Source organism: Companilactobacillus sp. RD055328 (assembly GCF_022835675.1).
In the GTDB taxonomy this organism is placed as follows: Bacteria; Bacillota; Bacilli; order Lactobacillales; family Lactobacillaceae; genus BQUT01.
The window spans coordinates 115,343-173,013 of sequence record NZ_BQUT01000005.1; the positions used below are offsets into that span (position 1 = coordinate 115,343).

General features: G+C 33.2%; 58 protein-coding genes, 1 tRNA gene and 2 pseudogenes (2 of these 61 running past the window's edge). 55 read left to right on the top strand and 6 right to left on the bottom strand.

Features of this window, described 5'->3' with window-relative positions:
- From ffh to rplS, 5 genes are all read left to right on the top strand, one after another.
- Positions 1-794, top strand: the 3' portion of a protein-coding gene (ffh, locus tag RD055328_RS02730) for a signal recognition particle protein (RefSeq protein ID WP_244087279.1). The gene continues 643 nt to the left of window position 1, outside the view; 794 of the gene's 1,437 nt are visible here — the last part of the coding sequence; its start codon lies off the left edge, out of view; the stop codon is at positions 792-794.
- A gap of 81 nt (positions 795-875) precedes the next feature.
- Positions 876-1,148 (top strand): 30S ribosomal protein S16, encoded by a 273-nt coding sequence (rpsP, locus tag RD055328_RS02735; protein WP_244087280.1) that lies wholly within the window; start codon positions 876-878, stop codon positions 1,146-1,148.
- Between the two features lie 78 nt (positions 1,149-1,226).
- A complete protein-coding gene (gene rimM, locus RD055328_RS02740; protein WP_244087281.1) occupies positions 1,227-1,730 on the top strand; it encodes a ribosome maturation factor RimM in 504 nt (167 codons plus the stop codon).
- A complete protein-coding gene (gene trmD / locus RD055328_RS02745; protein ID WP_244087282.1) occupies positions 1,730-2,461 on the top strand; it encodes a tRNA (guanosine(37)-N1)-methyltransferase TrmD in 732 nt (243 codons plus the stop codon). Before rimM ends, trmD begins: the two co-directional genes overlap by 1 nt.
- A gap of 117 nt (positions 2,462-2,578) precedes the next feature.
- Complete coding sequence (rplS, locus tag RD055328_RS02750) at positions 2,579-2,929, top strand: 50S ribosomal protein L19 (RefSeq protein WP_244087283.1); 351 nt, start codon at positions 2,579-2,581, stop codon at positions 2,927-2,929.
- Positions 2,930-2,998: 69 nt separating this feature from the next.
- On the opposite strand, the gene lexA is transcribed toward rplS, so the two are convergent.
- Positions 2,999-3,622, bottom strand: a complete 624-nt coding sequence (gene lexA, locus RD055328_RS02755; RefSeq protein ID WP_244087284.1) for a transcriptional repressor LexA — start codon at positions 3,620-3,622, stop codon at positions 2,999-3,001.
- Between the two features lie 92 nt (positions 3,623-3,714).
- On the opposite strand from lexA, the gene RD055328_RS02760 reads away from it, so the two are divergent.
- From RD055328_RS02760 to purD, 13 genes are all read left to right on the top strand, one after another.
- Positions 3,715-3,957, top strand: a complete 243-nt coding sequence (locus tag RD055328_RS02760) for a DUF896 domain-containing protein (RefSeq protein ID WP_244087285.1) — start codon at positions 3,715-3,717, stop codon at positions 3,955-3,957.
- A gap of 63 nt (positions 3,958-4,020) precedes the next feature.
- Positions 4,021-4,239, top strand: coding sequence for a YneF family protein (locus tag RD055328_RS02765; protein ID WP_244087286.1), 219 nt, complete (start codon positions 4,021-4,023; stop codon positions 4,237-4,239).
- 170 nt (positions 4,240-4,409) lie between these two features.
- A complete protein-coding gene (gene purE, locus RD055328_RS02770) occupies positions 4,410-4,892 on the top strand; it encodes an AIR carboxylase family protein (protein ID WP_375708061.1) in 483 nt (160 codons plus the stop codon).
- Entirely contained in the window at positions 4,876-6,012 is a 1,137-nt protein-coding gene (purK, locus tag RD055328_RS02775; RefSeq protein WP_244087287.1) for a 5-(carboxyamino)imidazole ribonucleotide synthase, read from the top strand. Before purE ends, purK begins: the two co-directional genes overlap by 17 nt.
- A gap of 10 nt (positions 6,013-6,022) precedes the next feature.
- Positions 6,023-6,733, top strand: coding sequence for a phosphoribosylaminoimidazolesuccinocarboxamide synthase (purC, locus tag RD055328_RS02780; RefSeq protein ID WP_244087288.1), 711 nt, complete (start codon positions 6,023-6,025; stop codon positions 6,731-6,733).
- A 2-nt stretch (positions 6,734-6,735) separates the two neighbouring features.
- On the top strand, positions 6,736-6,993 hold the full coding sequence (gene purS, locus RD055328_RS02785) for a phosphoribosylformylglycinamidine synthase subunit PurS (protein ID WP_244087289.1): 258 nt from the start codon (positions 6,736-6,738) through the stop codon (positions 6,991-6,993).
- Positions 6,990-7,649, top strand: coding sequence for a phosphoribosylformylglycinamidine synthase subunit PurQ (purQ, locus tag RD055328_RS02790; protein WP_244087290.1), 660 nt, complete (start codon positions 6,990-6,992; stop codon positions 7,647-7,649). Before purS ends, purQ begins: the two co-directional genes overlap by 4 nt.
- Positions 7,650-7,658: 9 nt before the next feature.
- On the top strand, positions 7,659-9,866 hold the full coding sequence (gene purL / locus RD055328_RS02795) for a phosphoribosylformylglycinamidine synthase subunit PurL (protein ID WP_244087291.1): 2,208 nt from the start codon (positions 7,659-7,661) through the stop codon (positions 9,864-9,866).
- Positions 9,851-11,266, top strand: a complete 1,416-nt coding sequence (gene purF / locus RD055328_RS02800; protein WP_244087292.1) for an amidophosphoribosyltransferase — start codon at positions 9,851-9,853, stop codon at positions 11,264-11,266. Before purL ends, purF begins: the two co-directional genes overlap by 16 nt.
- Positions 11,256-12,260 (top strand): phosphoribosylformylglycinamidine cyclo-ligase, encoded by a 1,005-nt coding sequence (gene purM / locus RD055328_RS02805; protein ID WP_244087293.1) that lies wholly within the window; start codon positions 11,256-11,258, stop codon positions 12,258-12,260. Before purF ends, purM begins: the two co-directional genes overlap by 11 nt.
- On the top strand, positions 12,261-12,842 hold the full coding sequence (gene purN / locus RD055328_RS02810) for a phosphoribosylglycinamide formyltransferase (RefSeq protein ID WP_244087294.1): 582 nt from the start codon (positions 12,261-12,263) through the stop codon (positions 12,840-12,842). It abuts the gene before it with no gap.
- On the top strand, positions 12,839-14,368 hold the full coding sequence (purH, locus tag RD055328_RS02815) for a bifunctional phosphoribosylaminoimidazolecarboxamide formyltransferase/IMP cyclohydrolase (protein WP_244087295.1): 1,530 nt from the start codon (positions 12,839-12,841) through the stop codon (positions 14,366-14,368). Before purN ends, purH begins: the two co-directional genes overlap by 4 nt.
- An 11-nt stretch (positions 14,369-14,379) precedes the next feature.
- Complete coding sequence (gene purD, locus RD055328_RS02820; RefSeq protein ID WP_244087296.1) at positions 14,380-15,588, top strand: phosphoribosylamine--glycine ligase; 1,209 nt, start codon at positions 14,380-14,382, stop codon at positions 15,586-15,588.
- Positions 15,589-15,611: 23 nt separating this feature from the next.
- Here purD and RD055328_RS02825 read toward each other — a convergent pair whose 3' ends face one another.
- Positions 15,612-16,226 carry a 1-acyl-sn-glycerol-3-phosphate acyltransferase gene (locus RD055328_RS02825; protein ID WP_244087297.1) on the bottom strand — a complete coding sequence of 205 codons (615 nt, stop codon included), beginning with the start codon at positions 16,224-16,226 and terminating at the stop codon, positions 15,612-15,614.
- Between the two features lie 68 nt (positions 16,227-16,294).
- Between RD055328_RS02825 and RD055328_RS02830 the strand changes: the two genes are divergently transcribed.
- From RD055328_RS02830 to lepA, 25 genes and pseudogenes are all read left to right on the top strand, one after another.
- Entirely contained in the window at positions 16,295-17,029 is a 735-nt protein-coding gene (locus tag RD055328_RS02830) for a tRNA1(Val) (adenine(37)-N6)-methyltransferase (protein WP_244087298.1), read from the top strand.
- A complete protein-coding gene (locus RD055328_RS02835) occupies positions 17,016-17,288 on the top strand; it encodes a GIY-YIG nuclease family protein (protein WP_244087299.1) in 273 nt (90 codons plus the stop codon). Before RD055328_RS02830 ends, RD055328_RS02835 begins: the two co-directional genes overlap by 14 nt.
- 138 nt (positions 17,289-17,426) lie before the next feature.
- A complete protein-coding gene (gene rpsB, locus RD055328_RS02840; RefSeq protein ID WP_244087300.1) occupies positions 17,427-18,182 on the top strand; it encodes a 30S ribosomal protein S2 in 756 nt (251 codons plus the stop codon).
- Positions 18,183-18,285: 103 nt separating this feature from the next.
- The gene (gene tsf / locus RD055328_RS02845; RefSeq protein ID WP_244087301.1) at positions 18,286-19,161 is read left to right on the top strand and encodes a translation elongation factor Ts; all 876 of its coding nucleotides are present in this window, start codon (positions 18,286-18,288) and stop codon (positions 19,159-19,161) included.
- A 110-nt stretch (positions 19,162-19,271) separates the two neighbouring features.
- Positions 19,272-20,000: a UMP kinase gene (gene pyrH / locus RD055328_RS02850; protein ID WP_244087302.1), complete on the top strand. Its 729-nt coding sequence runs from the start codon at positions 19,272-19,274 to the stop codon at positions 19,998-20,000.
- Positions 20,000-20,557 (top strand): ribosome recycling factor, encoded by a 558-nt coding sequence (gene frr, locus RD055328_RS02855; protein WP_244087303.1) that lies wholly within the window; start codon positions 20,000-20,002, stop codon positions 20,555-20,557. Before pyrH ends, frr begins: the two co-directional genes overlap by 1 nt.
- Before the next feature lie 29 nt (positions 20,558-20,586).
- On the top strand, positions 20,587-21,333 hold the full coding sequence (locus tag RD055328_RS02860) for an isoprenyl transferase (RefSeq protein WP_244087304.1): 747 nt from the start codon (positions 20,587-20,589) through the stop codon (positions 21,331-21,333).
- A gap of 16 nt (positions 21,334-21,349) precedes the next feature.
- The gene (locus RD055328_RS02865; protein ID WP_244087305.1) at positions 21,350-22,159 is read left to right on the top strand and encodes a phosphatidate cytidylyltransferase; all 810 of its coding nucleotides are present in this window, start codon (positions 21,350-21,352) and stop codon (positions 22,157-22,159) included.
- Between the two features lie 19 nt (positions 22,160-22,178).
- Positions 22,179-23,444 (top strand): RIP metalloprotease RseP, encoded by a 1,266-nt coding sequence (rseP, locus tag RD055328_RS02870; RefSeq protein ID WP_244087306.1) that lies wholly within the window; start codon positions 22,179-22,181, stop codon positions 23,442-23,444.
- Positions 23,445-23,463: 19 nt separating this feature from the next.
- Complete coding sequence (locus RD055328_RS02875; protein WP_244087307.1) at positions 23,464-25,161, top strand: proline--tRNA ligase; 1,698 nt, start codon at positions 23,464-23,466, stop codon at positions 25,159-25,161.
- Positions 25,162-25,240: 79 nt separating this feature from the next.
- Positions 25,241-29,545: a PolC-type DNA polymerase III gene (locus RD055328_RS02880; RefSeq protein WP_244087308.1), complete on the top strand. Its 4,305-nt coding sequence runs from the start codon at positions 25,241-25,243 to the stop codon at positions 29,543-29,545.
- A gap of 123 nt (positions 29,546-29,668) precedes the next feature.
- The gene (gene rimP, locus RD055328_RS02885) at positions 29,669-30,136 is read left to right on the top strand and encodes a ribosome maturation factor RimP (protein WP_244087309.1); all 468 of its coding nucleotides are present in this window, start codon (positions 29,669-29,671) and stop codon (positions 30,134-30,136) included.
- 14 nt (positions 30,137-30,150) lie between these two features.
- Positions 30,151-31,218 (top strand): annotated as a pseudogene (nusA, locus tag RD055328_RS02890) (transcription termination factor NusA); the annotation flags it as partial.
- 28 nt (positions 31,219-31,246) lie between these two features.
- The gene (gene rnpM / locus RD055328_RS02895; protein ID WP_244088127.1) at positions 31,247-31,558 is read left to right on the top strand and encodes an RNase P modulator RnpM; all 312 of its coding nucleotides are present in this window, start codon (positions 31,247-31,249) and stop codon (positions 31,556-31,558) included.
- Entirely contained in the window at positions 31,555-31,854 is a 300-nt protein-coding gene (locus RD055328_RS02900) for a ribosomal L7Ae/L30e/S12e/Gadd45 family protein (protein WP_244087310.1), read from the top strand. The genes rnpM and RD055328_RS02900 overlap by 4 nt, the downstream gene beginning before the upstream one ends.
- Positions 31,855-31,867: 13 nt before the next feature.
- Positions 31,868-34,519, top strand: a complete 2,652-nt coding sequence (infB, locus tag RD055328_RS02905) for a translation initiation factor IF-2 (protein WP_244087311.1) — start codon at positions 31,868-31,870, stop codon at positions 34,517-34,519.
- A 15-nt stretch (positions 34,520-34,534) separates the two neighbouring features.
- Positions 34,535-34,888 (top strand): 30S ribosome-binding factor RbfA, encoded by a 354-nt coding sequence (rbfA, locus tag RD055328_RS02910; protein WP_244087312.1) that lies wholly within the window; start codon positions 34,535-34,537, stop codon positions 34,886-34,888.
- A 96-nt stretch (positions 34,889-34,984) separates the two neighbouring features.
- Positions 34,985-35,617, top strand: coding sequence for an FMN-dependent NADH-azoreductase (locus tag RD055328_RS02915; RefSeq protein WP_244087313.1), 633 nt, complete (start codon positions 34,985-34,987; stop codon positions 35,615-35,617).
- A 75-nt stretch (positions 35,618-35,692) separates the two neighbouring features.
- Entirely contained in the window at positions 35,693-36,589 is an 897-nt protein-coding gene (gene truB, locus RD055328_RS02920) for a tRNA pseudouridine(55) synthase TruB (protein ID WP_244087314.1), read from the top strand.
- An 11-nt stretch (positions 36,590-36,600) separates the two neighbouring features.
- Positions 36,601-37,545 (top strand): riboflavin biosynthesis protein RibF, encoded by a 945-nt coding sequence (gene ribF, locus RD055328_RS02925; protein ID WP_244088128.1) that lies wholly within the window; start codon positions 36,601-36,603, stop codon positions 37,543-37,545.
- A 92-nt stretch (positions 37,546-37,637) separates the two neighbouring features.
- Positions 37,638-38,684: a heat-inducible transcriptional repressor HrcA gene (gene hrcA, locus RD055328_RS02930; protein ID WP_244087315.1), complete on the top strand. Its 1,047-nt coding sequence runs from the start codon at positions 37,638-37,640 to the stop codon at positions 38,682-38,684.
- A gap of 22 nt (positions 38,685-38,706) precedes the next feature.
- The gene (gene grpE / locus RD055328_RS02935) at positions 38,707-39,276 is read left to right on the top strand and encodes a nucleotide exchange factor GrpE (RefSeq protein WP_244088129.1); all 570 of its coding nucleotides are present in this window, start codon (positions 38,707-38,709) and stop codon (positions 39,274-39,276) included.
- Between the two features lie 27 nt (positions 39,277-39,303).
- Positions 39,304-41,142: a molecular chaperone DnaK gene (gene dnaK, locus RD055328_RS02940; protein ID WP_244087316.1), complete on the top strand. Its 1,839-nt coding sequence runs from the start codon at positions 39,304-39,306 to the stop codon at positions 41,140-41,142.
- Between the two features lie 18 nt (positions 41,143-41,160).
- Entirely contained in the window at positions 41,161-42,270 is a 1,110-nt protein-coding gene (dnaJ, locus tag RD055328_RS02945; RefSeq protein ID WP_244087317.1) for a molecular chaperone DnaJ, read from the top strand.
- 84 nt (positions 42,271-42,354) lie between these two features.
- Complete coding sequence (gene lepA, locus RD055328_RS02950; protein WP_244087318.1) at positions 42,355-44,184, top strand: translation elongation factor 4; 1,830 nt, start codon at positions 42,355-42,357, stop codon at positions 44,182-44,184.
- Between the two features lie 26 nt (positions 44,185-44,210).
- Here lepA and RD055328_RS02955 read toward each other — a convergent pair.
- Positions 44,211-44,576, bottom strand: a pseudogene (locus RD055328_RS02955) (DUF1304 domain-containing protein).
- 493 nt (positions 44,577-45,069) lie between these two features.
- Here RD055328_RS02955 and pnuC point away from each other — a divergent pair.
- The 6 genes from pnuC to RD055328_RS07275 all read left to right on the top strand — a co-directional run bounded on the left by pnuC (position 45,070) and on the right by RD055328_RS07275 (position 50,638).
- On the top strand, positions 45,070-45,798 hold the full coding sequence (gene pnuC / locus RD055328_RS02960; protein WP_244087319.1) for a nicotinamide riboside transporter PnuC: 729 nt from the start codon (positions 45,070-45,072) through the stop codon (positions 45,796-45,798).
- Between the two features lie 111 nt (positions 45,799-45,909).
- Positions 45,910-46,989 carry a glutamyl aminopeptidase gene (pepA, locus tag RD055328_RS02965; RefSeq protein ID WP_244087320.1) on the top strand — a complete coding sequence of 360 codons (1,080 nt, stop codon included), beginning with the start codon at positions 45,910-45,912 and terminating at the stop codon, positions 46,987-46,989.
- Between the two features lie 136 nt (positions 46,990-47,125).
- Positions 47,126-48,751 carry an ABC-F family ATP-binding cassette domain-containing protein gene (locus RD055328_RS02970; RefSeq protein WP_244087321.1) on the top strand — a complete coding sequence of 542 codons (1,626 nt, stop codon included), beginning with the start codon at positions 47,126-47,128 and terminating at the stop codon, positions 48,749-48,751.
- Positions 48,752-48,861: 110 nt separating this feature from the next.
- Positions 48,862-49,200 (top strand): PadR family transcriptional regulator, encoded by a 339-nt coding sequence (locus RD055328_RS02975; protein WP_244087322.1) that lies wholly within the window; start codon positions 48,862-48,864, stop codon positions 49,198-49,200.
- Position 49,201: 1 nt separating this feature from the next.
- Entirely contained in the window at positions 49,202-50,494 is a 1,293-nt protein-coding gene (locus tag RD055328_RS02980) for a DUF4097 family beta strand repeat-containing protein (protein WP_244087323.1), read from the top strand.
- Between the two features lie 18 nt (positions 50,495-50,512).
- Entirely contained in the window at positions 50,513-50,638 is a 126-nt protein-coding gene (locus RD055328_RS07275) for a hypothetical protein (RefSeq protein ID WP_279593908.1), read from the top strand.
- A 36-nt stretch (positions 50,639-50,674) separates the two neighbouring features.
- Here the strand turns inward: RD055328_RS07275 and galE are convergent, their stop codons facing one another.
- Entirely contained in the window at positions 50,675-51,667 is a 993-nt protein-coding gene (galE, locus tag RD055328_RS02985; RefSeq protein WP_244087324.1) for a UDP-glucose 4-epimerase GalE, read from the bottom strand.
- Positions 51,668-51,710: 43 nt separating this feature from the next.
- Here galE and RD055328_RS02990 point away from each other — a divergent pair, with 43 nt between their 5' ends.
- The 5 genes from RD055328_RS02990 (at position 51,711) to RD055328_RS03010 (ending at position 56,843) form a co-directional block, all read left to right on the top strand.
- Positions 51,711-52,604: a class A sortase gene (locus RD055328_RS02990; protein ID WP_279593984.1), complete on the top strand. Its 894-nt coding sequence runs from the start codon at positions 51,711-51,713 to the stop codon at positions 52,602-52,604.
- A gap of 46 nt (positions 52,605-52,650) precedes the next feature.
- Positions 52,651-54,924, top strand: coding sequence for a single-stranded-DNA-specific exonuclease RecJ (gene recJ, locus RD055328_RS02995; protein WP_244087326.1), 2,274 nt, complete (start codon positions 52,651-52,653; stop codon positions 54,922-54,924).
- 20 nt (positions 54,925-54,944) lie between these two features.
- On the top strand, positions 54,945-55,457 hold the full coding sequence (locus RD055328_RS03000) for an adenine phosphoribosyltransferase (protein WP_244087327.1): 513 nt from the start codon (positions 54,945-54,947) through the stop codon (positions 55,455-55,457).
- Positions 55,458-55,475: 18 nt separating this feature from the next.
- Positions 55,476-55,563, top strand: a tRNA-Ser gene (locus RD055328_RS03005).
- Positions 55,564-55,589: 26 nt separating this feature from the next.
- On the top strand, positions 55,590-56,843 hold the full coding sequence (locus tag RD055328_RS03010) for a hypothetical protein (protein ID WP_244087328.1): 1,254 nt from the start codon (positions 55,590-55,592) through the stop codon (positions 56,841-56,843).
- A gap of 37 nt (positions 56,844-56,880) precedes the next feature.
- Here RD055328_RS03010 and RD055328_RS03015 read toward each other — a convergent pair whose 3' ends face one another.
- Positions 56,881-57,135: a hypothetical protein gene (locus RD055328_RS03015; RefSeq protein ID WP_244087329.1), complete on the bottom strand. Its 255-nt coding sequence runs from the start codon at positions 57,133-57,135 to the stop codon at positions 56,881-56,883.
- Between the two features lie 80 nt (positions 57,136-57,215).
- A complete protein-coding gene (locus tag RD055328_RS03020; RefSeq protein ID WP_244087330.1) occupies positions 57,216-57,500 on the bottom strand; it encodes a hypothetical protein in 285 nt (94 codons plus the stop codon).
- 98 nt (positions 57,501-57,598) lie between these two features.
- Between RD055328_RS03020 and RD055328_RS03025 the strand changes: the two genes are divergently transcribed.
- Positions 57,599-57,671: the beginning of an MFS transporter gene (locus RD055328_RS03025; protein ID WP_244087331.1), read on the top strand. It continues 1,094 nt past the right edge of the window; the window shows 73 of its 1,167 coding nt (coding positions 1-73); its start codon is at positions 57,599-57,601; the stop codon falls past the right edge of the window.

A 57,671-nucleotide genomic window follows, 5' to 3' on the forward strand; every position in this document is an offset into this window, starting at 1 on the left:
CAGATGAAATCTTATTTGTTGCTGATTCAATGACTGGTCAAGTTGCGGCTAAAGTTGCTGATGGGTTTAATACTCAACTTGGTATTACTGGTGTTGTACTTACTAAGCTTGATGGTGATACTCGTGGTGGTGCTGCGCTATCTATTAGACAAGTTACAGGGCAACCAATTAAGTTTATTGGACAAGGTGAAAAACTTGATCAATTAGAAGTTTTTCATCCTGATCGTATGGCTAGTCGTATCTTGGGTATGGGTGACATGATGAGCTTGATTGAAAAAGCTCAGACTGACTATGACCAAGAACAAGCTGAAAAAATGGCCAGAAAAATCAAAGAGAATTCTTTTGATTTTAACGACTTCATTGATCAAATGGACCAAGTTTCAAAAATGGGACCTCTGGATGAAATTATGAAGATGATTCCAGGTATGGCCAACAATCCGGCTATGGCTAATGTTAATTTCGGTGAGAAAGATATGGCACATTTAAAAGCTATAGTTTACTCAATGACACCACAAGAACGTGAAGATCCTAAATTATTGAATCCTTCACGTCGTCGCAGAATTGCTGCTGGTTCAGGACGCAGTATTCAAGAAGTTAACCGCATGATTAAACAATTTAAACAAGCTAGCGATATGATGCAGAAGATGAACAAAGGTAATATGGCTGGTATGGATCAAATGTTTGGAAATGGAATTCAAGGTCGCATGGGTAAGATGGCTATGAATTCAATGGTTAAACGTAATAAGAAGAACAAGAAGAAGCGTCTTAAGAACGTAAAACGATTTAAATCATAAGTGTAAAGAAAAAACACTTTACAGGTTTAAAGTTTTCGTATATACTATTTTTTGTTAAGAAACATACAGGAGGACATATACATGTCAGTTAAGATTAGAATGAAACGTATGGGTAGTAAATTAAAACCATTTTATCGTGTAGTTGTTGCTGATTCACGTGCACCACGTGACGGTCGCTTTATTGAAGAAGTTGGTTACTACAACCCAATCAAAGAAGATGAACTAAAACTTGATGAAGAAGTTATCATGGATTGGTTGAAAAAAGGTGCTCAACCTTCAGATACTGTTCGTAACTTACTTCAAAAACAAGGTGTTATGAAGAAGTTCCACGAATACAAAATGGCAAAAAAATAGTCAATTTTTTAAAAGGATCTGATAAAACAATAGTTTTATTTTGGTCCTTTTTATTTATCTAAAAAGAAGTAGGTCATAATGGAAAAACTATATAATGTTGGAAAAATAGTGGGAACTCATGGTATCAAAGGTGAAGTGAAAATCATGTCAATTACTGATTTCCCAGAACAACGATACCAAAAAGGAAACACTTTATTTCTTGAAGATGAAACTCAACCAATGGAGATACAATCTGTTCGTGTTCATAAAGGGATGTATTTAATTAAGTTTGCCGAAGTCAAAGATTTAACAGAGGCTGAAAAATATCGTAATAAAATTTTGAAAGCTACACGTCAAGCTGACGATTTAGGTGAACGTGAATTTTATTATAGCGATATTATCGGATTAACAGTTGTTGATAATAATCTTGGAGAACTTGGCAAAGTATCAGAAATTATGTCACCAGGTGCCAATGATGTCTGGGTAGTTAAGTCAAAAAAATATAAGGAAGTTTTGATTCCATATATTCCATCAGTTGTACTAAATGTTGACCTTGAAGATGGAAAGGTTATTGTTGAACTTCCAGAAGGGTTAATTAACTAATGAAAATTGATATTCTAACAATTTTTCCGCGCATGTTTGATGCGCTAAATGAATCTCTAATTGGTAAAGCACAAACAAGAGAATTAGTAGATATTCAAACTGTAGATTTTCGTGATTATGCAGATAATAAGCATAATACCGTTGACGATGCACCTTATGGTGGTGGTGCTGGTATGTTATTACAAGCTCAGCCAATACTCGATGCGTATGAAGATATTGAAAGTAAATCAAATACAAAAAAAAGAGTAATCTTATTAGATCCTGCTGGGAAGAAATTCGATCAAGCAATGGCAAAAGACTTTGCTACTGCTGAAGAATTAGTTTTTATTTGTGGTCATTATGAAGGCTATGATGAAAGAGTAAAAACAATTGTTACTGATGAAGTATCCATTGGGGATTACGTGGTAACAGGAGGCGAGTTGGCAGCAATGATTATGATTGATGCCACAATGCGCTTTGTTCCAGGTGTATTGGGCAATGATATTTCAGCGTATGATGATTCATTTAGTAATGATTTGTTGGAATTCCCTCAATATACAAGACCAGCTGATTATAAAGGGATGAAGGTTCCGGAAGTATTAACTAGTGGAAATCATGAGTTAATTCGCCAGTGGCGTTTGCGCGAATCTTTGAAGAAGACATATCTTAAACGACCTGATTTATTAGAGAATCGTGAATTTACCAATGAAGAAGAAAAAATGTTACGTGAAATAAAGGCTGATTTATTATAAAGAGGCTTTACTTTTATAATGTTCTAAGGTATTATTTTATAGTGTTTGAAACACAGATTAACGATATTCCGCTGGGATCTTAGTGGTTTTACGAGTGTCGATTTAGGAGAAACATTTATGAACAAATTAATTCAAGATTTAACTAAGAGCCAATTGCGTTCAGATATTCCTGATTTCAGAGCTGGTGATACTGTTAGAGTACATGCCAAAGTTGTTGAAGGAACTCGCGAACGTATTCAATTATTCGAAGGTGTCGTACTTAAAAGACGTGGTTCTGGTGTAAGTGCAACTTATACTGTACGTAAAATGAGTAGTGGTGTTGGTGTTGAAAGAACATTCCCATTACACACACCTCGTGTTGAAAAGATTGAAGTTATCAGACAAGGTGGCGTACGTCGTGCTAAATTGTTCTACTTACGTGATCGTCATGGTAAAGCAGCTAGAATTGCAGAAAAAACTAGAAAATAATAAAAAAGCAACCGTATGGTTGCTTTTTTATTTTAAGATAAAACAAAAAGCCCTCAATGAGGACTTTTATTAATATATATCTGATCGGTATAATCCAACAACTTTACCTAAAATATGTACATTATCAAAGATAAGTGGGTCGAGTTCATCGTTTTCAGGTTGAAGTCTAATGTAACCATCTTCTTTATAGAATCTCTTACATGTAGCTTCGTTCTCGTCTGTCATAGCAATAACAATTTCGCCATTAGCAGCTGTTTCTTGTTTACGAACAATTACTTGATCGCCGTCAAGAATTCCAGCATTTATCATACTTGTTCCACTAATTGTTAACATGAATAAGGGACGTCCATCATTTGTAATGTTAGGTGGGATAGGGAAATAATCAGTCGCTTCTTCAACAGCAAGAATAGGTTCACCAGCAGTGACTATTCCTAGTAAAGGAATTTCATTAGATGTTTCGCCGATTGCTTCAAGACCACTGCTAGTAACTTCTATAGCACGAGGTTTAGCAGGATCTCTGAAGATATAACCTTTCTTCTCAAGTCTTGAAAGGTGACCATGGACTGTTGAAGTTGAGGATAAGCGAACACTATCACAAATTTCACGAACAGTTGGTGGATAGCCACGTCTACCGACGTAATCATTGATGCATTGTAAAATTTCTAGTTGTTTTGAACCAGACGGAGTCGTCATAGCTATACCTCTTCTTTAATTTATACTATAATAATATCAGAACATTAGTTCTTAATCAAACTCATGTTCGTATTTTTGAAAGGAATTAATAAATGTCAAATAATCAAGAACTTACAGCACGAATAAATGAACTAGCCAAAAAAGCAAAAGAAGGAGAACTTACTGAAGCTGAAACAGAAGAACGAGCAAAGCTTCGAAAAGAATTCTTGAAGAATTTCCGTGAAAGTTTTAAATCACAAGTAGAAATGATGCAAGTGTTTGATGATGAAGGTAATGAAGTAACTCCTGAAAAAGTTAAAGATATTCAACGTGAAAAAGGCTTAAGAGACAATTAATAGCTTTATTTTTACAATAATATTGTGTACAATTTAAATATTGAAAAGAAGGAGTTCTAGTAAATGAATATAATTACAATTATCGTTGGACTTGTAGCATTACTAATTGGACTTGCTGGGGGATTTTTTATCGCTCGCTGGTACATGAAGAGATATTTTGAAGACAATCCACCTATCAATGCTGATATGATGAGACAGATGATGGCTCAAATGGGTCAAAAACCTTCTCAAAAGAAATTAAATCAAATGATGACTGCAATGAAACAACAAAACAAAAAATAGTTTTTAGTTAAAACCAAGAAATTCCTATATGGAAAATCTTGGTTTTTTTATTTTTCTCGTTTTAAACACGAACATTAGTATATATTTAATAATAAATATACGTCAATTGTGTTGAAAAATAATAATTTTAAGATTATGATGTAATTAAAATTAGTAGGAGGCGAATTATAATGGATGTTGCAATCGTTATGGGTTCAATTTCAGATTTGGATGTTATGAAACATGCAAAAGAAACGCTAGAAAAACTAGGTGTTGCTTATGAGACTCGTATTATCTCAGCACATAGAATGCCGAATGAATTATCAAATTTTTCTAAAAAAGCCGAAGAAAACGGAATAAAGGTCATAATTGCTGGAGCTGGAGGTGCAGCGCATTTGCCAGGTATGCTTGCAGCGAATACAAACTTACCAGTAATCGGTGTACCTATGATGACTAAAACTTTGAATGGAATTGATTCTCTATTGTCAATTGTACAAATGCCAGCTGGAGTGCCAGTGGGAACTGTAGCCATTGGAAAACCTGGTGCAATAAATGCAGCAATTTATGCGACGCAAATCTGTGCCCTTAATAATAACGAGTACAAAAATAGATTATCCGAATTCAAAAAAGAGATGCATGACATGGCGGTGAACAGTAATGACGAACTTTCTTAAATCAATAAAACCGGGTCAGACGATTGGAATTATTGGTGGTGGTCAACTTGGACAAATGATGACTTTATCAGCTAAAGAAATGAATTTTAAAGTCATTGTTTTAGATCCAAGTCATAATTGTCCAGCATCTACTGTTGCTGATGAAGTAATTGAGGCTGAGTATGATGACATCGAAGAAATAATTAAATTATCTAAGAGATGCGATGTTTTAACTTATGAGTTTGAAAATGTTGATGTTAAAACGATAAATAAAGTCAAAGAAAATACATATGTACCCCAAGGAACTAAGGCATTAGAAATTTCACAAAATAGGGTGATGGAAAAAGAGTTTTTAAAAAGGCACAATCATCCAATTGCTGATTTCGTAGAAATAAAAGATAAAACTAACTTAAAAAAATACATAGATGAAGTTGGCATTCCATGTATCTTAAAAACAGCAACAGGTGGCTATGATGGACATGGGCAAGTAGTTATTAATAGTGAAAAAGATATTGAAAAGGCTAGTTCGTTATTAGCAAGTAAAGCACGTTTGATTCTAGAAAAAGTGGTTGATTTCAAGATGGAAGTATCAGTGATCATTTCACGTAATGAATCTGGAGATACAGCAATTTTTCCAATAATAGAGAATCAACATCGTGAAAATATTTTGCATATAAGCATTACTCCTGCACGTATTACAAAAGAAATGGAACAATTAATTAATAAAAATGCCGAAGAAATTGCGACTAATTTAGAACTCGTGGGAACAATGGGAATTGAGTTTTTTATAGATAAAAACAACAAATTATATGTTAACGAAATTGCACCTAGACCTCATAATTCAGGGCATTTAACCATCGAAGCATGTGACTTTTCACAATTCGATTTACACATTAAAGGAATTTGTAATATGGCGTTACAAAGACCTCAGTTGTTGAAATCGGCAGTGATGATAAACGTCTTAGGACAACACATTGATCAGGTTAAAGACTTATTGATACAAGAAAATGCATGGCACTATCACGATTATGGGAAACAAGAAAGTCGACATAATAGAAAGATGGGCCATGTCACTTTGTTAACTGATGACGTAGAAAAAACCATTAAAGAATTAAAAGAAACAAAAATATGGAATAAGTAGAGAGGCTATTATGAATGAACTTTTATATTCAGGAAAAGCAAAAGATGTTTTTCAAACAGATGAAGAAGATGTACTAGAAATTGTTTATAAAGATCAAGCAACAGCTCTCAATGGTAAACGTAAAGAAATTATCAAAGGTAAGGCCAAACTTAATTTAGAAATATCTACATTGATTTTTCAATATCTTGAAAAAGAAGGTATTAAGACGCACTACATAAAAAATAAAAATGAGACTACTCAAATAGTAAAGAAATCAAAAATTTTTCCATTAGAAGTAGTTATTAGAAATTACATAGCTGGTAGCTTCTCTAAAAAATTCGATCTTACATATGGAGAAAAATTAAAGAATCCTATTTATGAGTTTTATTACAAATCTGATGAATTAGACGACCCTTTTATCAATGATTCGCAAATAGTTGGGTTAAACATTGCTACCCAAGAAGAAATATCTGAAATTAAAGGTATGACCAATACCATTAATAATTTACTAATTAAGATATTTAATGAGTCAGGATTTGATTTAGTGGATTTTAAACTGGAATTTGGTGTATTTCATAACGAAATTATTCTTGTTGATGAGTTTTCTCCTGATAATTGTCGGTTATGGTCTAAAGGAACAACACAATCGTTTGATAAAGACGTTTTTCGTCAGAAAAAAGGCGATTTAACTGATGTATATAAAACAGTTTTAATAAATCTAAGAAAAACTTTGGAGGAATAAAAATGTATTCTGTTGAGGTATTTGTAACCTATAAGAAGTCGATTCTAGATCCACAAGGAACTGCAGTTCAAAAAATTATAGATCAAGTGATTGATGCTGATATTAATGATGTGCGAATTGATAAATTTATTACTTTTACGATAAAGGCAAATGAAGATGATGTTAATGAAATAGTGGATTCAATTTGTGATCAAGTGTTAATTAATCCGAATATGGAAGAATATCGTTATGAATTAAAGAAAGTTGAGAATAATTCATGAAATTTGCGGTGATTGTTTTTCCAGGATCTAACTGTGATGAAGATCTATATAAGGCTATTAACTTATATACAGATGAAGATGTTGAATATGTTAACTACAAAGAAACTAGTTTAGAAAAATTTGATGCCGTTCTTATACCTGGTGGTTTTTCTTATGGCGATTATTTAAGAAGTGGTGCACTCGCTAAATTTGCTCCTATTATGAAAGCAATAAAAGAATTTGCAAAAGAAAAAAAACCAATAGTCGGGATATGTAATGGATTTCAAATATTAACTGAGGCTGGGTTATTACCAGGAAGTCTAATAAGAAATGAAAAAATGCAATTTGTCTGCGACACAGTAGATTTAAATGTTGTAAACAAAGACACAAAATTCACTTCCAAGTATGCTGGCAAAGAAACAATTCAATTACCTGTAGCTCATGGTGAGGGTAATTATTATTGTGACGAAGAAACATTAAACAAACTCAAAAAAAATAAACAGATAGTTTTTACATATAAAGAAAATGTTAATGGCAGCGTTGATAATATAGCTGGAATTACAAATGAAGACGGGAATATATTAGGAATGATGCCTCACCCAGAAAGAGCTATGGATGCGTTGTTTGGTGGAGTTGATGGAATTCATTTATTTAAATCATTAATCAATAACCGATAGGAGAAGATAATGAGTGAAGCTACCGCAATTGAAATTTATGATCAAAAGATTTATCGACAATGGGGACTATTAGACGAAGAATACAATTTGATTTTGAAACTGATTGGTAGAAAACCTAATTACACTGAAACCGGTTTGTTCTCTGTTATGTGGAGTGAACACTGTTCATATAAAAATTCTAAGTCACTTCTAAAGAAGTTTCCAAATTCTGGTGAGAACATATTACAAGGACCAGGAGAAGGTGCCGGAATTATTGATATCGGTGATGATAAGGCGGTCGTTTTTAAAGCAGAAAGCCATAATCATCCTTCAGCCGTAGAACCGTATGAAGGAGCTGCAACTGGTGTTGGTGGAATTATTAGAGATATTTTTTCAATGGGAGCAACACCTATTGCTAATCTAAATAGTTTAAGATTCGGTGAAATTAAGGATAGTAAAACGCAATATTTAATAAGTGAGGTTGTTTCTGGAATTGGTGGATATGGTAATTGTATTGGAATTCCAACCGTTGGTGGAGATATTAATTTTGATAAGACATACCAAAGTAATCCACTAGTAAATGCCATGTGTGTTGGAGTTATGGATATTTCAAAGATTCAACAAGGTAGAGCTACTGGAGTAAGTAATGAAATAGTCTATGTTGGAGCAAAAACTGGACGTGATGGAATTCATGGGGCTACTTTTGCTTCAGATGAATTTGCTGACGACAAAGAAACACAAAGATCAGCTGTTCAAGTTGGTGATCCATTTATGGAAAAACTATTAATGGATGCTTGTATTGAATTGATTAATGAACACAGTGATTGGATAGTTGGAATTCAGGATATGGGTGCGGCTGGATTAGTATCTTCAACGGCTGAAATGGCTGCTAAATCAAACACCGGCTTAATACTTGATCTAAGTAAGGTTCCACAAAGTGAATTAGCTATGACACCTTATGAAATAATGCTATCTGAATCACAAGAGCGAATGGCAATTTGTGTGAAAAAAGACAATGTTAAAGAAGTAATTGAGTTATTTAAGAAATATGATTTAGATGCCGTAAGTATCGGTGAAGTAACAGAGAATAGAGATTATGTATTAATACATAATGATAAAAAAGTCGCAGATATCCCTGTTAAAGCATTAATCGATGATGTTCCTACAGTTACTAGAGAACAAAAAATGCCTAAGAGAATTGAAGAATTCAAAAATCAATCACAATATATTCCTGAAGTTAAGGATTTGAAAACAACAATAAAAGAAGTTCTTAAACAGCCAACTATTGCTTCCAAACAGTCGCTTTATAAAACTTACGATTCTCAAGTTAAGACTAATACAATTGTTAAACCTGGTAGTGATGCAGCAGTCGTTCATGTACCAAATACAAATAAAGCTTTATCTATGACTACGGATTGTAACAGTAGATACATATATTTAGATCCTAAAATTGGTGGAGAAATTGCTGTAGCTGAGGCAGCTAGAAATATTGTTGCTTCAGGAGCTAAGCCTTTAGGAATTACTGATTGTTTAAATTATGGGAATCCTGAAAAACCTGAAATATATTGGGAATTTGCACAAAGTGTTGAAGGAATTGCTCAAGCTTGTAGAGAATTCAATACTCCCGTTATTTCCGGAAATGTTTCTTTATACAATGAGTCAAACGATCAAGCCATATATCCTAGTCCAATGATTGGGATGGTTGGACTAATTGATGATTTGAAAAAAGTGACTACACAGAGCTTTAAAAAAGATTGTGATTTGATTTATTTAATTGGTGAGACTAAAGATGACTATTCGGGATCAGAAATACAAAAGCTACTAACTGGCGATATAAGTGGAGCTCTAAATTTTGATATGCAGAGTGAAATAAATAATCAAAACTTAGTAAGTAAGCTTATCGATAACAATTTAATCGCAAGTGCGCATGATTTATCTGAGGGTGGTTTAATAACAGGACTGTTAGAAGCAGCATTCGATAATAATTTAGGATTTAATGTTGAATTAGATATGACAGATGCACAGTTATTTTCTGAAAGCCAATCAAGATTTATTGTGACTGTAAGTTCAGATAATAAAGAAGAATTTGAAAAAATGGCTAATGATAAAACATATTTAATAGGAAAAGTCATTGATAACAAGAAAGTAAATATAAAAACTAAAGATAGCGAAGTTCAATTTTCAATTGATGAAGTCAAAGATGATTGGGTAGGTGCAATACCATGTCTAATGAAATGAGCTCCTTAAACGAAGAATGCGGAATTTTTGGTATCTGGAATAGTGAAAAAGCTAACCAATTAACGTATTTCGGATTGCATAATCTTCAGCACCGAGGTCAAGAAGGTGCTGGAATTGTAACTGGTGATGGAAAGAATATGTATGCTCATCATGGTCTAGGATTATTAATTGATGTTTTTAAGAATAGTCAGATATTAGAAGGGTTATCAGGTAGTAACGGAATCGGTCATGTAAGATACGCTACTAGTGGTAATGGAGATATTGCTAACATTCAACCATTTTTATTTAGCTTTGGTGATGGTAATTACGCCTTAGCTCATAATGGTAACTTAACAAATGCTTTGACACTTAGAAGTCAGATGGAAGATGAAGGAACTGTATTTAAATCTAATTCGGATTCTGAAATATTAATGCATTTAATTAGAAAATCTAAGAAGAATAGTTTGTTAGAAAAAATTAAGGAGTCCGCTAACGTAATTAAAGGTGGATTTGCATATATATTATTAACAGATAATTCAATGATTGCTCTTCGTGATGCTAATGGTTTTAGACCATTGTCTATTGGACAAAGAGAAGATGGATCATATGTAGTAGCAAGTGAAACTTGTGCTTTAGATTCAGTTAAAGCGGAATTTATTAGGGATGTCAAACCAGGTGAAGTCGTAACAATTGATGACAACGGAATGAAATCAGATTTCTTCACAGATAAAACATCTTTAGAACCAGCTGCAATGGAATTCATTTATTTTGCAAGACCTGATTCTAATATTGAAAATATTAATATTCATTCAGCAAGAAAAAGAACTGGTAAACGTTTGGCAAAAGAATCTCCAGTTAAGGCAGATATTGTCATCGGAATTCCTAATTCATCATTGTCAGCAGCTAGTGGTTTTGCCGAACAAAGCAAACTTCCTTATGAAATGGGATTAGTTAAGAATCAATATGTTGGACGAACATTCATTCAGCCAACTCAGAAGTTACGTGAAGAAGGCGTTTATCAGAAATTATCAGTTGTGAAAAGCGTTGTAGAGAATAAACGTGTAGTTTTGGTTGATGATTCAATTGTTAGAGGAACTACTAGTAGACAAATAGTTAAAAAACTAAAAGAAAATGGAGCTACTGAAGTTCATTTAAGAATAGCTTCACCGCCTCTTAAATATCCGGATTTTTATGGAATTGATATTAAGAGTCAAGATGAGTTGATTGCAGCTAATCTCTCGATGTCTGAAATGCGAGAAGAATTAGGTTGTGATTCTTTAGAGTTTTTAAGTATTGAAGGTTTAAAAGAATCTATTGGAATCAATTTATGTACATCAAATTTTGATGGGAAATATCCTGCACCAATTTGTGATTACAAAGAAGAATATTTAAAAGGATTGAGGACAAGAGATGGCAAATGAATATGAAAAATCTGGTGTAAATATTCAAGCCGGTTATCAAGTAAGAGATGAAATAAAAGAACAATTACAAGAACAATTACAAGAACAACAAGGAAGTAACATTGGTAATTTCGGTGGGGTATTTGATTTAAATACTGAACAGCTCAAAGAGCCAACTTTAGTCTCAGGAACTGATGGAGTTGGGACTAAGTTATTAGTTGCTGAAATGGCAGATAAGTATGACACCATAGGAATAGATTGTGTGGCCATGTGTGTAAATGACATTATTGCTCAAGGTGCAAAACCTTTATATTTCATGGACTATATTGCTTCAGGAGTAACGAACCCAGCAAGAATCAAAGATATAATTCAAGGAATAATAAAAGGCTGTCAACAAGCTAATATTAAACTGATTGGTGGAGAAACCGCTGAAATGCCCGGGACATATGAAAATGGGCATTTTGATATTGCAGGATTTTCTGTTGGTATTGCTGAGAAAAGTAATTTATTCAATCATCAAAATGTTGAAGCTGGGGATGTTGTAATAGGGATTAAATCCAGTGGTGTGCATTCTAATGGTTTTTCATTAATCAGAAAAATATTCTTTGAAGATAATGATTTTCAAAATGATAATGAGTTATTACAAGAATTATTAGAACCTACAAGAATATATGTAGATGATTTATTGCCAATACTGAATAGAAAAGAATTAAAAGCAATAGCACATATCACTGGAGGAGGATTTTATGAAAATATTCCTCGTGTTCTACCTGATAGCTTAGCTGTAAAAATAAACATAAATAGTTGGGATAGACCTGAGATTTTTGGAAAAATCAGCCAATTAGGAAATATTGAAGAATCAGAAATGTTCAACGTTTTTAATATGGGTATTGGCATGGTCTTGATTGTTTCAAATGATAATAGTCTAGAAATACTTAATGAGATTCCTGATTCTTATATTATCGGTGAGGTTACTAGTAAAAATAATGAGTCAGTAGAATTGGTGGAAGAATAGATGAGAGTTGCAATTTTTTCATCAGGCACAGGAACGAATTTTGAAGCTATTGCTGATAATAAAGATTTAAAAAAAGCTGGTTTAGTAATCAGCTGTGTTATTACTGATAATCCGTTAGCTAAAGTTATTGAGAAGTCTAAAGCAAGAGGAATCGAAACGATAGTAATAGATAAATCGGAATATAAGACCAAAAAAGAATATGAAGAAACTATTTATGAGTATCTAAAACAATTAAATGTTGAATATATAATTCTAGCTGGCTATATGAGAATAGTTGGAGATACCTTGCTTAATAAATATCCTCAAAGAATAATTAATATTCATCCTGCCATGTTACCAAGTTTCCCTGGAGCCCACGGAATAAGAGATGCTTTTGATGCAAAAGTTAAACAAACCGGCGTAACGGTGCATTTTATTGATAGCGGAATAGATACTGGTCCCATTATCGATCAAGTAGCAGTGCCCATTCTTCCAACGGACACCATAGAAGATTTAGAAGAACGTATACATATTCAAGAACATTTGTTATATCCACATGTACTTAATCAACTAATAAATAAAATGAGGAGCAATAACTTATGAAAAAAAAGGCGCTATTGAGTGTATCTGATAAAACTAATTTGGTAGATTTCGCTAAGCAATTATTGGAATTAGATTTTGAAATAATCTCTACAGGAGGCACATATAAAAAGTTAAAAGATAACAATATTGATGTCACTCAAGTATCAGAAATAACTAATTTTCCAGAAATGTTAGATGGAAGAGTAAAAACGTTACATCCTAATATTCATGGTGGAATTCTAGCGCGACTTGACTTGAAGAATCATCTTGAGGATTTAGAAGCTAATGATATAAGTCCAATTTCACTAGTTTGTGTCAATCTTTATCCCTTTAAAGAAACAATACAAAAAGAAAATATTAAACTAGAGGATGCAATTGAACAGATTGATATTGGTGGACCTTCAATGTTACGTTCAGCTGCCAAGAATAATAAATTTGTATATTCAATTGTAGATTACAAAGATTATGATCGTGTTATTGAAGATATTAAAAATGGTGAAGAATCAAATCTGAAACAAGAATTAGCCGCAAAAGTATTTAGACATACAGCTCAATATGATTCGTTAATTGCTCAATATCTAACTAAAGAAGATTTCCCGGATAAATTAACTCAAAGCTTTGATTTCAAAGAAGAACTTCGATACGGAGAAAATTCTCAACAAAAAGCCGCCTTTTATCAAAATGCATTACCAACTGAATTTTCAATTTCTAACGCTAATCAATTACATGGTAAAGAATTGTCTTATAACAATATTAAAGACATTAATGCTGCTATTAGTATTGCCAAAGAATTTGAAGAACCATGTGTAGTAGCGATGAAACATATGAATCCATGTGGTGTAGGAATTGGAAAGAGTATTTATGAAGCATGGAATAAGGCCTATGAGTCAGATAGTATTTCAATCTTTGGTGGAGTTATTGCATCTAATAAAGAAATTGATGAAAAAACTGCCGAAAAGATGCATGAGATATTCTTAGAAATTGTAATTGCTCCAAGTTTTTCAAAAAAAGCGTTTGAAATATTAAGTGCTAAAAAGAATATTCGTTTAATCACTTTAGATTTTGAGAAAGCTAATAAATCTGATAGATTCGAATTCACTTCAGTGCTTGGTGGAATGCTAGTTCAAGAAATAGATAAGAGCGTGGATACGGCAAATGATATTGAAGTAGTAACTGATACTAAACCAACAGACGATGAAATAAAAGCAATGATATTTGCTCAACATGTAGTTAAACATGTGAAGAGTAATGCAATTGTTGTAGCAACTAAAGATAAAACTTTAGGAGTTGGTGCCGGTCAAATGAATAGAATTGGTTCAGCAAAAATTGCAATTGAACAAGCTTTACAAAATGGAAAAGAAGCACCATTTGTAATGGCTTCAGATGCATTCTTCCCAATGGATGATTGTGTTGAATTAGCTGCTAAGAATGGAATTACAGCAATTATTCAACCCGGTGGCTCAATAAAAGACAAAGATTCAATTGAAATGGCTAATAAATATGGAATTGCCATGGTGTTTACAAATAAAAGACATTTTAAACATTAGGAGATTTGTAGATGAATATTTTAGTTATCGGATCAGGCGCTAGAGAACATACTATTTGTCGCAAGCTATTAGAAAGTCCAGAAGTTGGGGATGTCTATTGTCTTCCCGGAAACTTTGGAATGAAAAATAACGGTATAAAATTAGTTCATATCAATCCGTTTGAATTCGAAGAAGTTATTGATTTTACTAAAAATAATTCTATTACTTATACAGTAGTTGGGCCCGAAGATGTTCTGGTTGCAGGTATTGTTGATGAATTCAAAAAAAATAATTTATTGATTTTTGGACCATCTAAAGAGGCAGCACAACTAGAAGGATCGAAAGATTTCGCTAAACAAATTATGAATAGTTCAAATGTTGCTACTGCAAGTTCTCAAACCTTTGGTGATATTAATGAAGCTTTGAGTTATTTAAGCGAGGTTGAATATCCGATTGTTATCAAAAAAGACGGATTAGCCTCTGGTAAAGGTGTTGTAATAGCGGATAATCTTGAGATTGCTAATGAAGTCTGTTCTAAATTCCTTAACGAAACTGGTTCAACAATAATCATTGAAGAGTACTTAGACGGCGAAGAAATCTCAGCTATGTATTTCGTTCAAGGGTTGAATTCATATCCTATGCCATTCTCTCAAGACTATAAGCGAGCTTTTGACAATGGAGAAGGCCCAAATACTGGTGGTATGGGTGCTTATGCCCCATTGAAACAAATGGGCGTTGAAGAGCGAAAAGCTGCAGATAAGATAATCGAAGCTGTATTGGTCGAATTAAATCGACGTAGAATAGAATTTACTGGAATCATTTATGCCGGATTAATTAAGACTAATAATGGTATTAAAGTAATTGAATTCAATGTTCGTTTTGGTGACCCCGAAACAGAAGTGGTCTTGCCACTGCTGGAATCTGACTTGGCAGTTAACATCTTAGAAATACTTCAGGAAAAGAAAACTAAATTCATTTGGAATGATAGACTTTCTTATGTTTGTGTTGTAAATGCAACGAAAGGGTATCCTAGCAATCCATCAAAAGTTAAAATAAACGCATTTCCAAAATTAGAAAAAACTAAAATATTCTATTCAAATCTAGACAGTGAAGAGAGATCTTCAGGAAGATCATTTGTCATTGTTGGATCTGGAACAAATATCAAAGAAGCACAAGAAGAAGTGTACAAAGAAGTTCCTGAAATACCTGGATTCTTCTATAGAAAAGATATTGGTAAATAAAAAACAGCCATCTGGCTGTTTTTTTATTTAGGTATATATTTATATTCAGGATTAATTGATTGGTCAATATCATGCCAACTAGCTTTCATTTGAGTATCAACTCTATCAGTTAATTCGTCGGTAATTTTTTCTTTTTTGTCCACCATGAATGGTTTTCCAATTCCAATAGTAATTTTTTGACGTTTTAATAGACCTTTGAAGCTTGATGGTCCTTGGTATACAACTGGAACAAGAGGTTTTTGTGATAATTTTGCAATTAAAACTGAACCACCTTTTAGGTCTTCAGAGTGACGTGTACCTGAAGGGAACATTATTAATGATAAATTTTGTTTCTTCAAAAAATTAACAGGAGTTTTGACAACAGAAGGTCCTGGATTATCACGATCAACTGGGAAAGCGTGAGCGTGTACTAGAATGTATCTTAATATTGGATTTTTGAAGAGTTCTTTTTTTGCCATGAAAGAAGTTTCTTTTGGACTAATCGCTAGTGCAAAGAAAATGGGTTCCCACCAATTACGATGTGGGGCAACGATAATATAAGTGCCCTCAGGTAGATTTTCTTTACCAGTGACATGCCAATTACCATTAAGAATAAAAACTATAACTCTAGCTACTGCTCGAATAAATTTATAAAACATATTACTCACCTTACTTATTAATGTATATTATATTATAAAGCACAAATCATTTAATAGGAGTATTAATAGTGGATAAAGAAATTACCTACGATATGATTTCAAATAGTGGTATTACCATTATACAAGATAAAGCATTATATTCATTCAATTTAGATACGATTTTATTAACAAATTTTGCTGAGTACGAAAAAAGTAATGAAATTGTTGATTTATGTTCCGGTGATGGTGCAATAGGTTTAACTGTCAGTTCTAATACCAATGCCAATATTTATTTAGTAGAAATTCAGTCGGAATTATCAAACTTAGCTAAACAATCAATTGCTTACAATCACAAAGAAGATCAAATTACTTGTGTTGATGACGATTTGAAAAATGTTTTAAAACATATTGAACACGATACAATTGATACAATTATTTGTAATCCGCCTTACTTCAAAATTGAAGAGATGACAAAAATTAAAAAGAACGAAGTTTTAGCAAAAGCTCGTCATGAGTTTAATGCCAATTTGAACGATATATTTAAAGCTTGTCGAGGATTATTAAAACAAAATTCTAAACTTTATATGGTATATCGTCCTAATAGACTAGCGGAATTTATCAAAACAGCTGATGAGAATAATTTTAAATTAAATAAACTGCGGTTTGTACATTCACATAAAGATGATGATGCTAATCTATTTTTAGCAGAATTAATCAAAACACCTAAAAAAGGTGGGTTAACAGTATTACCTGATTTAATCATTTATGATGATGCTAATAAATATACTAAAGAAGCTGAAGAAATAATTTATGGAAGAAAATAATTATTACGTATACTTACTGCAATGTAGCGATAATACTTTTTATATTGGAACTACTAATGATGTTGAGAAGCGTGTAGCCACACATAACGCTGGTAAAGGTGCTAAATATACCAAAATTCGTCGTCCAGTGAAGTTATTATATTTTGAAGATTTACATACAAAATCTCAAGCTTTAAAACGTGAACATGAACTTAAAAAACTTAGTCGTATAAAAAAAGAAGAATTATTAATCAAAAACCATATAAAATGGCATAAATAATGCTTGATTATCATGGATTTATTGCATATAATTAAACACTGTATTACAAATACACACACTGCGTACTTTCATTCATGGTGCATGAAAATGTTTGAATGAAAATTAAGCGTAAGTGGAGGATAAAACCGGAGGAAAATTATGACAGTTATTTCAATGAAACAACTTCTTGAAGCTGGTGTACATTTTGGTCACCAAACAAGAAGATGGAACCCTAAGATGGCACCATTTATCTTTACTGAAAGAAATGGTATTTACATCATCGATTTACAAAAGACCGTACACATGGTCGACGATGCTTACAACTACGTAAAAGCAGTTGCTAGCGACAACGGAGTATTCTTATTCGTTGGTACAAAGAAACAAGCTCAAGACGCTGTTGCTGAAGAAGCAACACGTGCTGGACAATTCTTCATCAACCACCGTTGGTTGGGTGGAACTCTTACAAACTGGAACACAATCCAAAGCCGTATCAAACGTCTTAAACAAATCAAAGCAATGGGTGAAGATGGAACTTTCGAACGTCTTCCTAAAAAAGAAGTTGCTTTGTTAACAAAACAACGTGAAAAACTTGAAAAATTCTTGGGTGGTATCGAAGATATGCCAAGAATTCCTGATGTATTGTTTGTTGTTGATCCACACAAAGAAAACATTGCAGTTCAAGAAGCTAAGAAATTAAATATTCCAATCGTTGCTATGGTTGATACTAACTCGGATCCTGATGATATTGATGTTATTATTCCATCAAATGATGACGCTATTCGTGCAGTTAAGTTAATTACTGCTAAGATGGCTGACGCTATTATCGAAGGTCGTCAAGGTGAAGACCAAGTTACTGCTGAATTAGAAGAAGCTGCAGTAGAAGAATCAAAAGAAGAAGCATCAGAAGAGAAATAATAATTTAAATACCGTCTTTGAAATTATTTGAAGATGGTTTTTCTGTAAAAAAGAGCAATGAAATTGTGAGATTTTAATGCATTTATAAACGGAGGAAATACTTATGGCTACAATTACAGCTGCACAAGTTAAAGAATTACGCGAAAAAACAGGTGTTGGAATGATGGATGCTAAAAAAGCTCTTGTTTCAACTGATGGTGACATGGAAAAAGCTGTCGACGAACTTCGTGAAAAAGGTATGGCTAAGGCTGCTAAGAAGAGTGGACGTATCGCTGCTGAAGGGCTAGCACACGTTGAACTTAGTGGAAACACTGCTGCTATTATCGAAGTTAACTCAGAAACAGACTTTGTTTCATCTAACGATAAATTCCAAGCACTAGTTAAAAATATTGCTGAAACAGTTGCTGCTAACAAACCGGCTGACATGGATGCTGCATTAGCACTTCCAATGGGCGAAAGCACAATTGATGATGCTGTTAAAAATTTAACTGCTGTTATTGGTGAAAAAATCAGTTTCAGAAGATTTGAATTAATTGAAAAAACTGATTCACAAAACTTTGGTTCATATTTACATAATGGTGGTGCTATTGCTGTTCTTGCAGTAATTGATGGCGCTGATGCAGAAACAGCAAAAGATGTTGCTATGCACGTTGCTGCTATTAACCCACAATATGTAACTAGAGAAGATGTACCAGCTGACGTATTAGAACGCGAACGTAAAGTTGTTACTGAAGAAACAAAGAACGAAGGTAAACCAGAAAACATCATTCCTAAGATTGTTGAAGGAAGAATTAACAAGTTCCTTTCAGAAATCAGTTTGGCTGATCAAGAATTCGTTAAGGATTCAGATAAGACTGTTGCTGAATTCGTTGAATCTAAAGGTGGAAAATTAGTTTCATTTGTACGTTTCGAAGTCGGTGAAGGTATTGAAAAGAAAGAAAATAACTTCGTTGATGAAGTAATGGGTCAAATTAAATAATAACCGTTTAAAAGAAAAGCGTTTTACGCTTTTTTTTTATGGCAAAATTTAAAATTTAGACCTTAAATTATGGTAAAATATTCAGTAATAAAACAATAGGAGTTAACTAAATGACAAATCTTAAATATAAAAGAATTATATTGAAAATTTCTGGTGAAGCATTGGCCGGTGATCAAGGATTCGGTATCTATCCTCCAGTAATTTCTTCTATTGCGAAGCAAATTAAAGATGCACATGATTTAGGTGTTGAGATTGCCATTGTTTGTGGTGGTGGAAATATCTGGCGTGGTAAAACGGGTGCAGAATTAGGTATGGAACGTGCTCAAGCTGATTACATGGGAATGATGGCAACAGTTATGAACGCTCTATCACTTCAAGATGCTTTGGAACAAATTGGTGTACCAACTCGTGTACAAACATCTGTTGAAATGAGACAAATAGCAGAACCTTATATCAGAAGAAAAGCAATTCGTCATCTTGAAAAAGGTCGCGTTGTTATTTTTGCCGGTGGTACGGGTAACCCTTATTTCTCAACTGACACAACTTCAGTACTACGTGCTGCTGAAATTGGAGCAGATGTTATTTTAATGGCTAAGAATGATGTTGATGGAGTTTACTCTGCAGATCCTAATAAAGATCAAACTGCGGTTAAGTATGAAGAATTAACTCATTTAGACGTAATTAATAAACAACTAGGAGTTATGGATACAACTGCTAGTTCACTTTCTATGGATAACAATATTACCTTGGTTGTCTTTAACATGAACCAAGAAGGTAATATCAAGAAAGTTATCGAAGGCGAAAATATTGGAACAACCATTAAAGGAGAAAATAAATAATGGCAAATTCTGCAATTGAAGATGCAAAAGTAAAAATGCAAAAATCCCAAGAATCATTACAAAGAGAATTAGGTAATATTCGTGCGGGGAAGGCAAATGCATCAATCTTAAATCAAATTAAAGTTAATTATTATGGAGCTGACGTTCCTGTTAACCAAGTTGCATCTGTATCAATTCCCGAACCACGAGTTTTGATGATAGCCCCATTTGATGAATCAGTATTGGAAGACATAGAACGTGCAATCAATATGTCTGACCTTGGATTGGCTCCATCTAATGATGGGTCTGTTATTCGATTAGTTATTCCACAACTCACAACTGAAACACGTCTTGAATTGGCTAAAAAAGTCGGTAAAGAAGCTGAAAATGCAAAAGTTGCTGTGAGAAATGTTCGTCGTGAAGCAATGGATAGCATTAAAAAACAAGAAAAAAACAGTGAAATATCAGATGATGAATTGCATACATTAGAAAAAGATATCCAAAAAATAACTGATGATGCTGTCAAAGGAATAGATGAAATCGCTGCTAAAAAAGAAAAAGAAATAACTGAAGGCTAGTTTAATTTCTTAATTATTGGAGAAAATTAATGTCTGACGAAATAGATAATTATGAAATTTCAACTGATAATATTCCTAAGCACATTGCTATGATTATGGATGGTAATGGTCGCTGGGCAAAAAAACGTGGATTTCCAAGAGTTTCTGGACACAAAGAAGGTATGAATAACGTCAAAACAATTGCAATTGAGGCAAGTAGTCTCGGTGTAAAAGTTTTGACGCTTTATGCTTTTTCAACAGAAAATTGGGGTCGTCCGAATACAGAAGTTAATTTTTTAATGAAACTACCAATCGATTTTTTTGGTGTTTTTGTTCCAGATTTGATGGCCAATAACATTAAAGTTTTAGCCACTGGAATTTTAGAGGATGTCCCACAAAAAACGAGAGATGTTATTCAAAAAGCCATAGATGAAACCAAGGATAATACTGGAATGGTATTAAACTTTGCTTTTAACTACGGTGGTCGTTCGGATATTTTACAAGCGACTAAAAAAATTGCGAATGATATAAAAAATGAGAAATTAAACGTTGAAGAAATTGATGATGATTTAATTTCTAATGCTTTATTAACAAGTAACTTGAATGAATTGGCTGATCCTGACTTGTTAATTAGAACAAGTGGAGAAACAAGAATCTCTAATTTCATGTTATGGCAGATGGCCTATACTGAAATGATTTTTGATGATATATTGTGGCCAGATTATTCGCCTGATAATCTGAGAGAAGATATATACAAATATCAAAATAGAGATCGTCGATTTGGAAAAATTAAGTAAGCTGGAGATTAGTATTATGAAACAAAGAATTATTACTGCTGTAGTTGCGTTAGCCATTTTTATACCGATTCTAATTATGGGAGGTATTTGGATTGATGTTGCCGCTACGGCTTTGGCGTGTATAGGTATTTCAGAAGTATATATCATGAGAAAGAGAATTATTGTTTCTCCTGATTTCTTTTTAACGCTGATTGGTGTAATAGCAATTGCTGTTCCTAAGAGTTTTTATAATGGGTGGTTACCTGAATCAATTACACAAATAAATATCTTCTATTCAATTACTATTTTATTATTACTTTGGACTGTTATTAGTAAGAATAAATTTAGTTTTGAAGATGCAGGAGTATCTGCAATTTCCATGATTTATATTGGAACTGGATTCCATTATCTAGCTGCAATTCGTAATACTGGAAGCACATATGTTGAAAATGGTTTCTATTTATTAATGTTTGCTCTATTGATCGTCTGGATAACAGATAGTGGTGCTTATTTCATGGGTAAAGCTTTTGGTAAGCATAAATTGAATCCTTATATAAGTCCTAATAAGACATGGGAAGGCTCAATTGGGGGAACGGTAATTGCCGTTGTAGTAGCATCTATTTATGCATATTTCTTATTGCCTGAATATAATATTTATTTCATAGTTATCGTCGCTATTATTTGTTCTATTGCAGGACAACTTGGAGATTTATTAGAATCAGCATATAAACGTTTTTATAAAGTGAAAGACTCAGGTAAGATTTTACCAGGACACGGTGGAATATTAGACCGTTTCGACAGCATGTTAATTGTTTTACCATTAATTCACTTGCTTAGTTTAGTTTAATGAAAGTTTGGGGCAGTGTATGTTAGCAGTAGTTACTTTTATAATTGTTTTTGGAATATTAGTTATAGTCCATGAATTTGGACATTTCTATGCTGCCAAGAAATCAGGTATTTTAGTTCGCGAATTTTCAATCGGCATGGGTCCTAAGTTGATTCAAACAAGAAAAAACGGGACTACTTACACATTGAGACTATTGCCTTTAGGTGGATATGTCCGAATGGCGGGAACTCAAGATGATGATAACGAAATCAAACCAGGAACAACTGCCACAATTAGACTGAATGATAAAGGTATCATTAGTCGAATTGACTTGTCATCAAAGAATATTGATATAGATGGTATTCCAGTTCAAATAGTAAAAGCTGATTTGATTGATGATTTGACTATGACTGTTTTTGAAAATGGAGAAGAAGAGCAAGAAAAGAAATATTCTGTTGATCATGATGCAACTATTGTTGAAGAAGATGGAACTGAAATCTTAATTGCCCCTCGTGATGTTCATTTTCAATCCGCAACTTTGTGGAGAAGAATAGTTACTAACTTTGCAGGTCCATTTAATAATGTGATTTTATCAATTGTTTCCTTTATGATTGTTGCTTTTATGATGGGTGGAGTTCAAGACCTATCAAGTAACCAGGTTGGTGAAGTTCAAAAAGACACACCAGCATATTCAGCAGGAATTAGAGAAGGCGATAAAATTGTCGAAATTAATAATGAAAAAACTAAGACTTTTAAAGATATTCAATCTGAGATAAGTAAAGCAAAAGATAAATCTATATCGTTAACTGTTGCTCATAATAAAAATACTGAAACAATTAAAGTAACACCTAAAAAAGTAAACGGATCTGATTCTAAGATTATTGGAATTAAACCAAGTACTGATGATAGTTTTATGGCAAAAGTTAAGTATGGATTTATACAGCCATTTGCTATTGCAGCAATGATTTTAACGGTATTAGGTCATATGATTACTGGTGGATTCAGTTTGGACCAATTATCGGGTCCAGTTGGTATTTATTCATTAACTTCACAAGTTGCATCTCAAGGGGTAATAAGTGTAATTTCATTTATCGGTATGTTATCGATTAACCTAGGAATTATGAATCTTATACCTATACCTGCACTTGATGGTGGTAAGTTACTATTGAACTTTATAGAAGGTATTCGCGGAAAACCAATATCTGAAGAACGTGAAGGGATTATTAATCTAATCGGAGTTGTTATTCTTGTAGTATTAATGGTAGCCGTTACTTGGAACGATATTCAAAGATTTTTCATACATTAGATAGATAGAGGAAGATTTAATGAAACAATCAAAACTTTTTATTCCTACAACTAAAGAAGTTCCAGCTGATGCGGAAGCTCTAAGTCATCAAATGATGTTACGTGCTGGATATATTAAGCAAATCTCTGCTGGGGCATACGCTTATTTGCCTTTAGCTTGGAAAGTTGTTCAAAATATTCAAAATATCATTAGAGAAGAAATGGAAAAAATCGATGCAGTTGAAATGATTGTTCCGGCAATAATTCCTGCTGATTTGTGGAAAGAGTCTGGTCGTTATGATACTTATGGTGATACATTATTTACCTTGAATGATCGCCATGACCGTGAATTCATTATGGGACCAACTCATGAAGAAACAATGACATATATTGTTAAAGACGTGCTAAATAGTTATAAGAAACTACCTATCACTCTTTATCAAATGCAAGATAAATTCCGTGACGAAAATCGTCCTCGTTATGGACTACTTCGTGGACGTGAATTTCTTATGCAAGATGCATATGCTTTTACTTCAAATCAAGAACAATTAGATGAATCTTTTAACGATATGGAACAGGCTTACCGTAATATTTTTGATCGCGTTGGTCTTGATTATCGTGTAATTCTTGGTGATGCTGGTGCTATGGGTGGAAGTGATTCAAAAGAATTTTCTGCTCCTGCTGAGATTGGTGAAGATACAATCGTATATTCAAAAAATAGCGAATATGCGGCTAATATTGAAATGGCAGCTAGTCAATTTACTAATAATGAAAAAGAAGATGCAAAAGATTTACAAGAAGTTAATACTCCAGATGCTAAGTCAATAGCTGAAGTTTCAAAATATCTTGGTGTTAGCGAAACTAATATCATCAAATCAATGGCATTTATGGCTGATGATGAACCAATTATGGTTTTAATCAGAGGTGACTATGACGTTAATGATGTTAAATTAAAAAATCATTTAAATGCAGATAATTTACGTGAAGCTACCGAACAAGAAATTACTGATCAATTTAATTCTACACCTGGATTTATTGGTCCCGTGGGAACTGATGTTAAAGTGATTGCAGATTTAACCGTTGAAAACTTAAATAATGCTGTTGTTGGTGCTAATAAAACAGATATACATTTTATTAATGCTAATCTAGATCGTGATATTAAAGTTTCTGAATTTTCCGACTTTAGAACAGTTAAACAAGGCGAAGAAGCAATCGACGGCAGTGGTAAATTAGAATTTACTAAAGGTATTGAAATTGGTCATATATTTAAACTTGGAACTAAATATTCCAATAGTTTAGGTGCTAATTACTTGGATGAAAATGGTCGTCAACAACCAGTAATCATGGGATCATACGGAATAGGTATAAGTCGATTATTATCAGCGATTTGTGAACAGCAAGCTGATGAAAATGGATTGATTTGGAATAAACAAATTACTCCATACGATGTTCATGTTATTCCAGTTAATACAAAAAATGATGAACAAGTTCAATTAGCAAATGAAATAACATCTGAATTAGAAAATATGCATCTATCAGTATTAGTTGATGATCGTAAAGAACGTGCTGGAGTTAAGTTTGCTGAATCAGATTTAATTGGATTACCTATTAGAGTTACTGCAGGTAAACGTGCTAGTGAAGGAATCGTTGAAATAAAAGTACGCAAAACTGGTGAAGCTTATGAAGTTTCAAAAGACGAAGCTCCTAAGAAAGTCCAAGAATTATTAAATGAAATGTAAAATGGTCGATGGGTTCGGCCTTTTTTCATTTATCTTATTGAAGATATAATATAGTGAAACGTATTTATGAGGATATAAAATGACAGACAAGAATGAACTATTTCAAATTCTTCTTAAACAAATAAAAATTGATGAAGCAATTAAGGCCAATCCAGTCTTTGATAATGGTGCAATAAATTCAGTTGATGTCCACGAAAAGAGTCAATCGTGGACTATTAACTTTTCCTTTAATAGCGTGCTTCCTTTTGTCGATTTTCAAATGTTAAATGATGCATTAGTTCATTCTTTTAAAGATATTGCCGAAATAAAGATGAATATTACAACTAATAATTCTGTACTTACGCAAAAGAATGTAAGTGATTATTGGAAGTATGTTCTAAATCATTTGGATGTTTATTCACCTATTTTAATTGAATTACAGGCAGCTGATGGACCAAAATTAGAAAATGACCAATACTTTTTATCTGTACAAAATGAAGTAGTAAAAGGTTATTTGGAAGATGGTTTGTTATCAAATATTCAAACAAAATATAGTGAACTTGGTTTTCCTGATTTTTCAATACATGTCAGTGTGGATGAAACTAGAACTCAAGAAAAAATAGATGAGTTACATTCTAAAAATGATTTGGTAGAACAAAAATTACAAAGCCAGTTAGTAGAAGTCCAAAAGAAGAATGAAACTAAAAAAGTAGTTACAAAGAGTGGAAATACTAGTTTTGGTAAAAATATTTCTAGCAAAGAACCAATAACCCAAATGTCTGAAATATTTGAAGAAGAACGAGATGTTACAGTTCAAGGCTATATATTCGATGCTGATGTTAGGAAATTTAATACTGGAAGTAAACTATTAACTCTAAAAGTTACTGATTATTCTTCTTCATTTACAGTTAAAAAGTTTTCGAAAAAAACTGATGATGATGAAATTTTTTCGGAATGGAAAAAAGGTAAATGGGCTCGTTTCCACGGTAGTGTTGAAGAAGATCGCTTCACGCATGACTTAACGATTATGCCTAAGGATATGAATTTAATTACACATGAAGAGCGAAAAGATACTGCTGATGAAAAACGTGTAGAATTACATATTCATACCAATATGAGTCAGATGGATGCAATTGCTAGTTCAGAAGCCATTGTAAAAAGAGCTGCTGATTGGGGACATAAAGCTGTTGCTGTCACTGATCATGCTACTGCACAAGCTTTTCCTTTTGCTTATGGTGCTGGTCAAAAAAATGGTATAAAAATTCTTTATGGTGTTGAAATAAACCTGGTAGATGAAGGTAATCCAATTGCCTATAACTTGAGAGATGAAAACCTAAAGAATGCAGAGTACGTTATTTTTGATACTGAAACAACCGGATTATCTGCTGTTTATGACAGTATTATAGAAATTGGTGCCGTTAAAATGAAAGATGGTCAAGTTATTGATCGTTTTGATAAGTTCATTAATCCAGGTCATCCATTATCAGAAACCATTGTTAACTTAACAAGTATTACTGATGATATGTTAAGAGATGCTGATAATGAATCAGTTGTAATTAAAGAGTTTATGGACTTCGCCGGAAACGCTGCATTAGTTGGTCATAATGTTACTTTTGATATGGGATTCATGAATGCCACATTAAGACGAGCTGGAATGTCGTCATTAACAGTACCTGTAATTGATACTTTGGAAATTTCTCGTACAGTTCATTCTGAATATCGTAATCATAAGTTAGATACTTTGGCTAAAAAATATGATATTAAACTTGAACACCATCATCGTGCTGACTCTGATGCTGAAACTACCGGAATGGTTCTTTACAAGATGTTAGACGAAATGGAAGAACAATTCCAAACTACTAATATCAATCAATTGAATGACCATGTTGGTAATGAAGAGTCATATAAACAAGCTCGACCAAACCATGCAATGTTATTGGCGCAAACTCAAGACGGTTTAAAAAACATGTTTAAAATTGTCTCAAGTTCAATGATAGATTATTTCTATCGCGTGCCACGTGTTCCTCGTCGATTATTAGATAAATATCGTGAAGGGCTATTAGTTGGATCGGCTTGTGCGTCAGGTGAAGTCTTTGTTTCTATGATGCAAAAAGGTTACGAAGATGCATTAAGTAAGGCTGATTATTATGATTATATCGAGATTCAGCCAAAATCTGTTTATGAACCATTAGTTGCCTCAGAAATGATTGCAGGCGATGACGCATTGAAAGAGATTATGAATAACATTGTTAAATTAGGAGATGAGTTAAATAAACCAGTAGTAGCTACTGGTGATGTTCATTATCTTGACGAAAATGATTCTATCTATCGTGATATTGTTATTCATGCGGTTAAAAGTAATCCATTAATTCGTCAAAAGCTTCCTGATGCTCATTTCCGTACAACTGATGAAATGTTAGAAGAGTTTGCCTTTATGGGTGAAGAAATAGCGCATAAAATTGTTGTTACAAACTCTAATAAAATTGCTGATGAGATTAATGAGATATCTCCGGTTAAAGACAAATTGTATACACCTAATATGCCGGGGGCTGAACAAGAAATTGAAGAGCGTACTCTTAATAGAGCCCATGAATTATATGGTGAGAATTTGCCAGAAATTGTTCAGGCTAGAGTTGATAAAGAGTTAAAGAGTATTATTGGGAATGGATTCTCGGTTATCTATTTAATATCTCAACGTTTAGTTTTCAAATCTAATAAAGATGGATACTTGGTTGGTTCTCGAGGATCTGTAGGATCGAGTTTTGTTGCTACTATGACGGGAATTACTGAGGTTAATCCATTACCACCACATTATCGTTGTCCAGAATGCCATTATTCAGAATTCTTTACAAAAGGTGAATATGGTTCAGGTTATGACTTACCTGCTAAGAAATGTCCAGATTGTGGGGCAGAACTTGATAAAGATGGTCAAGATATTCCTTTTGAAACTTTCCTTGGTTTCAAAGGTGATAAGGTTCCTGATATTGATTTGAATTTCTCAGGTGACTACCAACCAGTTGCACATAATTACACCAAAGTTATGTTTGGTGAAGACCAAGTATTTCGTGCCGGAACAATAGGTACAATCGCTGATCGTACTGCCTTTGGTTACGTTAAGAACTATGAGGAAGTTACTGACCAAAAATTCCGTAGTACTGAAGTAGAACGTCTTGCAATGGGAGCAACAGGTGTTAAGAGAACAACAGGACAACATCCTGCTGGTATTCTAGTTGTTCCAGAAGATATGGATATTTATGACTTTACGCCAATTCAATATCCAGCTAATGATACTAGTGCTTCTTGGAAAACAACACATTTTGATTTCCATTCAATTCATGACAATATTTTGAAGTTAGATATTCTGGGGCATGATGATCCCACAATGATACGTATGTTACAAGATTTATCAGGTATTGATCCACAAACAATCCCTACAAATGACGAAGGTGTTATGAAACTATTTTCGGGAACCGAATCGTTAGGTGTTACTCCTGAACAAATTCAATCAAAAGTTGGGACACTAGGTGTTCCTGAATTTGGGACTCGCTTTGTCCGAGGAATGCTAGAGCAAACACATCCAACAACATATAATGAATTGTTACAGATTTCGGGTCTTTCTCATGGTACGGATGTATGGTTGGGAAATGCCGAAGAGCTTATCAAGAAGGGCGTTATTACCTTAAAAGATGTTATTGGGTGTCGTGATAATATCATGACTGACCTTATTCATTGGGGTATGGAATCTCAGACAGCCTTCCAAATAATGGAAAGTGTTCGTAAAGGTAAGGGAATAAAACCTGAATGGCAAGATGAAATGCGTGCTAATGATTTAGTTCCTGATTGGTACATTGATTCATGTATGAAGATTAAATATATGTTCCCTCGAGCTCATGCTACGGCATATGTTTTGATGGCGTTACGTATTGCGTATTTCAAAGTACATTATCCAATCTATTATTATTCAGCTTACTTTAGTGTACGTGCAGATGATTTTGATTTGATCGCCATGGCCAAAGGTAAAGATGCAGTCAAGAATTCTATGAGTGAAATCAATCAAAAAGGAATGGATGCATCTACTAAAGAGAAGAACTTACTTACTGTTCTAGAAATTGCTAATGAATGTTTAGAGCGAGGATTTACTATTAAGATGGTTGATCTAAATGAATCTGAAGCATTTGAATTTAAAATTGTTGATGACAACACCTTATTAGCTCCATTTATTGCAATTCCAGGATTGGGAGAAAATGTTGCTAAACAGATTGTTGCCGCACGTGAAGAACGTTACTTCTTATCAAAAGAAGATTTAGCAAGTCGAGGAGGAGTTTCAAAAACAACGATTGAATATTTAACAAATAATCATGTTGTAGATGATCTTCCTGATGAAAACCAGTTATCACTATTTTAATTGCAAATTAAAGTTAGATATTGTATAATTACATATAGTTTATAGGGTTTATTAAACGAGTGAGCAGAGATGCTCGCTCTTTTTATTGAATAAATTCGATAACCATAATATTGGAGGTTTAACTTGGATAACATCACTCAAAAAATTGAAGAATTATTACTCCCAATTCTTAAGGAAAAAGATTTTTATCTTGTTGACTTAGAATTTGTAAAAGAAGGAGCTGACTACTATTTACGTGCATACATTGATAAAGATGGTGGAATTGATATTGATGAATGTGTATATGTTAGTGAGAAATTAAGTGAAATCTTGGATGTTGATGATCCAATTGAACAAGCTTACATTTTGGAAGTATCTTCTCCAGGCGCTGAACGTCCTCTTAAATCAGATGAAGATTTAAAAAATGCAATTGGCGAATATATTCATGTTTCGCTTTATCAAAAGGTTGAAGGGGCTAAGATTTATGAAGGTCATTTAACTGAATTTAATGATGAAAAACTTGAATTAGATTACAAAGTTAAAAATATTAAAAAACATATTACTTTACCAAGAGATATCGTGGCATCAACACGATTGGCTATTGAATTTTAGAAGGGAAACAAGACATGAGTAAAGAAATGGTTGACGCGTTAGATGCGTTAGAAAAAGAAAAAGGCGTTAAAAAAGAAGTTGTTATAGAAGCTTTAGAAGCAGCTTTAGCTGCAGCATATAAGCGTAACTACGGACAAGCTGAAAACGTGGTTGTTGATTTTGATAACAAAAAAGGTAACATTCACGTATATGCTGAGAAACAAGTAGTTGAAGAAGTAGCAGATGATAGATTAGAAGTTTCATTATCTGAAGCAACTGAAATTAACAGAGGTTATGAATTAGGTGATCATGTTAAGTTTGAAGTAACTCCTAAAGATTTTGGTCGTATTGCAGCACAAACTGCTAAGCAAGTAATTATGCAACGTGTTCGTGAAGCTGAACGTAGCAATATCTATGATGAATATTCACAATATGAAGGTGAAATCATGCAAGGTATCGTTCAACGTGTTGATAATAAGTTTGTTTATGTTAACTTTGGTCGTATTGAATCTGTAATGGGAAAATCAGATCAAATGCCTAATGAAACTTATAATCCACAAGACAGAATAAAGGTTTATGTTTCTAAAGTAGAAAATACTACTAAAGGCCCTCAAGTGTTTGTTTCAAGAACTGATCCAGGACTTGTTAAACGTTTATTTGAACAAGAAGTTCCTGAAATCTTTGATGGCACTGTTGAGATAGTTTCAATTGCTAGAGAAGCAGGGGATCGTACAAAAATTGCAGTGAAGTCTGACAATGAAAATATTGATCCAGTTGGAACTTGTGTTGGACCTAAAGGAACACGAGTACAAGCAGTTGTTGATAATTTAGATGGTGAAAACATCGATATTGTTAAGTACGAAGATGATGCATCAGATTACATTGCTAATGCGTTAAATCCAGCTGAAGTAATTGCTGTACAATTTGAAGAAGATGATGATAAGAAGTGTCTAGTAATCGTACCTGACTATCACTTATCATTAGCAATTGGTAAACGTGGACAAAATGCTCGTTTAGCTGCTAAATTGACAGGTTATAGAATTGATATTAAACCAGAATCAGACGTTGAATTCGTTTCAGACGATGATTTTGAAGAAGAAGAATAAAAAAGTTATTTGAGAGGAGTACATGATGGTCAAGCAAAGAAAAGTACCAATGAGAAAAGATTTGCTAACTAATGAAATGTTTCCTAAAAAACAAATGGTTCGCATCGTAAAAAATAAAGAAGGCCAAATAGCTATTGATCCAACTGGTAAAATGCCCGGACGTGGTGCGTATGTTGGACTTGACCCTCAAGCTGTTAAGAAAGCTAAAGATAAAAATACTATCGAAAAAGCATTTCAAGTTGCGGTTGCTCCGGAATTTTATGATGAATTATTCGACTATGTTGATCATCAACAAGCCAGAATGGAACTATTTGGAGATATTGGTAAAAAACATTGAACAAACAACAAGTTATTAATTTTTTAGGAATTGCGACCAGAGCAAAAAAGACAATTACTGGTACTGAATTAGTCGGTAATGCAATTGCAAGTGGTAAAACTAGGTTAGTTCTAGTGTCAAAAGATATTAGTGAAAGATCATTAAAAGATATAACAAATAAAACTAATTACTATCAAGTAAAAATGTATCAAGTTTTAGATGATGAAGAAATTGAGCAAGCTACTGGAAAAAGTCGTAAGATGATAGCAATAGTGGACAATGGAATGGCAAAGAAATTTGATGAATTAATTAATTAAGGAGTGTGAATGTATGGCTAAAAAAAGAATTTATACTATCGCAAAAGAATTAGACGTCGACAATAAAGTTGTTGTTGATGCAGCAATGAAATTAGGATTAGATATTAAGAATCATATGTCAGGCGTTGATGAAACTGGGGAAGCAAAAATTCTTAGTGAACTAAAGAAAGAAAAAAGTTCAACTACTAAAAAAGAAGCAAAACCGGTTAAGTCTGAAGATAAAAAACCTGAAGTTAAATCAGAAGAAAAACAAACTTCTAAAAAAACTACAGGTGATGATTCTCATAAGACTAAAATCAAAGTAACAGCAATTAGACGTCCAGAAGGCTCAAAACGTCCTGGTACTCAAAATAATAGACCGGGAACACAAAATAACAGACCAAATAATCAAAATAATCGTCCTGGTACTCAAAATAATAGACCAAGAAACAATAATAATGCCAATGGTCATGCTAATAATGGTAACAGCCAAACTAGAAACAATAATTACAATAACCAAAGAAATAATACAGCGGCACCAACACCTAGATCTGGTGGTGTAGGAGCTAAGCATTTGGCTGCATTTAAAGAACATCAAATAAAAGAAACAAATAATTCATCAAACCGCCGTCCTAATAATAACAACGCTAACAATAATAAGCGTCCAACTAATACTAATAACACTTCACGCATTAATAATAAGGTGGAAAGTAGACCAACAACTACTCCAAAAACTCCAATTAGTTCAGAGCCAATTCCAGTAAGTGAAAAGAAAACAAATACTCATGAAGTAAAACGTGACTTTAATAAACGTAATCTTGCTAATCCATTTGGATCACGTAAGAAGAAGAAAAACAAGAAACGTCAACAGCAGCAACAAAATCAACAACCTAAAAAAGAAATGCCACAAAGAAAAGATCGTCCATTGCCAGAGACACTTGTTTATACAGTGGGAATGAATGCACAAGATCTTGGTAAAATTCTGCATAGAGAACCTTCAGAAATTGTGAAGAAACTCTTCATGCTAGGTGTTATGGTTACTCAAAATCAATCTCTTGATAAAGATACTATCGAGTTGATTGCTGAAGATTATGAAATTAAATCTGAAGAAAAAGTACAAGAAGATATTGCTAATATCGATACTTATTTCGATGAAGAAGAAGTTAACCAAGATGCTCTTACATCACGTCCTCCAGTAGTTACTATCATGGGACATGTTGACCATGGTAAGACTACACTTCTTGATAACTTGCGTAAGTCACATGTTACTGACGGTGAAGCCGGTGGTATTACACAACATATCGGTGCTTATCAAGCTAAACTACATGATAGATTAATTACATTCTTAGATACACCTGGACATGCTGCCTTTAGTAATATGCGTGCTCGTGGTGCTGATGTTACTGATATTGTTATCCTTGTTGTGGCCGCTGATGATGGAGTTATGCCTCAAACAATTGAAGCTATTAACCATGCAAAGGCTGCAGGTGATCCAATTATTGTTGCTGTCAACAAGATGGATAAGGAAGGCGCAAATCCACAACACGTTACTGAACAATTGATGGAATATGAACTGATTCCTGAAAGTTATGGTGGAGATACAATTTTCGTTAACATTTCTGCTAAACAAGGTACAGGTGTTGAAGAACTTCTTGAAATGATCTTACTTCAAGCTGATGTTCTTGAACTAGAGGCTGATCCAACACGTAAAGCTATTGGTACTGTAATTGAAGCTCGTCTTGATAAAGGACGTGGTACAGTTGCTTCACTTCTTATTCAACAAGGTACTCTACACGTAGGAGATCCTATTGTTGTTGGTAATACTTTCGGTCGTGTCAGAACAATGACTAATGATCGTGGCAAAACGGTCAAAGAAGCTGGTCCATCAATGCCAGTTGAAATTACAGGTTTAAATGATGTTCCAGAAGCTGCTGATCGTTTTGTAGTATTAGAAGATGAAAAGACAGCTCGTGCGGCCGGTGAAGAACGTGCTAAACGTGCATTGGTTGAAGAAAGAAAACGTACTAACACAGTTACTCTTGATAATTTATTCGATACAATGAAAGAAGGAGAACTTAAGAACGTTGATGTTATTATCAAAGCTGACGTTCAAGGTTCTGTGGAAGCATTAGCTGGAAGTTTGAAGAAGATTGAAGTTGAAGGCGTTCGAGTTAATATTATTCATCAAGCCGTTGGTGCAATTAACGAAAGTGATATTACTCTTGCTACTGCAAGTAATGCTATCGTTATTGGATTTAATGTTCGTCCTACACCACGTGCTAAGGCAGAAGCTGAAGATGAAAATGTAGATATTCGTTTACATCGTGTTATCTATAATGCAATTGATGAAATTGAGTTAGCTATGAAAGGTATGTTGGAACCTGTCTTTGAAGAAAAAGTTACAGGTACACTTACAGTTCGTGAAACTTACAACGTTTCAAAAATTGGTACAATTGCTGGATGTATCGTTGATAATGGTGTTATTACTCGTGATTCTGGTGTACGTTTGATTCGTGATGGTATCGTTGTTTATGAAGGTAAACTTGCTTCACTTAAACGTTTCAAAGATGATGTTAAAGAAGTTGGTACTGGTAACGAATGTGGTATCACTATCGAGAAATTTAATGATATTAAGATTGATGATCAAATTGAAGCATATGTTATGGAAGAAGTTCCTGTTCAATAAAAGGAGAATTTACGTATGGTAAAGCATCGAATTGGTAGAGTTGAACAAGAGATTCAAAAAGAAATCAATGATATTTTATTAAAACGTGTCCGTGATCCTCGTGTGCAAGATGTTACAATTACTGGTGTTCAAATGACTGGTGATTTACAAAAAGCCACAATTTATTTCAGCATTTTGTCTGATAAGGCAAGCGATGCAAGTAAAGCTCAAGATGGCTTAGACAAAGCAACAGGATTAATCAGACATGAATTAAGTCAACGATTAACAATGTTTAAAACTCCAGAACTAGAATTCACTCAAGATGAATCTGTTCGTTATGGAGAAAAGATTGATGAATTGATTAGACAACTAAATAAACGTGAAAAATAGCAGGGGAACCTGCTTTTTTTATTACCTAACGTTGTAAACGATTTCACAAGGTGGTAAGATTACCGTGTTAAATAAATCAATTGGGAGAATGACATCATGGCTAAGGTATTGATTATTAGAGCACACCCTGCATCATCAAAGAAATCAAATTCAATGGATATGGCTGATAAATTTAAAGAAGTTTATAAGCAAGAACATCCTAATGATGAGGTTATTGAATATAATTTATCAAGTGGAAATGCATATCCGTTAAATGACACAGCTATTTCAATTTATAATAAGTCATTAGCTAAAGAATCATTGAATATTACTGAAAAAGAATTTAGAGAAGGTCGTCAGAAATATGTAGATGAATTTGTAAGTGCAGATAAATATGTATTCGCAAATCCAATGTATAATTTATTTATTCCAGCTGAAATGAAGACTTATTTTGATATAGTTATGCAAATTCCCGATACTTTCCATTACACAAAAGATGGTAAACCTGAAGGACTATTGAAGAATAAAAAAGCACTACATATTCAAACTGATGGTGGAATATATCATGGTGAACCAGATATGAGTTTCTTAGACTTAGGTGATCAATATATTCGTTCAGTTTTAGGAATCATGGGAGTTTCTGATGTAGAATCTATTTTTGCTGAAGGAATGGATTATGCTCCAGACAAAGCTGATGCAATTATGGAAAAAGCAATGAGTCGAATTGAAGAATGTGCTAAGAATTTTTAGATGTAAATTAAAAGCGGTTAATAACCGCTTTTTTGTTGCCTTTTTGGTATAATATTTTTCATGGAGACAACAAAAATGAATGGAATTATTCCCTTAAATAAAGAATTGGGCATGACAAGCGCTGATTGTGTATATAAGCTTCGTAAAATATTACATGAAAGAAGAATAGGACATACTGGAACACTTGATCCACAAGTTGATGGAGTGTTGCCTATTTGTGTCGGACAAGCCACAAAACTAGTTAATATGTTAACCGATTCCGGAAAAGAGTATATTGGTGAAATTACACTTGGATATTCAACAACTACTGAAGACCGTGAAGGTGACGTTGTTGAAAAAATTCCAGTAACTGAAATGATTTCTGAAGCAACTATCGATGATATCTTGAATGGTTTTGTAGGTAGTTTGCAACAAGTTCCACCTATGTATTCTGCGGTCAAAGTCAATGGTAAGAAACTGTACGAATATGCGCGTGCAGGAGAGACAGTTGAACGTCCAATACGTACAATTGAAATCAATAGTTTTAAGAGGACGTCACAGTTGAGACTTGATGAAGAGAATCAAACTATTAGTTTTAATTTTGATGTCGAATGTTCCAAAGGTACTTATGTAAGAACACTTGCTGTTCAAGTAGGTGAGGCTTTGAACTTACCGTCACACATGTCTCAATTAACACGTATAAAGAGTGCAGGCATTACGTTATCTGAAACAGTTAGCTTAAATGAAATTGAAACATTTAAAAATAATAATCAAAATGACTATTTGATTTCAATTGAAGAAGTATTATCTAAGTTTACTGAATATGAATTAAGTGATGAGCAATATGATATTGTGAAACATGGTGGATTTATTAAAACAAATACTTCGGATCAAAAAATTGTTGTGAAGTATAATAAGAAAATAAAAGCTATCTATCAACTTAACGAATTTGGCAAATATCAACCAGATATCATGTTGTTAAGTAACGAGTGAGTGTGAAAAATATGGAAATGATTGAATTAAATTATCCTATAGATAGAAATAAAATTCCTAATGACGAAATAGTATTAGCATTAGGTTTTTTTGATGGTGTTCATGTTGGACATCAACAGGTTATTAATACTGCTAAAAAAATTGCTGATAAAAATTCTCAAAAACTAGCTGTAATGACTTTTAATCAATCACCTGTAACAATATTTGGAGATCAATCAGAAGAGACTTTTAGATATTTATCTACTATTGAACGTAAATCAGAGTTGTTTGAACAACTTGGAGTTGATTACATGTACGTAGCTATGTTTTCGGACAAGTTTAACCAATTATTACCCCAAGAATTTGTTGATCAATATATTGTTCGGCTAAATGCTAAAACTGTTGTTGCTGGCTTTGATTACACATATGGAAAAAAAGATATTGCAAATATGACGAGATTACATGACTATGCAAAATCTAGATTTAATGTGGTAGAAGTTCCTGAAATTAAATTCAATGAAAAAAAACTAGGTAGTACATCAATTAAAAAAGCTCTTGAAAGTAAAGATATCAATGAAGCTAATGAACAATTAGGTTATGACTATGAAAACAGCGGTGTCGTAATTCATGGATTACAAAGAGGGCGAACTTTAGGTTTTCCAACAGCTAATGTAGAAGTAGATCAAAAAGAGTTTATTCCCGGTATAGGTATTTATATAACTGAAATTAAAATTGATGGAAAATGGTATCCTTCAATGACTTCAGTTGGTTACAATATAACTTTTGATGATATCAAAGACTTAACAATTGAAAGTAATATTTTAAATTTCAATCAAGATGTATACGGTAAAAATGTCAAAATAAAATGGCTAAAATACTTACGTGATGAAGTTAAGTTTGATGATGTCGATGGATTAATTAAACAATTGAATCAAGACAAGATTAATACTGAAAAATATTTCAAATTTTATAAATAAAAAGTAGCCAATTACTTGACACTTATATACTACATTGGTATATTTTACTTTGTTAGCACTTGTAGTGTAAGAGTGCTAAAGGAGGTGCCAAGATGTTGACCGATAGGCAGAATTTAATTCTGAAAGAAATTTTCAGAATATTCACCGAGACGAGTCAGCCGGTTGGTTCAAAGACACTGATGGAATCACTTCCGATTAGTGTCAGCTCTGCAACAATTAGAAATGAAATGGCAGTTCTTGAAGAAGTTGGGTTGATTGAAAAAACCCACTTATCTTCTGGACGTGTACCATCCGTTGAAGGATACCGTTATTATCTTGATTATCTGGTACAACCAACGAGAGTTTCTAATCATACTTCAAAAGTAATCGAACAAAGTTTTAATCATCATTATCATCAGATAGATGATATTATTCAACAATCTGCTGAGATTTTATCTGGTTTAACTAGTTATACAGCAATTACGTTATCACCTGAGAATGCTACGACATATCTCACTGGTTTTAGAATAGTACCACTTAGTAGCCAAAGATTTATGGCTATCTTGGTTACAAATCAAGGAACTGTTCAAAGTCAGGTTTATACAATTCCAGATGGCGTGAGTCCGGATATTATCGAAAAGATAGTTAATATAATGAATGATGAACTAGTGGGATTACCCTTGAATACAGTTGTTCAGAAGCTACATACGGACATTCCGGCATTATTATCTCGATATATGCATTCAACTGATGGATTTTTAGAATTATTTGATGATGTATTTAAAAATGCAGCTAGAAATAGATATTTTGTCGACGGGCAATTAAATCTATTAAACTATGCTGATCCAAATGATTTAAAACAAATCAAAAATTTATATTCAACTATTGATCAAAATGATGGGCTATTAAGTCTGTTAGGTGATCAGATAGGTGATCAAAATATTAATGTTAAGTTGGGTTCAGAGATTGGTAATGAGGCATTTAAGAACTACAGTATTATTACAGCTAAGTATAATGCGGGAAAACATGGTGAAGGGCTAATTGCATTATTAGGTCCTACAAGTATGCCGTATTCAAAAATGATTGGATTATTAGGATTATTCCGTGAGGAATTAGCTAATAAATTAATCGATTACTATAACGATATTAATGATGACTAGGAGGATTCATTTGGACAAGAAAATGGATTCATCACAATTTCCTTCAGAAGATGATATTGAAACAAAAGAAACAGTCATCAAAAATGAAGAACCAAAAGATAAAAGTGATGAAGTAAAAGAAGAAGTGACAGATGATAGTAATGATGAATTAGAAGCATTACAAAAACAAAAGGATGAGTTTGAAGACAAGTACTTACGTTCTCAAGCTGAAATCCAAAATATGCACGCTCGTTTTGATAAAGAAAAACAACAATTACTTAAATATGATGGTCAAAAATTGGCAAAAGAAATTTTGCCAGTAATTGATAACATTGAACGTGCACTTCAAGTAGAAGTAACAAATGATAATGGTGAACAATTGAAAAAAGGTATTGAATTAACTCTTAGTGGATTAAACAATGCTTTAAAGGATAGCAATGTTACAGAAATTGCCGCCGAAGGTGAAACCTTTGATCCCAATGTTCATCAAGCAATTCAGACGGTAGCTGCAGATGATGAACATCCTGTTGACACAGTGGTTTCAGTTCTACAAAAAGGATACATGTTAAAAGATCGTGTATTGAGACCTTCTATGGTTATTGTCGCAAATTAATTAACAATTAAAGGAGATTTTATTAATATGTCAAAAATTATTGGTATTGATTTAGGTACTACTAACTCAGCTGTTGCTGTTATGGAAGGTGGAAAACCTAAGATTATTACAAACCCAGAAGGTGGAAGAACAACACCTTCAGTTGTTGCATTTAAAGATGGTGAAATTCAAGTTGGTGAAGTTGCTAAAAGACAAGCAATTACTAATCCAGATACTATCTCATCAGTTAAGCGTCATATTGGTGAAGATGGATTTAAAGTATCAGCTAATGGTAAGGAATATACACCACAAGAAATTTCAGCTATGATTCTTCAACACATCAAGAAATTCTCAGAAGATTATCTTGGTGAAGAAGTTACAGAAGCTGTTATTACAGTTCCTGCTTATTTCAATGACTCACAACGTCAAGCAACAAAAGATGCTGGTAAGATTGCTGGCTTAGATGTTAAACGTATCATTAATGAACCTACTGCTTCATCATTGGCATATGGTTTAGATAAAGAAGATAAAGATGAAAAAATCTTGGTTTATGACCTTGGTGGTGGTACTTTTGATGTTTCTATTCTTGAATTAGGTGATGGTGTCTTCGAAGTACTTTCAACTAATGGTGATACTGCCTTAGGTGGAGATGACTTTGACCAAGCTATTATTGATTGGTTAGTTGCTCAATTTAAAGCTGCAAATGGTGTAGATTTATCAAAAGATAAGATGGCTATCCAACGTCTAAAAGACGCTGCTGAAAAAGCTAAAAAAGATTTATCAGGTGTTAGTCAAACACAAATTAGTCTTCCATTTATTTCACAAAGTGATGCTGGTCCTCTTCATCTTGAAGAAACACTAACACGTGCTAAATTTGAAGAACTAACAAATGAATTAGTTCAAAGAACAAAAGCACCAGTTGATAATGCTTTGAAAGATGCTGGCTTAACAAATGCTGATATAGACAAAGTTATTCTAAATGGTGGTTCAACACGTATTCCTGCTGTTCAAGAAGCTGTTAAGAACTGGACAGGTAAAGAACCTGATCATTCAATTAACCCTGATGAAGCTGTTGCTATTGGTGCTGCTGTTCAAGGTGGTGTTATTACTGGTGATGTTAAAGACGTTGTTTTACTTGACGTTACACCACTATCACTTGGTATTGAAACAATGGGTGGCGTATTTACAAAACTTATTGACCGTAATACAACAATTCCTACAAGTAAGTCACAAACATTCTCAACAGCCGCAGATAATCAACCAGCTGTAGATATTCATGTTCTACAAGGTGAACGTCCAATGGCTGCTGATGACAAGACTCTTGGAAGATTCCAATTGACAGATATTCCTGCTGCTCCTCGTGGAATTCCTCAAATCGAAGTTAAATTCGATATTGATAAGAATGGTATCGTTAATGTTTCAGCTAAAGATCTTGGTACAGGTAAATCACAAGATATTACAATCAAGAGTTCTTCAGGACTTTCAGATGAAGAAATTGAACGTATGAAGAATGAAGCTAAAGAAAACGAAGAAGCAGATAATCAACGTAAAGAAGAAGTTGATCTAAGAAACGATGTTGATCAATTACTATTTACAACTGATAAGACACTTGAAGAAATCAAAGGAAAAGTTTCTGATGATGAAATCAAGAAAGCTGAAGATGCTAAAGAAGCATTGAAGAAAGCTCAAGAAGATAATAATCTTGAAGATATGAAGACTAAACGTGATGAATTGAACCAAATTATTCAAGATTTGTCAGTTAAACTATATCAACAAGCACAAGATGCACAACAAGCTGGCGATGCAACAGCAACTGATGGTAAATCTGGCGATGACAACACTGTTGATGCTGATTTTGAAGAAGTAGATCCAGACGATAAGAAATAACAGGAAGGAAGTAGCTGAATGAACCCATATGACGTTTTAGGTGTCTCAAAAGATGCTTCCGACGCTGAAATAAAAAGAGCATATCGCAAACTTTCAAAGCAATATCACCCAGATATTAATAAAGAACCAGGGGCTGCAGAGAAGTTTAAAGAAGTTAACGAAGCTAATGATATTTTGAAAGATCCTCAAAAACGTCAACGTTATGATCAATTTGGTACAACAGATGATCAAGCTGGTGGCTTTGGTGGATTTGATCAAGGTGGCTTTGGCGGCGGTGGTTTTGAAGATATTTTCAGTTCTTTCTTCGGTGGTGGTCAGCGACAAGCTGATCCGAACGCTCCAAGACAAGGTGCAGATCTTCAATATCGTATGAATTTAACCTTTGAAGAAGCTGTTTTTGGTAAAAAGACTACTATTTCATATAATCGTCAAGAAGTCTGTGCTACATGTAATGGTTCCGGTGCAAAAGCTGGCACTCATGCTGAAACTTGTAGAAAATGTCATGGACAAGGACGTATTCAAGTTGATCGTCAAACTCCATTTGGAAGTATGCGTACAACTGAAGCCTGTGATGTTTGTGGCGGTACAGGTAAAGAGATTAAAGAAAAATGTGAAACATGTGGTGGTTCTGGTCACAATGTTCAAAAGCATTCTGTTAAAGTTACAGTTCCAGCCGGAATTGAAGACGGACAACAGATACGTCTTGATGGACAAGGTGGTTCTGGTGAAAATAATGGTCCTTACGGAGATTTATATATTGTTTTCCAAGTTTCACCAAGTAAGGACTTCACAAGACGTGGAGCAACTATTTATTCAGACGTTAGCTTAAGTTTCCCTCAAGCAACTCTAGGTGATGAGATTAATGTCAAAACCGTTCATGGTGATGTTAAGCTTAAGATTCCTAGTGGAACACAAACAGGAACAACCTTTAAGCTTAGAGAAAAAGGTGCACCAAGGCTGAATAGTTCTGGTAAAGGTGATCATTTAGTAACTGTTCATGTAGTTACACCTAAGAAACTTACTGATGAACAACGCAAAGCATTACGTCAATATGCTGATGCAGGTGGTGATAAAATCACCGAACATGATAAGAATTTCTTCGATAAAATGAAGGACGCATTTTCATAATTAAAAAAGACATCATTGGATGTCTTTTTTTGTTTAGTAAATTGGTAAGAATTGGTATAATTGATAGGATTAAAGGAGTAATTGATGAATATAGATGAAATGAAAGAACGACAATCAAGAATACGTAATTTTTCTATTGTGGCTCACATTGACCATGGTAAATCTACAATTGCTGATAGAATTCTGGAATTAACAGATACTGTAGCAGAACGAGATATGAAAAATCAAATTCTAGATGACATGGATCTTGAAAGAGAACGTGGTATCACAATTAAATTAAATGCCGTTGAATTACACTATAAAGCAAATGATGGTGAAACATATATTTTCCATTTAATAGATACTCCAGGACATGTTGACTTTACTTATGAAGTTTCAAGAAGTCTAGCTGCTTGTGAAGGTGCATTATTAGTTGTTGATGCTGCACAGGGTGTAGAAGCTCAAACTCTTGCTAATACCTACCTAGCAATCGATAATGACTTAGAAATACTACCGGTTTTAAATAAAATTGACTTACCAAGTGCTGATGTTCCGATGGTTAAAGAAGAAATAGAAGAAATGATTGGAATAGATGCAAGCGAAGCGGTAGAAGTAAGTGCTAAAAAAGGAATTGGCATACCTGAATTACTTGAACGTATTGTTTCTGATGTGCCCGCACCGACTGGTGATATTAATGCACCATTAAAAGCTTTAATTTTTGATTCACTCTACGATATATATCGTGGGGTTGTATTAAGTGTGCGTTTAGAAGAAGGTATGATTAAAGCTGGTGATACCATTGAAATTATGAGTAACGGTAAGAAGTTCGAAGTTACTGAGGTAGGTGTGATGTCACCTAAAGCGGTAGAAAAAGACTTCTTGATGGCTGGTGATGTTGGATACATTACAGCAAGTATTAAATCTGTTAAGGATACCCAAGTAGGTGATACTGTCACTTTGGCAAATAATCCAACAGAAAAAGAACTTGATGGTTATCGTCAAGTTCAACCGATGGTTTATTCAGGTATGTATCCGGTTGATAATGCCAAGTATGAAGACCTACGTGAAGCTTTAGAAAAACTACAATTGAATGATGCAGCACTTGAGTTTGAACCTGAGTCATCACAAGCCCTTGGGTTTGGATTCCGTTGTGGATTCTTAGGTCTGTTGCATATGGACGTTATTCAAGAACGTTTAGAACGCGAATTCAACTTAGATTTGATTATGACAGCTCCATCTGTTGATTATCACGTTAATACTCAAGATGGTGAACAACTAGTTATTGATAATCCTTCCGAAATGCCGGATGCTTCAGAAGTTAAGTCAATTGAAGAACCCTTTGTTAAGGCTGAGATTATGGTGCCAGAAGAATATGTTGGAGCGGTAATGGAATTAGCTCAACGCAAGCGTGGACGTTTTGATACGATGGATTATTTAGATAAATACCGTGTAAATGTTATTTATCATTTACCGTTGTCTGAAATAATTTTTAATTTCTTTGATGATTTGAAATCAAGCACTAAAGGATACGCCTCACTAGATTATAGTCTGGAAGGTTATGAAGTCAGTGACCTTGTTAAGATGGATATTCTCTTAAATGGTGATCCTGTTGATGCTTTAAGTTTTATTGTGCATAAAGACTTTTCATTTGAACGTGGTAAAGAAATAACAGCAAAACTAAAAACGATTATTCCTCGTCAAAACTTTGAGATTCCTATTCAAGCAACTATTGGAACAAAAGTTGTCGCGAGATCAACGGTTAAAGCTTACCGTAAGGATGTTACTGCTAAGATTCATACTGGTGATCCTGATCGTCGTGCTAAGCTATTAGAAAAGCAAAAACGTGGTAAGAAACGTATGAAATCTGTGGGAAGAGTAGAAGTTCCTCAAGAAGCGTTTATGTCTGTTTTGAAAATGAGTAGCGGAGAAGAATAATAAAAAAGACCTCTTATGAGGTCTTTTTATTTACTTAATAGTATTAATAATAATGCGATTATCGCTGGACTTCCTTGAGTAAGAAGTATTTTTTTATTAGCGGTTAGAGCTCCGAAAATTGCGGCAATTACAACAAAAATGATAAACATTAAAACAGCAGAACTGCTTTATATTAAAAACTTAGAAATAAGAATTCCTGCTCCTAAGAAACCATTATATAGTCCTTGATTCTGCATCATTATTTGTACTTCTTTTTGTTGTAATATTTTTTTATCGATTGCGAAGGCTTTAACGGCGATATCAGACTGATTACCAAACATTTCCAATAACATGATACCTAAGGCTTCAATTGCTACTAGGATAATAAAAATATCTGAGATTAGTTTTAACATAGATAACTTCCTTTTTTGTAATTAGTACATTGTAACATTAAAAAAGAACCCCTTAGAGGTTCTAATACATTCTAGCCCATATATCACCTGAGCAACCTTCGGTACAACATTTGGGGATGGTATCCTCATCGGTTGATAGCGTGATAGTGTTCTTCTTGCAGGTCAGGCATTCGTACTTGCCGGGACCGGGTGAATCTCCAGTTTTAAACATATACTTTTCCTCCTAATGTAATTACTACATTACATATTCAATTATACAATTATAAGTGATAATTAATACTTGTTTTGTAAAAATTATTTATGATATTTTTTCGATGTTAACACGCGTCATTGAACGAAAGTATCACTTTTTAGTAATTAATATTATTTGCTTCATTTTTTAGATATGTATATCATAAACAAGTTCGAGTATTTAACGTTGAAGAGAGACAACGCAAAAAAATTCTGGGTTCTGGACGAGGGGATTCTAAATAAGAGGGAGATTTAGATTTTTATGCAAAATTCAAATAAAGGTTATGACGAAATGGCCATAACTCGCGTGTTTAACTGGCGTTGGTACAAGGACCAAATGTCTGGTTGGACAAGATCAAGTTATATATTATTAACCGTAGGTATTTTATTCCAATTGATCATTGGTCTTAGCCACGGAATTACAGGCCTCGGTGTTACATCAACTATTGCCGGAATTATTGGTTTTAGTTGTACTGTATCAATTACTAATGGTCGACCAATTAATGGTATTTTAGGTTTTATATCAGCTTTAATGTTGATTTATGTTGCTTTAGTAACTGGTAACTATTCAGATATTATTATGCAAGGTGCATATATTATTTTATTGGATATTCCAATATTACTTCAAAAACAGTGGTCAAATCATGATCCACGTAAAATGAATGGTAAAGATATCATTCAAACAGCAATTATTTTTGCTATATTCTTAGCTGCTACATATATTTTGGATACTGTTATTTTAGACAGTCCTCAAGCTATCTTAGATGCAGTTAGTGCTACAATCGGGTTAACAGGGGCAGTATTAACTGTTAGAAGATTCCGTTCAAGCTACTATTTTTGGACAGCTCAAGGTGTGATGAGTGTTGCACTATGGATTCAAACAGCAATGAATGGTCATCCTGTTTGGGTTTTAATGTTCACATACATGCTTTATCTAGCCAACGATATTGTTGCCTTTTCAGACAGCAAATGGTTTGCTAAGAAAAAATAATTAATGATACTCGAACAAGTGAATTAGTTAATAGAATCCATATTCTTAATTGAATATGGATTTTTATTTTGTAATAATAGAAATATCAGAAAAATAAGAGGATATAAATTTATGAATGATAAAACATTTGCACGTATTAAAGAATTAACAGAAATGCAAGGAACAAGTGGATTCGAACATGAAATTCGTGATTATATGAGAACAGAAATGACACCTTTAGTAGATGAAGTGGCTCAAGATGGATTGGGTGGAATTTTTGGTGTAAGAAATAATGAAGATACCGATGCACGTCGAGTTATGGTTGCTTCTCATATGGATGAAGTTGGTTTTATGATTACTCAAATCAAACCAAACGGACTTTTTAATGTTGTAGGTTTAGGCGGATGGAATCCCTATGTTGTTTCAGCTCAACGTTTCACATTAAAAGCTTCTAATGGTAAAAACTTCCCATGTATTTCAGCTTCAATTCCTCCACACTTACTACGTGGAACTGCAGGACAAAAATCATTAGAAATTGCGGATGTATTATTTGATGCTGGTTTTGAATCTAAAGAAGAAGCCTTAGCTTTTGGTGTTCGTCCTGGTGATACAGTAGTTCCTCAAGTTGAAACAATTAAAACTGCTAATGGTAAAAATATTATTTCAAAAGCTTGGGATAATCGATATGGATGTTCTCTTGTATTAGAAGCTCTTGAAGAACTACAAAATGAAAAATTAGGTCATACTCTAATTGCTGGTGCTAATGTACAAGAAGAAGTTGGATTACGTGGTTCTAAACCATCTGTGACAAAATTCAGACCTGATTTGTTCTTTGCTGTCGATTGTTCAGCTGCCGACGATACTGTTTCAACTGAAGGAACATTTGGTCATCTAGGAGAAGGGGTTATGATGAGAATTCAAGATCCTAGATTGATCACACTACCAAGATTACGCGAATATCTATTAGATACAGCCGAATCAAATAATATTCCTTATCAATACTTTGTATCAAAAGGTGGAACAGATGCTGGTGATGCTCATACAGCTAATGAAGGAATTCCAAGTTCAGTTATTGGGGTTGCTGGACGTTACATCCATACACATCAAACAATGTTTAATATTGCTGATTATGATGCAGCTAAAGAGATGTTGATACAAACATTAAAAGGACTTGATAAGAGTACTATTGATACAATTGTTGCGGGAATCTAATTTAGAGGTTCTTATTACATAGTATTGCTGTAACCACGCATTCTATGTTACAATCTTATATACGGAAAAAGCCAACAGCTTAGTGCTGCTGGCTTTTATTATGACGATTAGTTAAAAAGAAACGAGGATACAATACGTGATTACAGTTAGTGACATGAGTCTATCAATGGGTGGAAGAAAACTTTATGATGAAGTTAATTTAAAATTCACCGAAGGTAATTGTTATGGAGTTATTGGTGCCAATGGTGCAGGAAAGTCAACTTTTCTTAAATTACTAGAAGGTGAAATTCAACCAAGTTCGGGTAATATTTCGATTGGTAAAGATGAAAGAATGTCTAGTCTTAACCAAGACCACTATGCTTTTGAAGAGTTTAGTGTGTTGGATACAGTTATACAAGGACATAAAGAATTATATGACGTCATGAAAGAAAAAGACGAAATATATGCTAAACCTGATTTTAATGATGAAGATGGTGTTAAAGCAGCCGAACTAGAAGGAAGATTTGCTGAACTTGATGGATGGAATGCTGAATCAGAAGCAGCACAATTACTTCAAGAATTAGGAATTACCGAAGACCTACATCATGTCAAAATGAGTGAATTGATGGAAGGACAAAAAATTAAGGTTTTACTTGGACAAGCTTTGTTTGGTAAACCGGATATTTTACTACTAGATGAGCCCACTAATGGTTTGGATATGGCTTCAGAAACTTGGTTAGAAAACTTCTTAGCTGATTTTCCAAATATTGTCATCGTTGTTTCTCATGACCGTCATTTCTTGAATCAAGTATGTACACAAATGTGTGATGTTGATTTTGGTAAAATTAAACTTTTTGTTGGTAACTATGATTTTTGGCTAGAATCAAGTCAATTGGCCGCAAAATTACAAGCTAACCAAAACGCAAAAAAAGAAGAACAAATCAAAGAATTACAAGAATTCGTTGCCCGTTTCTCAGCTAATGCATCTAAGTCTAAGCAAGCCACATCACGAAAGAAACAACTTGAAAAAATTACATTAGATGATATTCAACCTTCTTCAAGAAAATATCCATTTATTAATTTTGATTTTAATCGTGAATTAGGTAATGACTTGGTTCGTGTTGAAAATGTTTCTAAAACAATTGATGGTGTTAAAGTATTAGATAACATCAGTTTTACAGTTAAACCTGATGAAAAAGCAGCTATTGTATCTAGAAACGACTTATCAGCAGCTACAATTATGCAGATTCTGTCAGGTGACTTAGAACCAGATTCTGGAACCGTAACTTGGGGTGTAACAAGTACACAATCATCATTACCACGTGATACAAATTCTGCTTTTAATAATGATAAACTAACTATTATTGATTGGTTACGTCAATTTGCTAGCAAAGAAGAAGATGATAATACTTTCTTACGTGGATTCTTAGGGAAAATGCTATTCTCTGGCGATGAAGTAGAAAAAGAAATAGGAGTACTATCTGGAGGAGAAAAAGTTCGTTGTATTCTTTCTAAGATGATGCTTCAAAAATCAAATACTTTGATTATGGATGATCCTACTAATCATTTGGATTTGGAATCAATTACATCATTGAATGATGGTTTGATTAACTTCAAAGGTGCTTTAATTTTCACATCTCATGACCACCAATTCATTCAAACAATTGCTGATCATATTATTGAAGTTTCAGCTAATGGAGTTGTTGAAAGAGCAGAAACTAACTTTGATGAATTCTTAAATCATCCTGAATTACAAAAACAAGTAGAAAGTTTATATAAATAAACGCCTATAAATAGGCGTTTTTATTTTTCTATAAAATATTTCATACATACTACCTTGACACACACAGTAGTGTGTTATAAATTATAAAAGTGATTTATGGGAGGTACTAAATGTCGAAGTCAATTTCAAAAGATATCATCAGAGGCAATACTGAGATGATTATCTTAAGTATTTTGAATCAAGGTGATAGTTATGGGTATCAAGTATCTAAGACAGTACATAGCTTAAGTGATGGTCAATATGATCTTAACGAAGCAACATTATATACAGTTTTTCGAAGATTAGAAAAAAATCAAGCAATTGAGAGTTATTGGGGCGATGAAACAAAAGGATCACGTCGTAAATATTACAAAATAACTGATGAAGGTCGTCAGCAATTAGATGCTAACTTGATTGAATGGGAATATTCAAAAAAGATAATTGATATGATTATTAAGGGGAGAATTTAGAATGAACGTTTTAGAGACCAAAATTAGAACGAAGATAGATAAAGTGTTTATTAAATATGCACCATCTGAAGAATTGACCGAACTTAAAGAGGAATTAATCGCCGATCTTAGTGAGATTGCTCAAGATAATATTAATAATAATCAAGCTGAAGATGAAGCTGTAGAGTCAGCTTTTGTTCATCTAGGTGATATTGATGAATTGATGGCTGAATTTGATGAGGCTAGAAAAGAAGAGACTCAAGAAGAAAGTAAGTCGGCTGATAATATCGTCAAAATTGGCAAGTTTGTAATTGATGATAGTAAGATTTCGTATGATAACAAGGTTATTATCGATGAGAATCGTGTAGACTTTGGGAGTTTCTTGAAAGTTGAAGATGGATCTGTAGATATGGGAAATGGATTCTTCAGAGTTAATGATGACGGAGTTTCTTTAGGAAAAGAAAAAATCGGTAATATTTTCAGTCGATTAAAATTGGTAAATAATGTTCAATATGATTTATCACAAATTAACGAAGTTACTATTAATTACAAAAATGATCACATCGAGTTGAAACAATCTCCAAACAATCAACTTATTGTTAAAGAGTATATGAGTAGAAATAATGATCGTTACAATCTAACTTCGAACAGTACAGGTGATGGTCAGTTGTACATTAAACAAGGAGACCGTCCGATTATGTGGCATATTCACAGCAGAATAGAGATTTTTGTTCCTCAAAAATATGCTGGTAAAATTAATGTTCTTAATCGTAATGGTAGTATGTTTATCACTGATCTCAATAATGAATTGAAATTATCAGTAACAGCATCTAATGGGGCTATTTCTGTTGAGAATGCAGTACTTACCAAATTGAATTTATTCTGTGCTAATGGTGCTATCAAAGTAAATAATTTAACCGTTAGTGAAGCTAATTTGATTTCTAATAATGGTTCAATTACTGGATCAAACTTAACTGGTGAATATACGATTAAAACCAGAAATGGAGCAATTAAGACGTCAATGATTAATGGTTCAGGAAGTTTTAGTAGTAATAATGGATCGGTTAAAGTTGATTTTAACAAAGTTACTGGAGATATTAATACTTATACGAAAAATGGTTCAATACGATTGATGATTCCAGAAGACTCAAGTGTCGAATTTAGTTTACAAAGCAAAATGGGCATTGTTAAAAATAAATTGAGTGGAGCAAAGATGAAAGTCGAAGCACAAGGATTTATTGAAGGAATATGCATTGATAATCCTCAATATAAATTGGTTGGTAAAAGTGATCACGGAACTGTTAGACTAGGATAAAATAAGGGAGATTAATTTATGAAAGAATTATTAGACTTTTTATGGAATACAACTTGGTGGCAATTTTCATTGTCAGCGATTGTGATAATTGCTTTAGTATCAAGTCTTATCGGCAGTGGATTTAAACATTATCGTAAGCATTAGGAATAAAAAGAAGCCTTCATACTAGAAGGCTTCTTTTTATTTATCGCTATATCCTTGAGGATTTTTAGTTTCCCAAGTCCAAGCATCTTTTATTATTTTTTTAACATCATCATATTGGGGGTTCCAATTAAGAATTGTGCGGGCTTTTGTACTATCAGCTATTAAAGTACTTGGATCGCCAGGACGTCTGTCACCAATTTTTGTTGGGATATCTTTTCCTGTAACTTCACGGGCAGCTTGAACAATTTGTAAGTTTGAGAAGCCTGTTGAAGAGCCAAGATTAAATGCATTACTTTCATTACCTGATAATAAGTACTCAAGAGCTAGTCGATGAGCTTCTGCTAGGTCCAATACATGAACGTAATCACGTACATTAGTTCCATCTGGAGTATCGTAATCATCGCCGAAAATAGTTAGTTCATCACGTGTACCATGAGCCACTTGAAGAACGATTGGTGTAAGGTGTGTTTCAGGTTGGTGATCTTCACCAATACTTCCATCTTCTTTTGCACCACCAACATTAAAATATCTAAGTGCAACAAATTTCATTCCATAAGCAATATCAGACCAGTGCATCATTTTTTCCATTGCTAGTTTTGTTTCACCATAAGGATTTGTTGGTACTTGAGGATCGGTTTCTTTAATTGGAACTTGTTTTGGTTCGCCATAGGTAGCTGCTGTAGAAGAAAATACGATGAACTTAACACCAAATTCGTTCATGATTTCTAAAAGAACATTCATACCATATGTATTGTTATCATAATACTTCAGAGGTTCTTTCATAGATTCAGGAACAATTGAAAAAGCGGCACAATGAATAACACCGTCGATAGTTTCATCTTTAAAAACTTTTCTCATGAAAGACTTATCACGAAGATCGCCTTCATAGAATTTGGCTTTTTTATTTAATGATTCTTTGTGTCCAGTCGATAAGTTATCGATTACAACTACATCATAATTTTTTTCGCATAACCAATCTACTGTATGTGATCCGATATATCCGGCACCACCAACTACTAATACTGACATTTAATATCCTCCATAAATCTTATGTAATAAGAATATAACTAATATTTATGACAAACAACGAAAATCTAATAATTTTGCTTTTTTGTTATTATTTATGGTAAATTTGTTCGTAGTTAAGAAAGCATATTGGGGAATAATTATGAAAAAGTTTTTTAAGCGTTTTTTAGTTTCAATACTTATGATAATAGGACTTGTTTTAATATTTAATCAACAAATTATGGAATTTATTGTTGGTCAGCTTAGTGAGAATCAGATTGAACAGGTTACAAAGTCAAATATTAAAGAAGGAAAGGCTTCGAAGGGTGATTTTGATTTTGAAGACGTTAAACCTTTCAGTCCAACTGAAGTAGGAAAAGGAATGACTAATAATTATGGTTTTCCTGTTTTAGGACAGCTAGAAGTTCCAAGTGTTGGCGTGAAACTACCAATTGGGAAAGGTGTTAGTACCAGTGTTTTAAATAAAGGGGCCGGAACAATGAAGCCCGATCAACAAATGGGGGAAGGTAACTATTCTTTAGCGGGGCATCACGTACGTGGGAGATATATTTTATTTTCACCATTAGTTGATGTTAAAATAGGCGCAAGCATATATTTGACTGATTTAGACCATGTTTATAAATATAAGATTTACTCTAAAGAAGTTATTCAACCTAGTGATGTTAAAACAATTGATGATGTAGAAGGTAAAAAAATTGTTACTCTTATTACGTGTGCCGATTTGGGTACTAAGCGTTGGGCAATAAAAGGTGAACTTGTAGATACTAAATATGCTACTAAAAAGAATTTAAATGAATTAAAAAATAAGAAAGTTACAACTAATACCCGTACAAAAGAAAAAACAAATTCTAATTATTTATTTATTATGGGTGTCATTGTTCTGGTAGTAATCACAATTTTATTACTTAGATCATTAGTGAAGAAATCAAAAAAGAAGTAGTCTGACTGCTTCTTTTTTTTATGCTCAGAATCTGTATAATATAATTATGAATAAAAAATGGGAACAACGAAAAAAAATAGATAATGAGCAAGTTGAAAATATTTCTAATAAATTAGGGCTACCAATTATTTCAACTCAATTATTGGTTGCTCGCGGATTAAATACTGAAGATGAAATTAATGAATTTCTTGATACTTCCCTAGATAAATTAGATGATCCATTTAAGCTAAACGATATGCAAAAGGCAATTGATAGAATTGAATTGGCTTTGGATAATAATGAAAAAATGATTATCTATGGTGATTATGATTCTGATGGTTTAACAAGTACTTCCATAATGAAAGAAGCGATTGAAATCATTGGTGGAGAAGTTGATACGTATATTCCAGACCGATTTAGTGACGGATATGGGCCAAATATTGAGGCTTATCAAAAGATAATTGACCAAGGTTATAATCTGATCATCACTGTAGACAATGGTGTGAGTGGCTTTGAAGCAATAGAATATGCAAATCAACATGACGTTGATGTTATAGTGACAGACCATCATTCATTACCAGAACAATTACCAAATGCTATAGCAATAGTTCATCCACAAATAACTAATCATGAATATTCTTTCAAGTATTTATCAGGAGCTGGAGTAGCTTTTAAAGTTGCCAGTGCCTTATTACAGGAGATTCCTGTAGATTTGCTAGATTTAGCTGCAATCGGCACTATTTCGGATGTTGTTGAATTGTCTGGTGAGAATCGAGTAATTGTTGCTAATGGATTGAAGCAAATTCAAACAGGTAGCCGTACAGGATTAAAAACACTTTTTAAAACGGCAAAATTAGATATTACAAAAACTGATGAAGATACCATAGGTTTTCAAGTTGCTCCACGATTGAATGCTTTAGGACGAGTAAAAAATGCCAATATAGGTGTTGAATTATTAACCGCTCAAGATGAGATGGTTGCTAAAGAAATTGCTAAGGATGTAGAAGAAACTAATTTATTAAGACGTCAATATTCTGATGAAGTATATAATGATGCAAAAAATCAACTATCTCAAAAAAATGATGATTTCCAAATCCTTTATGGTGATGAATGGAATGAAGGTGTATTGGGAATTGTTGCTGGGAGAATAGCTGATGAGACGAATCGACCAACAGTTGTCTTATCACGAATTGATGAAGTGTATAAAGGCTCAGGAAGAGCGCCATCAGGATTTAATTTGTTTGAAGCAATGAATAATCATCGAGATTTATTTGACAGTTTTGGTGGCCATGCACAGGCTTGTGGTGTATCTGTTAAATCCTCATGTATAGAAGAATTCGTATCGGCAATGCAAGTTGAAATACAGAAACAAGACTTTGACAGCACAAAAGATCAAATCTGTCATTATGATTTGAGTATAGATGTTAAAGATATTAATTTTAAATTGCTTGATGATATCAATATCTTAGCTCCATTTGGAGAAGGCAATCCTAAGCCGATTTTTAAATCTAATAATGTAGAAATCACTGATGCGCAAAGTATTGGAAGTGATAAAACGCATTTAAAAGGGAAGATTCAGCAAAAGAAATCTAATGTTGATTTTATTGCTTTTGGTTTTTCGCAAGCTTTTTCAACAATGTCAGATATTCCTTTATATGATACTTATTATCAAATAGGAGTAAATGAATGGAGAGGGAAGAAAACTCTTCAATTAATGATAAATGATATTCAATCGGATTTATTGAGCTCCAAGTTTATTGACTGGAGAAATCGTGAGTTTGATATTAATCAATTAGAATCTGATGTCACACTAGTCTTTTTTAATAAAAGATATTACGATTTATTTGTTCGAAAAAATAATAATCAAGCGTATTTATGGAATAGTCCGGAGATCAAAAACATTAAAAAAATGTTGATTTTTGATCGACCTCACGATATTGAGAAATTCAAAAAATTAGTTGAAATTCAAAATGCAGACGTTATATATATCCAATTTTATTCTCAATTACGTTATAGTTACGAATTGGTTCCAGATAAAAAAGAAATGCATGATGCATTAAAATATTTTTTAACACATAAAAGTATTTTAGAAGAAGATTATCAAATGATTTCAGAATATCTTCATATCAATATTAATAATTTAAAATTTTATATTAATGTGTTTTTTGAGCTAGGATTTGTTAAAATTGAAAATGGAGTTGTTACTCCACTAGGTATAGATAAGAGTAAAGAAGTAGAGAATTCTGTTTTCTATCAAAAACGTTTAAAAAGAAATGAAGTCGGTTCATTGTTAGTTAATGCAACTTATCAAGATTTACTAGCATGGATTGAAAAACAATAATTGGAGCTAACTTAAATATAATGGATTATAAGAAGTATATTGCTAATGTTCCAGATTTTCCTGAACCAGGTGTACTATTTCGTGATATTTCACCACTAATGTTGGACGGGGAGGCATATCACTCAGCAACTGATGATATAGCTGAATATGCTAAATCACGAGGTGCTGAGTTGATTTGTGGACCAGAAGCTCGAGGTTTCATCGTTGGCTGTCCCGTAGCCAATAAAATGGGAGTAGGATTTGCTCCGGCTCGTAAAAAGGGGAAGCTTCCAAGAGAAACTGTTTCAGTTACATATGACTTAGAATATGGACAAGGCTCACTATATATGCAAAAAGATGCCGTGAAACCTGGACAAAAAGTTTTAGTGGTAGATGATTTAATGGCAACTGGTGGAACATTAAAAGCCACAATTGATCTAGTAGAAAAACTAGGTGGACAAGTTGTTGGAACAGCGTTTATCGTTGAATTATTGGATCTAAATGGTCGTGATAAGATTAAGGATTATGATATGTTTACATTGACTCAATATTAGTTTATTGAGTTTTTATATGGAGAGTTGGCAGAGTGGTAATGCAACGGACTCGAAATCCGTCGAACCGGCTTATACCGGCGCGCAGGTTCAAATCCTGTACTCTCCTTAGAAACTTATGTGAAAGGAAAATCAATGAGTAAGTTTAGAAAGTGTTTTATTGAAAGTATTAAAAAAAATAAGTATCAATACATATATGTTCTTTTTATCATACTATGGTTATTTATGATTGTGAGTATAAGAAATGTATATCCTGCAAAGGGAGATTTAGTCTGGTTTCAAACAGATTGGTGGAACTATATTAAAGATCATGGATTCAGTGGAATTAAAACTATTTATGATTCCGAATTTTTAGCAGACTATACATCCATTTGGTATTTTATAATATATATATTTACCAAATTCGGAATTTATCCCGGCATTTTAACTTTATCTGCATCAATAAAATCGATTGCTGTATTATTTACAATAGGCTCTTCGATTGTTATTTATTTTATAGTTGATCAATTTTATGACAGAAAGAAATATATAAATTCGCTAATGGGTGGAGTAAGCACATTATTAATACCACCATTCTTAGCAGATATATTAAAAACTAACTTAACTGATTCTTCATATATGTTCTTTGCTTTATTAGCTTTACTATGTTTTTTCAAAAAGAAACGTTTCTTAATGTGGTTTTTTGTTGGTGTAGGAATTTATTTCAAGGCTATGGCAATATATGTTATTCCATTTTTTGCAATTTATTATCTATTTGAACTAAGAAAGCCCTGTATGAGAGAGCTTTTTGCTCCAGTATTTGCAATTTTTGGTTTTATAGTTACTGCAATCCCTGGTATGGTTGCTGGTCTAAGTTTCCTAGAAGCCACATTTGAAATATTTTTTAACAGGTCTGCAGTTAGAACTGAAAATGGATTTATTAACTTGATACATGGTGGTAATGCATTTGTCAGTTTAGATGATAATAATTATAAATTCTTTCAAGTATATATATTAATTGCGATGATAATAATTTTTCTTTGTATCTTTGGTATGCTACTAATTCTAAAAAAAGATATGATTTTATCAGGAACGTTTAATTTATTAATTATTGCTCCAATGATTTGTTGGTTATGTATGCCAGCACAACGAGAGAGCTATTTTGCATTATCTGGTGTTTTTTCATTAATCGTATTTTCTATATATCCAACTATTAAAAGGTTTATAATGTTTGTTATATCAAATTTGCTTGTATGGTTATCATATTTGGCTTTTATACCTATATTCAATAGTGGAACTACCTACATGTATATAATGATAGCATTTATCATTTTTGTTATTTGGGATATATTTACGATGATAGATCCCAAATATATTGGAAAAGATAATAAAGACTTAAAATATAAATAAGTAAAAAGACAGATAGTTTAACTATCTGTCTTTTTACTTATTTATCATCAACTTCTTCATATTCACCGTCTACAATATTATTATCTTTTCTAGTTGTTTTTACGTATTCACGTTGTCGTTTATTACGAGTAAATAAAACAAACGGAATGATCAAGAATACTAGCCACCATAAGTGGACAACAAGCGCAATAACTAGAAGTAGTGTCAGAATTGAGAAAATTGCAATTCTCGCAAAGCCACCTAAATATTTAAAAATCAATATTGTAAATAGCAGGAATAATATAAAACCCATTATTGAGTGAGCTCCTTATTAATTAATTTGTACTGAGTATACACTTTTTAATAGTAAATGCACGAAAATAGCTCAGGTTATTAATCAAATAGTGATTCTTTTGTAATACCATTTTGTTGAGCAATATTAATGGTACCTGAAGAATAAATCTCATCAGATAATGCATCTTTATAATTTTTACGAAGTGTATTTTGGATATTTTTCATATTTGCATCTAAAAACAAATCAACAATGTCTCCGGGTTTCATACCAGATACTTGAGAACTTTTTGTATCAAGCTCAATCTCATTGAGTGTTTTTGTCATTGCAAGAAGTAGTGCTTTTCTTTCGTTTAAAGTAAATTGAACATTCATTTCATCTGCCATATTATTTCCCCTTTATATAAAATGAGTGTACAAAACAATTGGTGATTTAGCAATAACCGTGTAGAATAACTATTAATATTTAAAATTGGAGAAACAAAATGAGCAGAGACACAAAGAAATCAATCTACATTTTAATTTTTGGAAACTTTTTGATTTGTTTAGGAATTGGTT

Excerpts from the sequence above, each read along its gene's own strand:
- rimM (WP_244087281.1), top strand. The coding sequence starts at position 1,227 with ATGGAAAAACTATATAATGTTGGAAAAATAGTGGGAACTCATGGTATC.
- RD055328_RS02860 (WP_244087304.1), top strand. The coding sequence starts at position 20,587 with ATGTCTGACGAAATAGATAATTATGAAATTTCAACTGATAATATTCCT.
- purM (WP_244087293.1), top strand. The coding sequence starts at position 11,256 with ATGGCAAATGAATATGAAAAATCTGGTGTAAATATTCAAGCCGGTTAT.
- rnpM (WP_244088127.1), top strand. The coding sequence starts at position 31,247 with ATGGTCAAGCAAAGAAAAGTACCAATGAGAAAAGATTTGCTAACTAAT.
- grpE (WP_244088129.1), top strand. The coding sequence starts at position 38,707 with ATGGATTCATCACAATTTCCTTCAGAAGATGATATTGAAACAAAAGAA.
- lexA (WP_244087284.1), bottom strand. The coding sequence starts at position 3,622 with ATGACGACTCCGTCTGGTTCAAAACAACTAGAAATTTTACAATGCATC.
- purE (WP_375708061.1), top strand. The coding sequence starts at position 4,410 with ATGGATGTTGCAATCGTTATGGGTTCAATTTCAGATTTGGATGTTATG.
- RD055328_RS02765 (WP_244087286.1), top strand. The coding sequence starts at position 4,021 with ATGAATATAATTACAATTATCGTTGGACTTGTAGCATTACTAATTGGA.
- galE (WP_244087324.1), bottom strand. The coding sequence starts at position 51,667 with ATGTCAGTATTAGTAGTTGGTGGTGCCGGATATATCGGATCACATACA.
- purQ (WP_244087290.1), top strand. The coding sequence starts at position 6,990 with ATGAAATTTGCGGTGATTGTTTTTCCAGGATCTAACTGTGATGAAGAT.
- purS (WP_244087289.1), top strand. The coding sequence starts at position 6,736 with ATGTATTCTGTTGAGGTATTTGTAACCTATAAGAAGTCGATTCTAGAT.
- RD055328_RS03015 (WP_244087329.1), bottom strand. The coding sequence starts at position 57,135 with ATGGGTTTTATATTATTCCTGCTATTTACAATATTGATTTTTAAATAT.
- RD055328_RS02975 (WP_244087322.1), top strand. The coding sequence starts at position 48,862 with ATGTCGAAGTCAATTTCAAAAGATATCATCAGAGGCAATACTGAGATG.
- trmD (WP_244087282.1), top strand. The coding sequence starts at position 1,730 with ATGAAAATTGATATTCTAACAATTTTTCCGCGCATGTTTGATGCGCTA.
- rpsP (WP_244087280.1), top strand. The coding sequence starts at position 876 with ATGTCAGTTAAGATTAGAATGAAACGTATGGGTAGTAAATTAAAACCA.
- purH (WP_244087295.1), top strand. The coding sequence starts at position 12,839 with ATGAAAAAAAAGGCGCTATTGAGTGTATCTGATAAAACTAATTTGGTA.
- purC (WP_244087288.1), top strand. The coding sequence starts at position 6,023 with ATGAATGAACTTTTATATTCAGGAAAAGCAAAAGATGTTTTTCAAACA.
- pyrH (WP_244087302.1), top strand. The coding sequence starts at position 19,272 with ATGACAAATCTTAAATATAAAAGAATTATATTGAAAATTTCTGGTGAA.
- RD055328_RS02875 (WP_244087307.1), top strand. The coding sequence starts at position 23,464 with ATGAAACAATCAAAACTTTTTATTCCTACAACTAAAGAAGTTCCAGCT.
- dnaK (WP_244087316.1), top strand. The coding sequence starts at position 39,304 with ATGTCAAAAATTATTGGTATTGATTTAGGTACTACTAACTCAGCTGTT.
- RD055328_RS03020 (WP_244087330.1), bottom strand. The coding sequence starts at position 57,500 with ATGGCAGATGAAATGAATGTTCAATTTACTTTAAACGAAAGAAAAGCA.
- RD055328_RS02825 (WP_244087297.1), bottom strand. The coding sequence starts at position 16,226 with ATGTTTTATAAATTTATTCGAGCAGTAGCTAGAGTTATAGTTTTTATT.
- RD055328_RS02865 (WP_244087305.1), top strand. The coding sequence starts at position 21,350 with ATGAAACAAAGAATTATTACTGCTGTAGTTGCGTTAGCCATTTTTATA.
- hrcA (WP_244087315.1), top strand. The coding sequence starts at position 37,638 with ATGTTGACCGATAGGCAGAATTTAATTCTGAAAGAAATTTTCAGAATA.
- lepA (WP_244087318.1), top strand. The coding sequence starts at position 42,355 with ATGAATATAGATGAAATGAAAGAACGACAATCAAGAATACGTAATTTT.
- purK (WP_244087287.1), top strand. The coding sequence starts at position 4,876 with ATGACGAACTTTCTTAAATCAATAAAACCGGGTCAGACGATTGGAATT.
- purN (WP_244087294.1), top strand. The coding sequence starts at position 12,261 with ATGAGAGTTGCAATTTTTTCATCAGGCACAGGAACGAATTTTGAAGCT.
- frr (WP_244087303.1), top strand. The coding sequence starts at position 20,000 with ATGGCAAATTCTGCAATTGAAGATGCAAAAGTAAAAATGCAAAAATCC.
- RD055328_RS02980 (WP_244087323.1), top strand. The coding sequence starts at position 49,202 with ATGAACGTTTTAGAGACCAAAATTAGAACGAAGATAGATAAAGTGTTT.
- pnuC (WP_244087319.1), top strand. The coding sequence starts at position 45,070 with ATGCAAAATTCAAATAAAGGTTATGACGAAATGGCCATAACTCGCGTG.
- purD (WP_244087296.1), top strand. The coding sequence starts at position 14,380 with ATGAATATTTTAGTTATCGGATCAGGCGCTAGAGAACATACTATTTGT.
- recJ (WP_244087326.1), top strand. The coding sequence starts at position 52,651 with ATGAATAAAAAATGGGAACAACGAAAAAAAATAGATAATGAGCAAGTT.
- dnaJ (WP_244087317.1), top strand. The coding sequence starts at position 41,161 with ATGAACCCATATGACGTTTTAGGTGTCTCAAAAGATGCTTCCGACGCT.
- tsf (WP_244087301.1), top strand. The coding sequence starts at position 18,286 with ATGGCTACAATTACAGCTGCACAAGTTAAAGAATTACGCGAAAAAACA.
- RD055328_RS02915 (WP_244087313.1), top strand. The coding sequence starts at position 34,985 with ATGGCTAAGGTATTGATTATTAGAGCACACCCTGCATCATCAAAGAAA.
- RD055328_RS03010 (WP_244087328.1), top strand. The coding sequence starts at position 55,590 with ATGAGTAAGTTTAGAAAGTGTTTTATTGAAAGTATTAAAAAAAATAAG.
- ribF (WP_244088128.1), top strand. The coding sequence starts at position 36,601 with ATGGAAATGATTGAATTAAATTATCCTATAGATAGAAATAAAATTCCT.
- purF (WP_244087292.1), top strand. The coding sequence starts at position 9,851 with ATGTCTAATGAAATGAGCTCCTTAAACGAAGAATGCGGAATTTTTGGT.
- infB (WP_244087311.1), top strand. The coding sequence starts at position 31,868 with ATGGCTAAAAAAAGAATTTATACTATCGCAAAAGAATTAGACGTCGAC.
- rbfA (WP_244087312.1), top strand. The coding sequence starts at position 34,535 with ATGGTAAAGCATCGAATTGGTAGAGTTGAACAAGAGATTCAAAAAGAA.
- rplS (WP_244087283.1), top strand. The coding sequence starts at position 2,579 with ATGAACAAATTAATTCAAGATTTAACTAAGAGCCAATTGCGTTCAGAT.
- RD055328_RS02835 (WP_244087299.1), top strand. The coding sequence starts at position 17,016 with ATGGAAGAAAATAATTATTACGTATACTTACTGCAATGTAGCGATAAT.
- RD055328_RS02760 (WP_244087285.1), top strand. The coding sequence starts at position 3,715 with ATGTCAAATAATCAAGAACTTACAGCACGAATAAATGAACTAGCCAAA.
- truB (WP_244087314.1), top strand. The coding sequence starts at position 35,693 with ATGAATGGAATTATTCCCTTAAATAAAGAATTGGGCATGACAAGCGCT.
- RD055328_RS07275 (WP_279593908.1), top strand. The coding sequence starts at position 50,513 with ATGAAAGAATTATTAGACTTTTTATGGAATACAACTTGGTGGCAATTT.
- purL (WP_244087291.1), top strand. The coding sequence starts at position 7,659 with ATGAGTGAAGCTACCGCAATTGAAATTTATGATCAAAAGATTTATCGA.
- pepA (WP_244087320.1), top strand. The coding sequence starts at position 45,910 with ATGAATGATAAAACATTTGCACGTATTAAAGAATTAACAGAAATGCAA.
- RD055328_RS03000 (WP_244087327.1), top strand. The coding sequence starts at position 54,945 with ATGGATTATAAGAAGTATATTGCTAATGTTCCAGATTTTCCTGAACCA.
- RD055328_RS02880 (WP_244087308.1), top strand. The coding sequence starts at position 25,241 with ATGACAGACAAGAATGAACTATTTCAAATTCTTCTTAAACAAATAAAA.
- rpsB (WP_244087300.1), top strand. The coding sequence starts at position 17,427 with ATGACAGTTATTTCAATGAAACAACTTCTTGAAGCTGGTGTACATTTT.
- rseP (WP_244087306.1), top strand. The coding sequence starts at position 22,179 with ATGTTAGCAGTAGTTACTTTTATAATTGTTTTTGGAATATTAGTTATA.